Raw genomic sequence first — 57671 nt, forward strand, 5'->3', positions numbered from 1 at the left:
CCCCGCCGCGGACTGCCCCGCCCGCGGACTGCCCTGCCGCCGTTGGCCGTCAGGCCCAACGGCTAGCCAGGGACGAGCGCTGGAACCACATCCGCTAATCAGCCTGATGTCTGTGAGTCATCGTGATGACTCACAGACATCACGCTCATCGGAGTGAGGCCCTCCAGGTCACGCGCTCGGCGATTCTGGGGCGCGCGGATCGCGCTGCAAGTCGCCGACCTGCCGCAGCGGGATCGCGGGCATCGCGCCCGTGGTCCACGATGCCGGGATGGCATCGACTCGCCTTGTCGCCCTGCTTGATGCTGACGCGCGGCATCAACGACAGCTGCGCGACCTGAGCCAGCGTCAATGGGCCGCGTGGGCCGCGTGGGCCGCGTGGGCCGCGTGGGCCGCGTGGGCCGCGTGGGCCGCGTGGGCCGCGTGGGCCGCGTGGGCCGCGTGGGCCGCGTGGGCCGAGTTGGCCGAGGTCGACCAGGCCGCGGTGGCCGGTTCGAACGCGGCCGATCACTCTGCCGCGACCCCGCGACGTGAAAGAGAGCCCGAGTGGAGCTTTGCCTCCGGGTCGCCCGACGCGCCGTCGGGCGCGCGGGGCGACCGGGCGGCGCGGGCACACCAAGACGTTGAATGTTATCGATAACACCGGACGGTGGCCCGGCTTCGCGTCGGGTGGGTCGCCCTCCGGGGGCGCTCAGCCAAGAGCCAGCATGGTCGTCGATGGCTGTCGGGCGGACCCGAGCACGCGACCGTGACGCCTCGGGAATGTTATCGCTGCCATCATCTCCGGGGGAGAAGTGGCCGCTATCGGACGGCGATGTCGCAATGTGCGGCGGACCAGACCTGTCACGTCGCCCTGTGGCGGCTCTCCGGGCGGCGTTCGTACCCGGCGCGGGCCTCAATCGTCAGATGGCTGCCGCAGTTGAGGGCGAAATGGTGGTTCTGCGCCGGTTCGTTATCTACCCTCCCGAGTCGGTCCGCCTTTGGCGTTCCGTTACGGAGCTGTTGCGGGTAGATGTCTTGACGAGGCTGGATGTGAGCGTTAACACTATCCCCGTTAACGGTGGAGGTGAACATGAACCGTGTGGACGGAGCTGACGACCGCTACGTCGTCGGTGTCGACTATGGCACCCTGTCCGGGCGAGCTCTGGTGGTCCGTGTCGGCGATGGTGCCGAGTTGGGGACCGCGGTGCACGAGTACGGCGATGGCGTGATCAGTACGGCTCTCCCGGGAGGCCGAACGCTGCCCCCGGACTGGGCCCTGCAGAACCCGCAGGACTACCGCGACGTGCTGAGGTACGCCGTCCCGGCGGCACTGTCCGCCGCGGGGGTGGACCCGGCGGCGGTGGTCGGCATCGGCATCGACTTCACCGCCTGCACCGTGCTGCCGACGCTCGCCGACGGCACCCCGCTGTGCGAGACGCCCGAGCTGCGCGACCGACCGCACGCCTGGGTGAAGCTGTGGAAGCACCACGCCGCGCAGCCGCACGCCGACCGGATCAACGCGCTCGCCCACGAGCGGGCCGAGCCGTGGATCGGCCGGTACGGCGGCAAGATCTCCGCCGAGTGGCAGTACGCCAAGGGCCTGCAGCTCCTGGAAGAGGACCCGGAGGTCTACGACCGGGCCGAGCGCTTCATCGAGGCCGCCGACTGGATCGTCTGGCAGCTCTGCGGCACCGAGACCCGCAACGTCTGCACGGCCGGCTACAAGGGCATCCTGCAGGACGGTCACTACCCCTCCGAGGGCTTCCTGACCGCTCTCAACCCCAACTTCGGCGACTTCGTGGCCAAGCTGGACGGCCCGTTGCTGCCCCTCGGGGCCCGGGCCGGCGCGCTCACCGCCCAGGCAGCCGCCTGGACCGGCCTGCCGGAGGGGATCGCGGTGGCCGTCGGCAACGTCGACGCGCACGTCACCGCGGCGTCCGCGCAGGCGGTGCAGCCCGGTCGGCTGGTCGCCATCATGGGCACCTCGACCTGTCACGTCGTCAACGGCGCGGAGGTCGCCGAGGTGGCCGGCATGTGCGGTGTGGTTGATGGGGGCATCAGCCCCGGCGCGTGGGGTTACGAGGCCGGGCAGAGCGGTGTCGGTGACATCTTCGGCTGGTTCGTCGAGCACGCCGCCCCGGCTGGCGTCGATTCGCACGAACGCCTCACCGAGCTGGCCGCGAGTCAGCCCGTCGGCGCGCACGGCCTGATCGCGTTGGACTGGTGGAACGGCAACCGTTCCCTGCTGGTCAACCACGACCTCAGCGGAATGATCGTCGGCATGACCCTGGCCACCCGGCCGGCGGACATCTACCGGGCCCTGCTGGAGTCCACCGCGTACGGCACCCGAATGATCATCGAGGCGTTCGTCGACGCCGGAGTCCCGGTGAACGACCTGGTGATCGCCGGTGGTCTGACCAACAACGCGCTGCTGATGCAGATCTACGCCGACGTGACCAGGCGACCGCTGAACATCATCGCCTCGGCGCAGGGGCCGGCGCTGGGCTCGGCGATCCACGCCGCCGTCGCCGCCGGCGAGTTCCCCTCGATCCACGAGGCGTCGCAGGCCATGGGTCGGGTGCACGAGGCCGTCTACCGTCCGGACCCCGAGCGGGCCCGCGCCTACGACGCCCTCTACGCCGAGTACCGGACGCTGCACGACCACTTCGGTCGTGGCGGCAACGACGTCATGCTCCGCCTGCGGGCGATCCGCAACGCGGCGGTCGAGACCGCCGAGACCACCCACGATGCCCCGTTGGAGGTGGTGGCGTGAACGCCGAGGTGACCCGACAGATCGCCGAGCTACGCGAGACCGTGGCCCGCCTGCACGCCGAGCTGACCCGGTACAACCTGGTCGCCTGGACGTCCGGCAACGTCTCCGCGCGGGTCCCCGGCCAGGACCTGATGGTGATCAAGCCGAGTGGGGTGAGCTACGACGACCTCACCGCGGCCACGATGGTGGTGTGCGACCTCGACGGCGTTCTCGTCGAGGGCGACTTCGCCCCGTCCAGCGACACCGCCGCCCACGCCTACGTCTACCGGGCCATGCCCGAGGTCGGTGGGGTCGTGCACACGCACAGCTCGTACGCGACCGCCTGGGCCGCGTGTGGGGAGTCGATCCCCTGCCACCTCACCGCCCAGGCCGACGAGTTCGGTGGGGAGATCCCGATCGGCCCGTTCGCGCTGATCGGCGGTGACGACATCGGCAAGGGCATCGTCGCCACGCTCGCCGGGCACCGCTCGCCGGCGGTGCTGATGCGCAACCACGGCGTGTTCACCATCGGCCGTGACGCCCGCGCGGCGGTCAAGGCAGCGGTCATGTGCGAGGACGTGGCGCGTACCGCGCACCTGGCCCACACCCTCGGGCAGCCGGTCCCGATGGCGCAGGCCGACATCGACTCGCTCTACGACCGCTACCAGAACGTCTACGGCCAACAACCAGTCGCACCGACGGGTTCCTGACCCTGCACCGAAGACCCGGGACCCGTCGGTCTGCACCACGACGCACCAGCACGCACCACCCGCGTACGCCGCTTCTCGCACCTCTGCGGTCGGCGCGGTTACCCACCACATCCAGCCAAGGAGATTCGATGGGAAAGATGCGAACGCAGTCCGTTCGGTGGCGCGCTGCCGCGGTCCTCGCCAGCGTGCTGCTGGTCGGCGGCGTGGCGGCTTGTGGCAACAGTGACACCGGCGGTGGCGGTGGCACCAAGGACGACGGCAAGATCACGATGGGCTTCTCCCAGGTCGGTGCGGAGAGCGGATGGCGTACCGCCAACACCATCTCGATCAAGGAGGCCGCCACGGCGGCCGGCATCGAGCTGAAGTTCGACGACGCGCAGCAGAAGCAGGAAAACCAGATCAAGGCGATCCGCAACTACATCCAGCAGAAGGTCGACGTGATCGCCTTCTCGCCGGTGGTGGAGTCCGGGTGGGACACCGTGCTCAAGGAGGCCAAGGACGCCGGCATCCCGGTCATCCTGACCGACCGCTCGGTGGACTCGGCCGACAAGTCGCTGTACAAGACCTTCCTCGGCTCGGACTTCGTGAAGGAGGGCCGGCTCGCGGGCGAGTGGCTGGTCGAGCAGAAGAAGACCGCCTCGGGTCCGGTGAACATTGTCGAGCTGCAGGGCAGCACCGGCGCGGCGCCGGCGAACGACCGCAAGAAGGGCTTCGGTGAGGCGATCGCCGCCAACCCGAACCTGAAGGTCATCGCCTCTCAGACGGGTGACTTCACCCGCGCCGGCGGCAAGCAGGTCATGGAGCAGTTCCTCAAGGCCAACAAGCAGATCGACGTGTTGTTCGCGCACAACGACGACATGGGCCTGGGCGCGCTCGAGGCGATCACCGCCGCTGGCAAGGTGCCGGGCAAGGACATCACCATCATCACGATCGACGCTGTCAAGGACGGCATGCAGGCTCTCGCCGACGGGAAGTTCAACTTCATCGCGGAGTGCAGCCCGTTGCTCGGCCCGCAGCTGATGGACCTGGCCAAGAAGGTCAAGGCCGGCGAGACGGTGCCTGCTCGGATCGAGACCGAGGAGACCACCTTCACGACCGAGCAGGCCAAGGAAGCTCTGCCCAACCGCAAGTACTGATCGACGACGGGGTCGCCGCGTTCGCGTGGCGGCCCCGCCGCGTCGCTTCCCTACCCGAAACGGACCGGGCTTGGCCCGCGACGACCCCCGTACCACGCCCGCCCGAGCGTCCCCCACGGACGACCGGGCGGGCGTGGCGGGAGCGTAGCGGCCCTTCCGTGTCGAGAACCCAGAAGAGGTCTGATGGGATGACGGATAGCCGTCCGGTCCTGACGATGACCGGGATCAGCAAATCCTTCCCCGGGGTGCGCGCACTCCATGACGTCAACTTCCGGCTCTTCCCCGGCGAGGTGCACGCCCTGATGGGCGAGAACGGCGCCGGCAAGTCCACCCTCATCAAGGTGCTCACCGGCGTCTACGACACCGACGAGGGCGCGATCACCCTCGACGGCGAGGCCGTGTCGTTCACCGGTCCGATGCAGGCGACCGCGGCCGGTGTGAGCACCGTTTTCCAGGAAGTCAACCTCTGCACCAACCTCTCGGTGGCGGAGAACATCTTCATCGGCCGGGAGCCCCGGGTCTTCGGTGCCGTCCGCTGGGGTGAGGTTCGCCGCCGGGCCCGAGACCTGCTCTCCCGCCTCGACCTCGACCTCGACGTCAGCGCGCCACTCGGCTCGTACTCGCTCGCGATCCAGCAGATGGTCGCCATCGCCCGCGCCATCGACATCAAGGCCCGGGTGCTGATCCTGGACGAACCGACGTCCAGCCTCGACGCCAGCGAGGTGGCGCAGCTGTTCCGCATCATGCGGCAACTGCGCGACGAGGGCATCGCCATCCTGTTCGTGACCCACTTCCTCGACCAGGTCTACGAGATCGCCGACCGGATCACCGTGCTGCGCAACGGCGGGCTCGTCGGCGAGTACCTCACCACCGAGCTGCCCCAGCTCTCCCTGGTCGAGAAGATGATCGGCAAGGAGCTCGACGTCCTGGAGGGCATCGAGGAACACTCCCGGCGGGACCTGGCCGCGCTGGAGGAGGGCACCCCCCTGGTGGCGGTGTCGAACTTCGGTCGGGCGGGGGCGGTCGAGCCGTTCAGCCTCACCATCCACGCTGGCGAGGTGGTGGGCCTGGCCGGCCTGCTGGGCTCGGGGCGTACCGAGGTCGCGCGGTTGTTGTTCGGCGCCGACCGGAGCGACGGCGGCCAGGTGGCGATCGACGGCACGGCGAGCAGCCTGCGCACCCCCGCGCAGGCCATCGACCACGGCGTGGGCTTCTGTTCGGAGAACCGCCGGGCCGAGGGGATCGTCGCGGACCTCTCGGTCCGCGAGAACATGATCCTCGCGATGCAGGCGGCCCGTGGCTGGCTGCGGCCCATTCCGCGTCGCCGCCAGGACGAGCTGGTCGACAAGTACGTCAAGGCCCTCAACATCCGGCCCGCCGACCCGGAGGTGCCGGTCCGCAACCTCTCCGGCGGCAACCAGCAGAAGGTGCTGCTGGCCCGGTGGCTGATCACCGAGCCGCGACTGCTGATCCTCGACGAGCCGACCCGGGGCATCGACATCGGCGCGAAGACCGAGATCCAGAAGCTCGTGACGCAGCTGTCCGACGGGGGCATGGCGGTGCTGTTCATCTCCGCCGAGCTGGAGGAGGTGCTGCGCCTCAGCCACAAGGTGGCCGTCATGCGGGACCGGCAGATGGTCGCGCAGCTCGCCAACGACGAGAGCCTGGACGCCGACCGCGTCATGCAGACCATCGCCAGCGGATCCCACCGGGAGGAGGCAGACCGATGAACGACACCATGAGCCGCTATCGGACGATGATGGGTCACCGGCTGTTCTGGCCCGCCGCCGTGCTGTTCGTCATGCTCGCCGCGAACACGATCTACCGGCCCGGGTTCCTGTCCGTCGAGCTCAAGGACGGGCACCTGTACGGCACGCCGGTCGACATCCTTCGGCTGAGCGCACCGCTGATCCTCGTCGCGCTGGGCATGACCCTGGTCATCTCCACCGGCGGCATCGACCTGTCGGTGGGCTCGCTCTGCGCGATCAGCGGCGCGATCGCCTGCATGTACATCAGCAAGCAGCCCGACCAGAACAGCCTTGGCGTGGTGGTGACCGCCCTCGCGATGGCGATGGGCGTCGCGCTCGTGCTCGGCGCCTGGAACGGGGTGCTGGTGGCCGTGATCGGGATCCAACCGATCATCGCCACCCTGATCCTGATGGTCGCCGGCCGAGGTCTCGCCCAGCTGATCACCGAGGGTCAGATCATCACCATCAACTCCGAGCCGTACCGGGCGATCGGCCTGGGCCACGCGTTGACGCTGCCGCTGGCCATTTTCATCGCGCTCGCCGCGGCCCTGCTCGTCGCCGCGTTCACCCGTCGCACCGCACTCGGCATGATCATCGAGTCGGTGGGCGGCAACGCCATGGCCAGCCGGCTCGCCGGCATCCGGTCCGGCCGGGTCATCTTCCTGGCGTACGTGATCAGCGCCGCGTGTGCCGCGGTCGCCGGTTTCATGATGACGGCGAACGTCTCCAGCGCCGACGGCAACGCCGCCGGCCTCTGGGTCGAGCTGGACGCGATCCTCGCTGTCGTCATCGGCGGTACGTCCCTCGCGGGCGGCCGGTTCTTCCTGAGTGGCACGATCATCGGCGCGCTGATCATCCAGACCCTGACCACCACGGTGTACGCCATGGACATCTCGCCGCAGACCTCGCTGCTGTTCAAGGCGGTCGTCGTCATCGCCGTCTGCCTCATCCAGGCGCCGGCCTTCCGGGCCCGGTTCAGCCGACGTAGGCGCAACGTCCCGCCGCCCGCCACCATCGCCGACAAGCCGAAGGAGCAGGTGCCGGCATGACCACTGGAACGCTTACCGCCGGTCGTACCCGGTTCCGGCTGCCGAGGAAGCAGATACCGGTCCTGGCGACGCTCGCCCTGCTGCTGGTGATGTACGGCATCGGCGTCTCGCAGTACACGGCGTTCTCCAACGTCCAGGTCATCTTCAACGTCTTCATCGACAACGGCTTCCTGCTCGTCGTCGCGGTGGGCATGACCTTCGTGATCCTCACCGGGGGCATCGACCTGTCGGTCGGTTCGGTGGTCGCGATGACGGCGATGGTGTCGGCCGCGCTGCTGCAGGACGGCATGCCGGCGGCGCTGGTGCTGGTCATCGCCCTGCTCATCGGCCCGACGCTCGGCCTGTTGATGGGCTGCGTCATCCACTTCTTCGAGATCCAGCCGTTCATCGTGACGCTCGCCGGGATGTTCTTCGCCCGGGGCATGTGCACCTTCATCTCCGGCGCGTCGATCCCGATCACCGACGGGTTCTGGACCTCGATGTCGCAGGAGCGGATCGGGGACCCGCGGGGCAACTTCGTGTCGATCAGCGTGCTGATCGCCTTCGTGGTGGTCGTCATCGCCGCGTACGTGCTGGCCTACACCCGGCTGGGACGCAACGTGTACGCCATCGGCGGCAACCCGCAGTCGGCGCTGCTGATGGGCCTGCCGGTCGGGCGGACCCGGATCGCCGTCTACACGATCAGTGGTCTGTGCTCGGCCATCGGCGGGATCCTGCTGTCCTTCTACACCCTCTCCGGCGCGCCGCTGATCGCCGTGGGGATGGAGCTGGACGTCATTGCCGCCGTCGTCATCGGTGGCACTGTGCTCACCGGCGGCGCGGGTTACGTCTTCGGCACGGTGCTCGGCGTGCTGGTCCTCGGCGTGATCCAGACTCTCATCACCTTCGACGGGAGCCTCAACTCCTGGTGGACCAAGATCGTGATTGGCGGTCTGCTCTTCGCGTTCATCCTGCTTCAGCGCCTCATCGGAATCCGTTACAAGTGACCGCCCCTCTCGCGGAAGGCAACTCCATGGCACCACACACCGAACCCGAGATCTGGTTCCTCACCGGCAGCCAAGGCATGTACGGCGAGGAGACGCTCCGCCAGGTGGCCGAGCAGTCTCGCCAGATCGCGGCCGCGCTCGACGACTCGCCGCAGATTCCCGCCCGCGTGGTCTGGAAGCCCGTCCTGACCAACAGCGGTGAGATTCTGCAGGTCTGCCGGGACGCCGCCGCTCAGGGTGCCGTCGGGGTCATCGCCTGGATGCACACGTTCTCGCCGGCCAAGATGTGGATCTCCGGTCTGGACGCGTTGCAGACACCGCTGCTGCACCTGCACACCCAGGCCAACGTTCTGCTGCCGTGGAACGACATCGACATGGACTTCATGAACCTGAACCAGGCCGCCCACGGCGACCGCGAGTTCGGGTACATCCAGACGCGTCTCGGCGTGGCCCGCAAGACGGTGGCCGGGCACGTCAGTGACCCGCGAGTGACCAGTCGGGTCGGGGCGTGGGCCCGCGCCGCGCTGGGCTGGTCGGCGATGCGGTCGCTGCGCCTGGCCCGCTTCGGTGACAACATGCGCGACGTCGCGGTGACCGAGGGCGACAAGGTCGAGGCCGAGCTGCGGTTCGGGGTCTCGGTCAACACCTACGGGGTCAACGACCTGGTCGAGGTGGTCGGCGAGGTCACCGACGCGCAGGTGGACGACCTGGTCAAGGAGTACGAGGACACCTACCGCATCGTCGGCGCGCTGCTGCCCGGCGGCGAGCAGCACGACTCCCTGCGGTACGCCGCGCGCCTGGAGCTGGGCATGCGCGCCTTCCTGGACGCCGGTGGTTTCCGGGCCTTCACGACGAACTTCGAGGACCTCGGTGGGCTGCGTCAGCTTCCGGGCATCGCCGTGCAGCGGCTGATGGCGGACGGCTACGGCTTCGGCGGTGAGGGCGACTGGAAGACCTCGGTCCTGGTCCGCACCCTCAAGGCGATGTCGGTGGGCGTGAGCGGCGGCACGTCGTTCATGGAGGATTACACCTACGACCTCACCCCGGGCAACGAGTTGGTGCTGGGCGCCCACATGCTGGAGGTCTGCCCGACCATCGCCTCCGACGTGCCCAACGTGGAGATCCATCCGCTGAGCATCGGTGGCCGGGAGGACCCGGTCCGGTTGGTGTTCGACGCCGCGGCCGGTCCGGCCGTGGTGCTCGGGCTGGCCGACATGGGGGAGCGCTTCCGGCTCGTGGCCAACGAGATCGACGTGGTGGCCCCGCCGCAACCACTGCGCCGGCTGCCGGTTGCCCGTGCCGTCTGGCGTCCGCGCCCCGACCTGCCGGTCTCGGCCGAGTCGTGGATCACCGCGGGCGCCCCGCACCACACCGTCCTGTCGCAGGCGGTGGGCGTGGAGGAGCTGCACGACCTGGCGGAGATGAGCCGCACCGAGCTGGTCGTCATCGACGCCGCCACGGAGCCTCGCCGCTTCGCCGACGAGCTGCGCTGGAACCAGGCCTACCACCGGCTGGCTCGCGGCTTCTGATCAGCGCGGCCTGACGGCCCCCCTCGACACGGGTGGTCCATCCCTGCCTGCGGGCTGGGTGGACCACCCGTTCGCGTGTGGTCCTGGCAGCGACGCGAGGCGGCTGTGTTACGGCTTGACTAACAGCATGTTATCGCTCACAGTCTATAGCCAAGATGGTCGATGTCTTTGGCTGTCCGGCCACGCGCGCTCCCCACCTCTCCCGGTTTCGGCATCTCGTCGCCGTCACTGTCGGGCTGGCGGTGTTAGCGATCACATGGTCGGGCTCGGTCAGATCGGCGCCCCGCCCGGTGCCGCGGACGCCGACCCAGATCGCTCGGTTCGCGTCAGCAGAGGAGGATCATGCTTTCCATCGGTCGGGTTCCCCGGGGTGCGCCCCGTCGGCGCGGGTGGCTGTCGAGACTTGCTGTCGCCGCGATGGCGCTGGTGGTCGGTGGCGCGGCCTCAGCCGTCGCCTCGTCGCCCGCGTCAGCGGCGACGGTCGACACCAATGCGTGGTACGTGTTGGTGAACCGCAACAGCGGCAAGGCCCTGGACGTCTACAACCTGGCGACGAACGACGGCGCGCGGATCACCCAGTGGACCCGCAACAGCGGCAACCAGCAGCAGTGGCAGTTCGTCGACTCCGGTGGTGGCTACTACCGGGTGAAGTCGCGGCTCTCCGGCAAGGTGCTGGACGTCTCGGGCTTCTCGACCGCCAACGGTGGCAGCATCGTTCAGTGGAGTGACCTCAACGGCACCAACCAGCAGTTCCGGCTTGCCGACTCCGACGGTGGCTACGTCCGGTTGATCAACCGGAACAGCAACAAGGTGATGGAGGTGCAGGGCGCCTCGACCGCCGACGGCGGCAACATCGTGCAGTACGACGACTGGAACGGCACCAACCAGCAGTGGCAGTTCGTCCGGGTCGACGGCGGGACCGACCCCACGACGCCGCCCCCCACCACGCCGCCCCCGTCGAACGGTACGTTCTCGAACCCGGCCATCTGGCAGGACTTCGCCGATGTCGACATCATCCGGGTCGACAACGTCTACTACCTGACGTCGTCCACCATGCACTACTCGCCCGGCGCGCCGGTCCTGCGCTCGTACGACCTGGTGAACTGGGAGTTCGCGGGTCACGCCGTGCCCCGGCTCGACTTCGGCTCGAAGTACGACATGAGCGGCGGTAACGCGTACGTCGACGGGATCTGGGCGTCGACGCTCAACTACCGGCCGAGCAACAGGCAGTACTACTGGGCCGGGTGCATCGACTTCGCGCAGACCCACATCTACACCGCGTCCGCCGTCGACAGCACGTGGAGCAAGCACGCCACAATCCCCAACTGCTACTACGACGCCGGCCTGCTGTTCGACGACAACGACACCCCGTACGTCGCGTACGGCAACGGCACCATCAGCGTGGCGCAGCTCTCCGCGGACGGGAAGTCCCAGGTTCGTGCCCAGCAGGTGTACCAGACGCCGTCGAGCATCGGGACGCTGGAAGGCGCCCGCTTCTACAAGCGCAACGGCGCGTACTACATCTGGCTCACCCGCCCGGCCAACGGCCAGTACGTGCTGAAGTCGACGAACGGCCCGTTCGGCCCGTACGAGCAGCGTCAGGTGCTGCTCAACCTGCCCGGCCCGATCTCCGGTGGCGGTGTGCCGCACCAGGGTGGGCTGGTGCAGACCCAGAACGGGGACTGGTACTACATGTCCTTCGTCGACGCGTACCCCGGTGGTCGGATGCCGGCCCTGGCCCCGATCACCTGGACCGGCGACGGCTGGCCCGTGCTGCAGACGGTCAACGGCGCGTGGGGCAGTTCGTACCCGAAGCCGAATCTGCCCGCCCCGCCCCGGGCGGTCAAGCCGCTCACCGGCACCGACACGTTCGCCGGCACCACGCTCGGCCCGCAGTGGGAGTGGAACCACAACCCGGACAACAGCAAGTGGTCGGTCAACAACGGCCTGAACCTGCAGACCGCCACCGTCACCGGTGACCTGTACAAGGCGCGCAACACGCTGACCCACCGCATCCAGGGTCCCACCTCGACCGCGACCATCGAGTTGGACTACTCCACCATGCGCGACGGTGACCGCACCGGCCTGGCGGTGCTGCGCAACTCGTCGGCCTGGATCGGAATCCGACGCGACAACGGCTCCACCCGGCTGGTCATGCAGAACGGTCTGACGATGGACGGCAGCTGGAACACCACAAGTACCGGCAGCGAGGTGGCGAGTACCGCCGTCTCCGGTGGCCGGATCTGGTTGCGCGCCAACGCCGACATCAGACCAGGTTCCGGCCGACAGGCACGCTTCTCGTACAGCACCGACGGGGTGAACTTCACCTCGTTCGGCAGCGCCCTGACACTGGCGAACAACTGGCAGTTCTTCATGGGCTACCGGTTTGCCATGTTCAACCACGCGACGCAGGCGCTCGGTGGCGCGGTCACCGTGCGGCGGTTCGACCTGACCACCCCGTGACACCGATCACACGACGATCGCTCTGACCGGTGGCGCTGCGACGCAGGCCTGGCGGCATGTGTTGCCCGCGCCACCGCGTCAGGTCCTCGCCGGCCTGTTCCGCGCTCTGTCCAGGAGCGAGGAACAGGCCGGCGCACCACACAAGGGCCATGTCCCGTACCGGTTGGTGCGGGATTCCGACGGCACCGCGTTGTACGGCTTCGGCGCGTCGGGCGGTCCCCGCACAGCCATGCCGTGTCCGGGGTCGTTGCTGGCGTAGACTGGCGGCGATCCAGCGCTGGTCACCTGGGATTCAGCACCGGCGTGGTGACTGAGCGAGGGGGATCGGGCCGGACCGCTCCAGTCGACGTCGACGGGCCGCGGGCCGGAGATGTAGCGGGGGGAGCGAAATGGCCGTCCACGGTCCCGCGATGACGGACGTTGCTCGTCTCGCCGGTGTCTCCCATCAGACGGTGTCGCGGGTGCTCAACGGGCACCCCAACGTCCGTGAGCAGACCCGGCTTCGGGTACGCGCGGCGATCGCCGAACTCGGCTACCGCCCCAACGGCGCGGCACGCGCCCTGGTGACCGGTCGATCGCAGGTCATCGGTGTGGTCGCGCAGAACACGACGCTCTACGGTCCGGCATCGCTGTTGGCCGCGCTGGAGCAGACCGCCGCCGAAGAGGGCTTCGCGGTCAGCGTCGGCAGCGTGCGGAACCTGGACCACCGCTCCATCTCGGCCGCCGTGGAGCGGCACCTGTCGCACCGGGTCGCCGGCATCGTGGTCATCGCCCCGGTCGAGTCGGCCGGTGAGGCGCTGGAGCGCCTGCCCAAGGATGTCCCGCTGGTCACGGTCGACGGTGACCCGAGTCGGCCGGTGCCGTTGGTGACCGTCGACCAGGTGGCGGGTGCCCGGGCGGCGACGCAACATCTGCTCGACGCCGGGCACCGCACCGTCTGGCACGTCTCCGGGCCGACCGACTGGTTCGACAGCGTGGGTCGGATCGACGGTTGGAGGCAGGCGTTGCTGGCCGCCGGGCTGGATCCGCCGCCGCCGATGCCGGGGGACTGGTCCGCGGCCTCGGGTTACCGGTGCGGGCAGATGTTGGCGCGGATGCCGGAGGTCACCGCCGTCTTCACCGCCAACGACCATCTCGCGCTGGGCGTGCTGCGGGCGCTGCACGAGTTCGGCCGACAGGTGCCGCACGAGATCAGCGTGGTCGGCTTCGACGACGTGCCGGAGGCGGCGTACTTCATTCCGCCGCTGACCACCGTCCGACCGGACTTCGACGCGGTGGCGCGAGCGAGCCTGCAGATGCTGCTGTCGCAGATCGAGTCGGGCACCAGCGGGGCGCTGCGGCAGACCATCGCCCCCGCTCTGGTCGCCCGCGAGAGCGTCGCTCCACCTCGTCACTGACCGTCGGAGCAGGCGCAGGTCGCCCCGCGTAGTGCGGGGAGCAGTCCCACCGCAGCGCGTATGGGTCCGCGCCAGCGTGCGCGAATTTCCGCCTTCCTCGTCTGATAAGACGTGACTCGATGGGTTGCAGAGTGTGACCAATCGATGTCTAGCGATGCAGAGCGGTGAAGGTATTGAACCTCGTGAAATGTCGCCGTAACATGATGGGCGTCTCTGTTAACGCTAACAAAAATTGGCACCCAACTATCGGCGTACCGACCAGAGATCGTAATCACGGGCGGGCGTCACCAACAGGAGGCTCGATGAACCGCAATGCCCGAGGTCGTCGCTGGGGGAGCGTACTGGCGGCCGGAATACTGCTCGCCGGCACCCTCGTCGGCCTCCGCGCCCCGGCGGCGCAGGCACTCGACAACGGCGTGGCGCGTACGCCCCCCATGGGTTGGAATTCATGGAACTCGTTCGGCTGCAACATCAACGAGGCGCTGATCCGGCAGACGGCTGATGCGATCGTCAGCAGCGGCATGCGCGACCTGGGCTACAACTACGTCGTGGTCGACGACTGCTGGTTCAACCCCAACCGGGACAGCTCCGGCAACATCCAGGGCGACCCCACCCGGTTCCCCAGCGGAATGAAGGCGCTCGGCGACTACCTGCACGCCCGGAACCTGAAGTTCGGCCTCTACCAGGTGCCGGTCGACAAGACCTGCGCCCAGTACTTCGGCGCCTACCCCGGCGCGACCGGCAGCCGCGGCCACGAGGTGCAGGACGCGCGCCAGTTCGCCGCCTGGGGTGTCGACTTCCTCAAGTACGACTGGTGCTCGCCCGAGGGCAGCATCAACGACCAGGTGACCACCTTCGCCAAGATGCGTGACGCGCTGGCCGCCACCGGCCGACCGATCGTCTACAGCATCAACTCCAACAGCATCCACGCCAAGACCGGCCCGCAGCGCAACTGGGGCGACGTGGCGAACATGTGGCGAACCACCGAGGACATCACCAACGCGTGGGACACCGGCCAGAGCAACGGGTACCCGATGGGCATCCAGAACATCATCAACGTGACCGTTCCGCTGGCGTCCTACGCGCGCCCGGGTGGGTTCAACGACCCCGACATGATGGAGATCGGTCGCGGTGGCATGAACGACACGGAGATGCGCAGCCACTTCGCCATGTGGGCGATCATGGCGTCTCCGCTGATCGCCGGCAACGACGTGCGGAACATGAACGCCGCCACGCAGACCATCCTCAAGAACGCCAACCTGATCGCGATCAACCAGGACTCGCTCGGGTTGCAGGGGGCGCAGGTGTCGTTCGACGGCACGCGTCGGGTGTTGGCCAAGCGGCTCGCCAACGGTGACGTCGCCGTCGCCCTCTTCAACCAGGGCGGCTCGACGACGACGATCTCGACCACGGCCGCGGCCATCGGCAAGTCCGGCTCGTCGTTCACCCTGGTCGACGCATGGACCGGCGGCACCAGCACCAGCAGCGGGACCATCAGCGCCAGCGTCCCCGCGCACGGGACCGTGGTGTACCGGGTCAGCGGTGGCGGAACGACTCCTCCGACGACGCCGCCGCCGACCACATCGAGCGCGTATGCCAGCGCCTCCTCCGGCCGCTGCCTCGACGTGCCGAACAGCAACACGACGAACGGCACACAGCCGGTCATCTGGGACTGCAACGGCGCCGCCAACCAGCGCTGGACCAGGAGCGGCCAGACCCTGCAGGCCCTGGGCAAGTGCCTGGACGCGCCGTCGAACGCCGCGGCCGGCGCCAAGGTGCAGATCTGGGACTGCAACGGCGGGACCAACCAGCAATGGGCGGTCAACGCCAACGGCACGATCAGCAACGCGCAGACCGGGCTCTGCCTGGACGTCAACAACAACGCGACGGCCAACGGCACCACGGTGATCCTCTGGACCTGCACCGCGGCGGCGAACCAGCGGTGGTCGCAGCGGTAGCCGGCCGGGGTCGCCGACCGCCGAGGTCGAGGCGGCCCACCTGATCCGACGGTGGTGCTGGTGCCCGCGGACGACAGATGTCGTCCGCGGGCATCCGTCTGTAGAGTGCTGCGGACGACCACGCTGAGTTGCCGCGTCCTGCCCCTCCGGCGGATCGGCCACATGGCTACGATCGCCTGGATGCTCCGTTACGAGACCGTGACACCGGTATTTCGGATCTGGTGTTGACGCAATCTATGTGAGCGCTAACACTACCCGAAAGATGACAGTGGGCCCCGGCAGTCGGCGGGGGAGTCCAGAGAGGAGAAGCCCGTGGGCAGGAAATTCCTGGTTGCTCTCGGCGGCGCGGCACTCGCGCTGAGTTTGGCGGCGTGCAGCGGCGGGGGTGCGGGCAGCGGTGAGAAGTCCGGCGACGAAAAGCCGAGCGACCTGACCATCGGTGTGTCGATGCCGACCCAGACGTCGGAGCGGTGGATCGCCGACGGCAACGCGGTGAAGTCGAAGCTTGAGGCCAAGGGCTACAAGGTCGACCTCCAGTACGCCGGCGACGACATCCCCACGCAGTCGCAGCAGGTCGACCAGATGATCACCCAGGGTGCGGACGTCCTCATCCTCGCGGCGATCGACGGCACCGCCCTCAGCAGCCAGCTGCAGGCCGCCGCGGCCGCGAAGATCCCGGTCATCTCCTACGACCGGTTGATTCGTGGCAGCAAGGACGTGGACTTCTACGTCAGCTTCGACAACTACAAGGTTGGCGTCGCCCAGGGCACCGCGCTGCTCGTCGGTCTCGGCCTGCTGAACAAGGACGGCTCGAAGGGCACCGCCAAGGGGCCGCTGAACGTCGAGCTCTTCGCCGGGTCGCTGGATGACAACAACACCCAGTACTTCTTCGGCGGCGCGATGGACACGCTGAAGCCGTTCATCGAGGACGGGACGCTGGTCGTCAAGTCCAAGCAGACCACCCCCGAGCAGGTAGCCATCCTGCGGTGGCAGCAGGAGACCGCGCAGAAGCGGATGGAGAACCTGCTGACCTCCAGCTACAACGACGGCTCGAAGGTCGACGGGGTGCTCTCCCCGTACGACGGCATCTCCCGCGGCATCATCACCGCCCTGCAGAACGCCGGCTACGGCAAGGGCGCGAAGAAGCTCCCCGTGGTGACCGGCCAGGACGCGGAGATCGCCTCGATCAAGCTGATCAACGACGGCGTGCAGAGCTCCACGGTCTTCAAGGACACCCGGCTGCTGGCCGAGCAGGCCGTGAACGCGGCCGAGGCCTTCCTGCAGAAGAAGGAGCCGCAGGCCAACGACACCAAGACGTACAACAACGGTGTCAAGGTCGTCCCGGCGTACCTGCTGCCGATCGCGACCGTCTACAAGGACGACATCAAGGCGACGCTGATCGACTCCGGCTACTGGACGGCGGAAGAGGTCGCCGCCGGTCAGGCCAAGAAGTAAGCCACTCGTCGGGCCCGGCGGTCACACCCGCCGGGCCCGACGCCTGGGCGTGTACCGCGTCCAGACCTGACGGAGGACAGTGACAATGGACGACACCATCCTCGAGATGCGTCGCATCACCAAGACCTTCCCTGGCGTGACCGCGCTGGAGGACGTCACCCTCGCAGTGCGCCGCGGGGAGATCCACGCCATCTGTGGTGAGAACGGCGCCGGCAAGTCCACCCTGATGAAGGTGCTGTCCGGCGTCTACCCGACCGGCTCGTACGACGGCGAGATCCTCTTCGACGGCAAGCCGATGCAGTTCCGCGGCATTCGCGACAGCGAGGCCAACGGCATCGTCATCATCCACCAGGAGCTCGCGCTGGTGCCGTACCTGTCGATCGCGGAGAACATCTTCCTCGGCAACGAGCGGCGCGGCCGCAGCGGGCTCATCGACTGGAACTTCGCCAACGCCGAAGCAGCGAAGCTGCTGGCGTCCGTCGGGCTGCACGAGAACCCCGTCACCCCGGTCATTCAGCTCGGTGTCGGCAAGCAGCAGCTGGTGGAGATCGCCAAGGCGCTGTCGAAGAAGGTGCGCCTGCTCATCCTGGACGAGCCGACGGCCGCGCTCAACGACATCGACTCGGCGCACCTGCTCGACCTGCTGCGGGCGCTCAAGGAGCAGGGCATCACCTGCATCATGATCTCGCACAAGCTCAACGAGATCACCGCCATCGCCGACTCGACCACCGTCATCCGTGACGGGCGTGCCGTGGAGACCCTCGACATGAGGTCGGACGAGGTGACCCAGCAGCGGATCATCCGCGGCATGGTCGGGCGCGACCTGGACAGCTTCTACCCCGACCGCGAGTCGTCACCCGGTGACGAGGTCCTGCGCATCGAGGACTGGACGGTGCGGCACCCGGTCCAGGACCGGATGGTCGTCGAGGGCGTCGGGCTGTCCGTACGCGCCGGCGAGGTCGTCGGCATCGCGGGCCTCATGGGCGCCGGTCGGACCGAGCTGGCCATGAGCGTGTTCGGTCGGTCCTACGGGCGCGACATCCGGGGCCGACTCTTCGTCCACGGGCGGGAGGTGCAGGCGCGCAGCGTCGCCGAGGCGATCGACAACGGCATCGCCTACGTCACCGAGGACCGCAAGCGCTACGGGCTCAACCTCATCGACGACGTGCGGCGCAACGTGTCCGCCGCCGCGCTGGACCGGCTGTCCCGCCTGGGCTGGGTGAACGGCAACGAGGAGATCAAGGTTGCCGAGACGAGCCGCAAGGAGATGAACATCCGCACGCCGAGCGTCATGGCGGTGGTCGGCAAGCTCTCCGGCGGCAACCAGCAGAAGGTCGTGCTGTCGAAGTGGCTGTTCACCGACCCGGACGTGCTGATCCTCGACGAGCCCACCCGCGGGATCGACGTCGGCGCCAAGTACGAGATCTACACGATCATCAACCGGCTGGTGGCCGCCGGTAAGGCGGTGATCGTCATCTCCTCCGAGCTGCCGGAGCTGCTCGGAATGTGCGACCGCATCTACACCCTCGCCGCCGGCCGGATCACCGGCGAGATGCCGGTGGCCGAGGCGACTCAGGAGAGCCTCATGGAGCTGATGACCAAGGACAAGGAGCTCGTCGGATGACAAGCATCAAGACCCCTTCGACGGAGCGCCCCACGCCGCCGGACAGCACGCCCACCGCCGCCCTGCACAGCGGGACGAGCGACCTGCGGGCGCTGGTGTTGAACAACCTGCGGCAGAGCGGGATCTACGTCGCCCTGGTCGTCATCGTCGCGCTCTTCGCGGTCCTGACCGACGGGGTGTTGCTGAGCCCCGGCAACATCACCAACATCGTCCTCCAGTACTCGTACATCCTGGTCCTCGCGATCGGGATGGTCATCCTGATCATCGGCGGGCACATCGACCTTTCGGTCGGATCGATCGTCGCGCTCACCGGGGCGGTCTCCGCCGTCCTGGTGATCCAGCAGGGCCATCCCTGGTGGATCGGCGTCGTGGCCGCGCTGGCCGTTGGCCTCGCGGTCGGCGCCTGGCACGGGTTCTGGGTGGCGTACGCCGGCATTCCGGCCTTCATCGTGACCCTGGCCGGCATGCTGCTGTTCCGGGGTCTGACCCTGCGGGTGCTCGACAACATCTCGCTGTCGCCGTTCCCGTCCGAGTACCAGCAGGTCGCGGCGGGCTTCCTCAACGGCCTGCTCGGTGGTGACGGCTTCGACGCCTTCACGCTGCTGATCGGCGCCATCGCTGTGGCCGGCTACGCGGTCAGCGGCTTCCGTACCCGCGTGGCGCGTATCCGCTACCAGCAGCCCGTCGAGTCGTTCCCGCTCTTCGTCGCCCGGGTCGTGCTTGTCGGCGCGGTCCTCATGTACTTCGCCTGGCAGCTGGCGCACGCCCGAGGGCTGCCGATCGTGCTGATCATCCTGGCGGTCCTGGTGCTGGTCTACGGCCTGCTCACCCGGCGTACCGTCTTCGGTCGGCAGGTCTACGCGATCGGCGGCAACCTGTCGGCGGCGGCGCTCTCCGGGGTGAAGGTCCGCACCGTCAACTTCTGGATGTTCGTCAACATGGGCTTCCTGGCGGCGGTGGCCGGCGTCATCTACTCGTCGCGGTCCAACGGCGCCCAGCCCGCCGCCGGCAACATGTTCGAGCTGGACGCGATCGCCGCTGCCTTCATCGGCGGTGCGGCGGTCACCGGCGGCGTGGGCACCGTGGTGGGCGCGATGGTCGGTGGTCTGATCATGGCGGTGATGAGCAACGGCATGCAGCTGATGGGCATCGACCAGTCGACTCAGTCGGTGGTCAAGGGTCTCGTCCTGCTCGTCGCGGTCGCCTTCGACGTCTACAACAAGCGTCGCGCCGGCACCGCCCGCTGACGTCTGCACGAAGCCGAGATGGCCCCTGACCGCGACGCGGTCAGGGGTCATCTGCGTTCCAACCGACTCCGCGATCTTGCACTTGGTGTCGACGATCTGCGGCTTATGTAGCAGAAGTCGGGACAGAAAGTGCAAGATCGACGGGGCGGTGGGGTGGGGGTGGGGCGAGTTAGTGGCAGGTGGTGGTGCCGGTGTCGGTGTAGGTCTGGCCGGCCACCGGTACGAACTGCCAGTCGTAGCTGTTGGAGTGGAGGGTGAACTTCAGTAGCCCCCACGCCGAGCTGTTACGCGCCTCGCTGTTGGGCTGGATGGTGCCGAAGCCGTAGTGGCCGGCGCCGCCCATCCCGGCGACGAAGCTGCGCAGACCCCGGCTGGAGTCGGCGCCACCGGCCGGGTTCATCGGGGCGAACCGCTCGTACACGTGGTTGTGCCCCCAGACCACGACGTCGGCGTTGTAGTCGTAGAGAGCCTGGTACAGCGGGCGCGTCGACGTCGACGGCGCGTGGTTGGAGCTGGACGTGAACAGCGGGTGGTGCCAGTACGCGATGGTGCACGGCTTGCTGCTGGCGGCCAGGTCCGCGCGCAGCCACTGCTCCTGCGTCGAGCCGGCCGACATGCTGATGTTCGAGTTCAGCGACACGACGTGCCAGTTGCCCAGGTCGAACGAGTAGTACCCGCGACCGCTCGGGCCGGCCGACGTACCGAAGTAGTTGTAGTAGCCGCTCGCGCCGGACGTGTTGTAGTCGTGGTTGCCCGGCGACGGGCGGGTGCGGGACTTGTGCCGACCCCAGGTGGGCTCGTAGTAGCTGTTGAACTGCGACGCCGTCCCGCTGTCGTAGACGTTGTCGCCGGTGGTGAAGACCGTTCCCGGGATGCTGTCGAGCAGCGTCGCTGTGGCGCTGTCGCCGGAGCCCGAGTCGGCGATGTCGCCGGCGCCGACGAAGACCGGGTCGCCCGACGGGGGCGGCGTGGTGCTGCCGGTGGTGACCACCAGTTGCGGAGCGTCAGCGCCGCTCTCGCGGGTGTCGTAGTAGGCGCCGTCACCGCTGGTCGAGGTGGCACCGAAGCTGTACGTGCCGTTGCCGGTGACAGCGGCAGTGACGTCGACCTCGTACCAGGTGTTGCCGCTGACCGCGCCGATCGTGCCGAGCGTGGCCCCGTCGATGGTCGGCTGGTTGTTCCAGGTGGTGCCGGTCTCCGACCAGGTCGTGTTGGACATCCGGCGGAACGTGCCACCGGCGTCGCTGCCGCTGTTGCCGCTGATCGTGCGCAGTCGCAGCCTGGCGCCGGTCACCGTGCCGCTGACACCGCTCACCGTGAAGCGCAGGAACGAGCGCCGCACGGGCGAGTTGTCGACCACGACCTGCGTGGACGTGCCGTAGTTGGTGGCCGCCGTGTCGCTCTGGACGTAGGTGTCGGCGACGGGCGTGAAGGTCACGCTCGCCGCGGACGCCGCGCCGGCGCCGGTCACGACGACGGCGGCGGTCGCGGCGACGATCACCGTGACCACCCCCAGCGTCACCGACGGACGGGGGAATCGAATGTCCATCCAGGACTCCTTACCTCGTGGGAAGAGCGCAAGGAATGTAGGAAGGTCGATGAGCCGGCCGGCGACGGGCGGATGAACAGTGCGTCCCGACAGGCGAACACCTCGCTGTTGGGAGCCTGTTCAACAGTCCCTCGCCCGGATGCCACCCGCGGTGCGTTGTGACTCCTCCACTGAGTACGGACGATGGCTGCCCGTCGATCAGAGGAGATGCTCGTGTACCTGTCGACCGTCTCCCGACCGGTCGCCGATGAACCCGGGTCGGGGCCTCGCCGCCGTCGGTTCACGATGGTCAGCGGCAACGTCGTCGCGCTCGGCACGGTCAGTCTGATCACCGACGTGTCGGCCGAGATGGTGGCCGCGGTCCTGCCGCTCTATCTGGTGCTGGGCCTGCACCTCAGCCCGGTGGCCTTCGGCGTGCTGGACGGCGTCCACACCGGCGCAACCGCGTTGCTGCGGGTCGTCGGTGGTTTCGCCGCCGACCGCTTCCGGCGGCGCAAGCTGATCGCCGGCATCGGGTACGCGCTTTCGGCGGTCGCGAAGCTCGGCCTGCTGCTCGCCGGCCGGTCGATCCCGGCGATCGGCGCCGTCATCGCCGTCGACCGGATCGGCAAGGGGGTGCGCAGCGCGCCGCGGGACGCGTTGATCACGCTCTCCACGCCACCGGAGGCGCTGGGTCGGGCGTTCGGGGTGCACCGGGCGATGGACAGCGTCGGCGCGTTCCTCGGGCCACTCGCCGCGTTCGCGGTCCTGCTGGTCGTCGGGCAGTCGTACGACGCGGTGTTCGTCACCAGCTTCTGCATCGCGGCCCTCGCCGTGGTGGTGCTCGTGCTCTTCGTCAGGGAGCAGCCGTCCGGCGAGGGGGTGGACGGCGGGGCGGCGGACGAGACCAACGAGGCGAAGGTCTCCGTCCGCGAGGCGTTCGGGCTGCTGCGCACAGGACCGGCTCGGCGGCTGGTGCTGGCCGCCGCGATGCTCGGGTTGGCCACCATCGGCGACGGCTTCGTGTACCTGCTGCTGCAACGCCGAATGGACCTCGGCCTGCGCTGGTTTCCGCTGCTCGCGGTGGGAACCAGCCTGGCGTACCTGCTGCTCGCCGCTCCGCTCGGCGTACTCGCCGACCGGATCGGTCGCCTGCCCGTGGTGATCGGCGGCTACACCGCCCTCGGCGCGACGTACCTGCTGCTGGCCGGCCCGGTCGACGGTTGGCCCCTGATCGCCGTGGCGCTGACCCTGTACGGCGCCTTCTACGCGGCCACCGACGGGGTCCTCATCGCGCTCGCCGGTCCGGTGCTGCCGGCGCGTCTGCGGACCACCGGAATCGCGTTGGTGCAGACCGGGCAGGCCCTCGCGTACCTCGTCTCCTCCGTGCTGTTCGGTCTGGCCTGGCAGGCATGGGGGCCGGAGAACGCGATCCGCGCGGCGGCCGTGGCCGTCGCTGGCGTCCTGGTCGGCACGCTGCTCCTGCTGGCCTCCCCGTCCCGACTCACCACCCGGAAGGTGCCCCGATGACCGCGATGTCGACCCGAGCGAAGCTCGGTGTGGTGGTCGCCTCGGCCGTGCTGCTGGGCACGGTGGCGGCCGGCTACGCCGCCAGGGCAGGGCAGGCTCCCCGGACGCCGCCACCCGCCGACGCCGAGCAGGCGGTCACCTTGACGTCCGGGCCGCGCCTGCTGGCGATCACCGACCGGCACGTCTCCACAGTCGCCGCGACCGACCCCGCCGGGCCGCGCACCGTCGCCGGCCTGGAATGCCTCCGGGTGTACGCGGCGGCCGGCACCGGGGTCTGCCTGAAGCCGGAGACCGCGTGGTCGTACCAGGTCGTCGTCCTCGACGCGACGCTGCGCCAGACGAGGGCGGTCAGTGTGCCGGGGCTGCCGAACCGGGCCCGGGTCTCGGCGTCCGGCCGGATGGTCTCCTGGACGACGTTCGTCGGTGGCGACTCGTACACCTCCAGTGGCTTCTCCACCCGCACCGGGATCCTCGACGCCCGCACCGGCACCACTGTGGCCTCGCTCGAAGAGTTCGCGATCACCCGGGACGGCCGGGGCTACCGCAACGCGGACGTCAACTACTGGGGCGTCACCTTCACCGCCGACGACAACCGCTTCTACGCGACGATGGCGACCGGGGGCAGGAGATACCTAGTCCGGGGTGACCTCGCGGCTCGTACCGTCGAGACGCTGAAGGAGAACGTCGAATGCCCGTCGCTGTCACCGGACGGCACCCGGCTCGCGTTCAAGGAGGCGGTCGACGCCGACCCGGCGAAGGCCTGGCGGCTGTCGGTCCTGGACCTGTCGAGCATGCGGGTCACCGCGACCGCCGAGGCCCGCAGCGTCGATGACCAGGCGGCGTGGCTGGACAACGGCAAGCTGGCCTACACGCTGCGCCGCGACGACGGCCAGCCCGACGTCTGGAGCGTTCCGGCGGACGGGTCCGGCACGCCGACGCTCGTCATTCCCGGCGCGGAGTCGCCGTCCCCGCTCACCTGACGGTCCCGTCCGCGGCCCCGGCGGTCCGGACACCCGAACGCCTTGGCGCGGACAGCATTCCGTCATGTCGGATTCCTCCGCGCAGCCATCGCCGTTCATCGACGTTCCCGAGGCTGTTGACCATGACAAGGCTGAGCCGTCGCATATTCGTCCTCGGTGGACTGGTGACCGCCGGAGTCGCTGTGACACCCCTCCAGGGTGCCAGCGCAGCGGTGCCGTACCCCTTCAAACTCGGTGTGGCGTCCGGTGACCCGGCACCGGACAGCGTGGTCCTCTGGACCCGGCTGGCACCCTCCCCGCTCAACGCCGACGGGCAGGGAGGCATGGCCAACGCCGACGTGACGGTGGAGTGGCAGGTGTCCACCACCGACCGGTTCACCTCGCTGGTCGCCTCCGGCTCCGTGGTCGCCCGGTACGCCGACGCGCACTCCGTGCACGCCATCGCGGGTGGGCTCGCCGCCGACTCCGACTACTACTACCGGTTCCGGGCCCAGGGGCAGATCTCGCCGGTCGGGCGGACCCGGACCGCCCCGGCGCCCAGCTCCTTCGGCCGTGACCTGGTGATGGCCTTCGCCTCCTGCGCCCACTACGAGGCCGGTTACTACACCGCGTACCGGCGGATGGCCGAGGACAACCCCGGTCTGATCCTGCACCTCGGCGACTACATCTACGAGGGCGGCGTCGGCAGCTCCACCGTGCGGCAGCACGTCGGCACCGAGATCGTGTCGCTGGCCGACTACCGCCGTCGGTACGCGCTGTACAAGTCCGACCCGGACCTGCAGGCGGCCCACGCGGCGGCGCCCTGGCTTGTGGTGCCGGACGACCACGAGGTGGAGAACAACTACGCCAACATGGTCCGCAACGACAGCAGCCCCACGCTGACCGCAGCCCAGTGGACCGCCCGGCGCACCGCCGCGTACCGCGCCTACTACGAGAACATGCCGCTGCGGCCGGCGTCCGCCGCCAACGGCAACAGCATCCCGCTGTACCGGCGGGTCCGGTGGGGGCAGCTCGCCACCTTCCACATGCTCGACACCCGGCAGTTCCGCGACGATCAGGCCTGCGGCGACGGCTGGAAGGTCTGCGCCGACGCCGACCTGGCCTCCCGGTCGCTGACCGGCGCCACCCAGGAGGCGTGGCTGCTCGACGGGCTGGCCCAGCGCTACGGCACCTGGGACATCCTCGGCCAGCAGGTCTTCTTCGCCCAGCAGCTCGACGCGAACGGGGCGGCGAGCATGGACGCGTGGGACGGCTACCGAGCCTCCCGCAGCCGCATCCAGGGCGGGTGGCAGCAGCGTGGGGTGCGCAACCCCCTGGTGCTCACCGGCGACGTGCACCGCTCGTGGGCCAACGATCTCAAGGCCGACTACGCCAACCCCTCCTCGGCGACGGTCGGCACCGAGCTGGTCTGCACCTCGATCAGCTCGACCGGCAACGGAAGCGGCAGCACCACGGTCCCGAACGCGGCGGCCAACCCGCACCTGAAGTTCTACTCGGACCGGCGCGGCTACGTCCGTACCACCATCACCCGCAGCCAGGTCCGCGCGGACTTCCGCGCGGTGAACACGGTGACCGAGCACGGCGCGGCGGCGTCCACGGTGCGCTCGTTCGTCATCCTCGACGGCCAGCCCGGCCTGCAGGCCGGGTAAGGGAGAGAGCCACCATGACCGCGATCACCGCACTGCTCACCGCGTCCCTGCTGATCCCGAACGTGGTTCAGCGCCCGACCGCCATGACCGCCGAGGCGGTCACCTGGACCACCGCGAACAGCGTCGCCACCGGCGACCAGGACCTGCCGTCCATCGCCATGAACCGCAACGGCCACGTCGCCGTGGTCTGGGAGGACGACCGGGACGGCACCGCACCGGAGGACGACACCCACAGCGAGATCTACCTGCGGCTGTTCCGCGACGGCACACCGGCGTACGAGCTGAAGCTCTCGACCGGGGGAACCAGCGGGGCCGCCTGGCGGCACCTCAGCCCCGACGTCGGGCTCGACGACCGGGGCAACGCCGTGGTGGTCTGGGCCGCCGACGGCGACGGCAACGGCGTCTACAACATCCAGTACCGGGTGGTGTCGCCAGCCGGCGCGGTGCTCGGCTCGGGGCAGGTCAACGCCAGCGACGCCGGGCAGCAGATCTGGCCGAAGGTCGCGGTCGACCCGGACGGCGCGCCCACCAACGCCGCCGCCGTCGGCTTCACAGTGGTCTGGGAGGACGTGCAGGGCACCGCACCCGCCACCGTCAAGGCCGCCGGCTTCACCGCCGCCACCACCAAGGCGTACGAGGTGACCGCCTCGCAGACGACGGGCACGCACCACCGTCCCGACGTTGCGGTGTCCGCCTCCGGCGAGGCGCTGGTGGTCTGGGACGAGGACGCCGACGCCAACGGCTCGTACAACATCGGGCTGACCCGGCTGGCCCGGTCCAACGGTGCCGTGGCGCTGTCGCGGCGGACGGCCAACGCGCAGAGCGGCGGGCAGCAGCAGCGGGCCTCGGTGGCGGCGAACTTCGCCGGTGACTTCACGGTCGGGTGGGAATCCGACCACACCGGCACCCGGGGTGTCTGGGCCCGATCGTTCACCGCCGCGGGCACGGCCCGGCACGACGAGGTTCCGGTCTCCACCGGAACCGGTGCCATCGCTGCGGGGGTCGGCATCGACGACCAGGACAACGTCGTGGTGGGCTGGACGGTGTCCGGCGCCAACCCGGACGTCTGGGCACGTGGCCTCAACCCGGACGGCACGTCCACCGGCCGGCTGGCGGCCCAGGCGTTGAGCCAGACCACGACGGGTCGCCAGGAGCACTTCGCCGTCGCCGCGTCCCCGTGGGGCGAGGTGAGCGTCTGCTACACCGACGACAACGACGGCAACACCTTCGACCAGGTGCTCCTCGGCCTGGGTACGACGAACTCCACCTGGCTGATGTCCGCCGACGAGCTGCGCCGTCTGAAGGCGCGGGGCACCCCGACCCGCTGAGCCGAGCGTGATCCACTCGGGTTCGGCAAAGTCACGGTGTCCCCGGCAGCGGGACACCGCGACTTCGGCAAAACCGAGTCGATTACGCCGCTCGATACGGGTTCAGTCGGCCCGGGTCAGCCGCTCGTAGAGCACCAGGGCGGCGAGGTAGGCCGCCAACAGGCCCAGGGCGGCCAGCGCGGGCAGGATCCGGGCCACCGGCAGTAGCAGGAGGACGACGCCGATCGCGACGAGCTGACCCGGCGAGCCGCCGACGGTCAGCCGGAGGAACAGCAGACGGCCGGCGAGGTAGAGCGCGGTCCCGCCGTAGAGCACGGCCATCGCCGTCCACCCCATCGGCTCGCCGGCCGGGTGCCGAGATTGATCCGTCAGGCTCGCGAGGATCAGGTGGATGCCCAGGGCGAAGTAGACGACTCCGGCGACCAGCGGTAGGTGCGCCAGCGTGTACGCGTCCGACGCCAACTGCTGACGACGGCGGGTGTGCGGCGAGGCCGAGGTCAGAACCTTGGCGGCGGCGGGGGCGGCGTTCACGAAGTAGAGCCACCAGAGGCACACTGTCGCGGCGAAGCCGAAGATCGCGGCCAGCAGCACCGGCCAGGCGATCATGGCCAGGCCCGCGCCGGCTCCGGCCGACAGCAGGGACTCACCGAGCACGATGATCAGCACCAGGCCGTGGCGTTCGGCGAAGTGGGCGCCGCTGCGGACCTCCCCGAAGCTGGCGGCGGTGGCGATCCGGCCGCCTCCGTAGTCGACGAGGAACGCCACGGTCCACAGCACGGTCTGCGCGTTCCCGCCGAGGATGGCGCCCACCAGGAGCGGGACCCAGGCGAGTGTGGTGGACGCGGCGAAGCGCAGCGTCTGCCGGCGGTATCGCGGGTTGCTGGACGTGGAGTAGGCCTCAAGGGCGAGGTGCAGCCCGCGGACCACGATGTAAGCGCCGGCCAGGGTGAGCGGCGGGCTCAGTGCGCCGTCGTGGCGCTGCCACGCCTCGGGGATCACCAGCGCGGCCACGAAGATGGCGGCCATCGCCGCGAGCATCCCGGCCAGCACGGGGCCGTTGTCCGCGCGGACCTGATTGCCCAGCCAGGTGTAGCAGGTCCACGCGTACCAGAACCAGAGCAGGAGCAGCAGCCCCTGGTAGAGGGTGAGCGGCCCCAGCGACCCCGCCATGAAACCGATGAGCCGGGTCAGCGCGAAGACCAGGACCAGGTCGAAGAAGATCTCGAAGGTGGTGGCCCGGTGCGCCTCCTCGACCAGCACCGGCCGGGCCCGGTGGACGCGGCTCATCCGCTCATCCTGGTACGCGCCGCCCCTGGTCCGTGGGCCAACGGCCAGCTCCGACGGGATCAGGCGAAGAGCAGGTCGAGGTGGGCGTCCAGTGCCCCCAGCGCCTGTTCGGCGGTGTACTGCCCGCCCAGCAGGTAGACACCGAGCCCTTCCATCAGCGCCAGCAGGCCGGCCGCGGCGGCGACGCCGTGCCGGTCGGGCAGGACGCTGGCGATGAACCCGGTGAACTGCGCGGTGTCCTCGTGCAGGCTGGGCGCGGCCGACGGTCGCACCGCCGTGTAGGCGAGGAACGCGAGCGCCACCCGCCCGTTGTCGCGGGTGCCTTCGTCGAGCGGCAGCAGCGCGGCGAGCATCGTCCGCAGCAGCAGTCGAGGCGACGGGGTCTCGCCCAGCTGTGCCACCGCCTCGGTGACCCGGCTCTGGCTGCGCTCCCGCACCACACTCAACGCGAAGGCCATCATCTCGTCCTTGGTCCGGAAGTAGTGCTGGACCATCCCCGCCGAGACCCCGGCCTCGGCGGCCACGTGTCGAAGGCTGACAGCCTCCAGGCCCTGATCCGCGGCGACCCGCATCAGCGCGTTCGCGATGAGGGTGCGTCGCTCCTGGTGATCGACCTTCTTGGGCATGGCCTCGATCGTTTCACAGTGGGTGGCCCGGAGACTCCGCCAGCGCGGTGGTCACCGGCTGACGGTGTGGCTCACCGGAGTGCCCCGCGCGCTGCGCAGCAGGCCGTCCGGGTCGTCGGCGTACAGTCGCAGCTCGTTCACGGGCGTGGACCCGGCCTTCGGCAGGTCGAAGGTCAGCGGCCGGCGCAGCAGGACGTCGATGCTGGTCTGGCTGCCGACCGAGATGGACACCACCCGCCGGTCGCCCTCCTGCTCGACCTGCACCGACTTGCTCGACGGCAGCGATCGGTAGCGCTTGCGCAGCGCCTCGACGTCCGTCCACGGGATCCAGATGTCGATGCCCGAGCTGAGCCGCACCCGCAGGCCCCGGTCGCCCACGACGTGGGGGTGGATCGTCATGCTGGCGAACAGGCCGATCATCCAGAGCAGGCCCCAGATGCCGAGGCCCAGCACGATCCAGCGGGCGGGCCGCCACGGCACCACGTGGGTGACCACCACGTCGAAGATCGGGATCTCCACGACCGACAGGCCGATGAAGATGCCCAGGATCGGCTTGACCACGCCGAGGTAGCCGAACGGCTCGTCGCCGGGCCCCAGCGGCAGTGGACGACGTCGCGCCCACACGTACAGGCTGCGCCACGTCGCGGCCTCGGCCTTGGCCGCCCGACGCAGCAGCGGGCCCACCCGCGCCCTGGTCGGTGTCGTCGTGTCGGTCATGGTCGTCCTACTCGCTCGGGGGTCGACGGGTCAGTGCGGCGTGACGGTTCCGGCGCCGCCGTCCACTGTGACGAGCTGCCCGGTGGTGATGGTCCGGGTGGCGTCCGGCACGCAGATGACGGCGGGGATGCCGTACTCACGGGCCACTGTCGGGCCGTGCGCCATGATCGCGCCGGTCTCGGTGACCAGCGCCGCCGCGGTGAGGAACAGCGGGGTCCAGCCGGGGTCCGTGGTCGCGGCCACCAGGACCTCGCCGGGCTCGACGTGGGCGGTGCCCGGGTCGTGCACGACCCGGGCGGGGCCGGTCACCCGGCCCGCCGACGCGCCCACTCCGGCGAGCGTCCCGTCGCCGGTCGATGCCGCCGGCAGGACGGTCTCGACATCCGTACCGTCGGAGAGCAGTGCCACCGGCACGGTCCGACGCCGCAGCTCCCGGCGGTGCACCGCCCGCCGGGCGGTGACGGTGCCGCGCAGATCAACACCCTGGTGTACGGCGGTGTGCACCTCGTCGAGGGTCAGGAACATGATGTCGTCGGACTGGTCCAGCAACCCGTGGGCGTGCAGGTCGGCGCCGATGAGCAGCAGTTGACGACGGGTCTCGCGCAGCGGATACAGCCCGGCGAACTTGCCGGCCTCGCGCAGGCCGGCCAACGACCGCGCGCGGCGCAACAGGAAACCGGCGAGCCGGCCCCGCACCGGCCGCCGACGGCGAGCTCGGGTGACCAACTCCTCCAGCGCTGTCTCCGCCGCTGAGGCGGCCCGCTGGAAGCGCTGGTCGGGGCCCTGTTGCGGATCGGTCACCCGCAGGTAGTTGGCGACCGCGGCGAAGACCGGCGTGGGGTCCTCCGCCCAACGCGGCACCCCGAGGTCGACTTCGGCGACGCCCCGGTGTCCGTAGACGTCCAGGAAGGCCGCCATGCCGATGTCGGGCAGCGTCCCGTGCAGGTGGCGTGCCGCCAACTCGGCCGGCGGGGTGTCGAGGAGAAGCCGACGGTGGTCGCCCACGCCCTGGGCGAGCCGCCACAGGGCCAGGTCCATCTCGATGGTGACGTTGTGCGGCATGCCGCCCAGCACGGTGTGGATCTCGTCCGGGCCGGCGACGCCCTTGAGCAGCGCGGTCGGCAGGGCGGCGGCGAGCATCCCGGCGACGATCGGCCACATGATCGCGTCGGCGGTGTCATCGGCGTCGGCGTCCTGCGCCTGCACGAAGCGCAGCCGGTCACCGGTGGTACGCAGGTCGGCGGGGGCGGCTGAGCTCACCCTCAGCTGCTCGACCGCCTCGAACATCCGGGTCCGCGCGGCCTCGGGACGGGCCAGCGCCCGCAGGATCCCCGCCACCGCGCGACGGGCCGTCCGCAGCGACGCGGCTCCCGATGCCCCACCGCGCCGGTCGCCGCCGCTGGTCGGGGCGAACCGGGGATCCGCAAGCACGTGCTGCATCACCGCCTGGGCGCGCGGCCCGAAGTCGACAGCCAGGAGCTTCACCAGGCGCTTGCGGGACGACCGGTCGCGGGCGAGGTCGGTCAGGTCGCCGTAGAGGCGACCGCCGATGTCGACGATCTCGACACGTACCCCGAGCGCGGCGAGCATCGCGGCGATCTGCCTGCGCAGTGTCGACATGCCCATCGGGGTGACCGGTTGCAGCATGCCCTGGACGTGCCCGAACTCCAGGTAGACGCGGGGGAGGGGCTTCTCGCTGGACGGTGGAGCGGGGAACAGGCTGGTGATCGGCCGGGACTGGAGGAGCCACAGCACGTCCTCCGCGTCGATCGCCCACTCGACATCCTGTGGGCAGCCGAAGTGGCCCTGCAACCGCTCGCCGGTGGCGCGGAGGCGGGCCAGTTGCGGGGACGTCAGGCATCCGGCCTCGGTGCGCGTGACGTCGTCGAGAACGTAGTGGTCGACGGCGGCTGCGCCGTCCACCACAGTGGTGCCGAGGCCGGCAGCGGCGTCGACGGCCATCTCGTCGCGGCGCCCGGTCAGCGGGTTCGCGGTGAACAGCACTCCCGCCACAGTGGGTGTGACCATGCGCTGCACGACGACGGCCATCCGCACTGTCTGGGAATCGATGCCGCGGGCGTCGCGGTAGGCGGTCGCCCGGTCGCCGTGCAGCGAAGCCCAGCATTTCTCGATGGCGGCGATCAGCTCGTCGGTGCCGGTGACGTCGAGGACGGTGTCCTGCTGCCCGGCGAAGCTCGCGTCCGGGAGGTCCTCGGCGGTCGCGCTGGAGCGCACCGCCACCGGGCCCGCGCCGAGCCGCTGGTACGCGGCGACGACCTCGGCGGTGGGGACGACGCCGAGCCGGTGTGCCTCGGTGGTGACGCAGAAGCCGTCGGGGACCTGCTCGCCGTGCCGGATCAGCTCGCCCAGCCCGGCCGCCTTGCCGCCGACCAGGGCGGTCATGGCAGCGGTCACCTCGGACAATGCGATCACGTGCATGGGAGCCCACTCTCGTTGCAATACAACTGCATTGCATCTGACGGTATCTCGTTTGCGATTCGAGTGCAATGTCAAGGCTGTGGGGGTGCCACCTCGGAGCCGGGAGGTTGCCCGGATCTGCCATGCTCGGCCCGGTGACGACCGGTCGCCCCACCAGATCCCGCTCCCACCGCCGCCCTCGAAGCCGTGCCATCCGCATCCTGCTCGCGCTCGTCGCGGTGGCGGCCCTCGTGGGTGTCGCGGTGGTCGCGGTGCCGATGCTGCGACCGGCCGGTCCGCGCCCGCTCTTCCAGATGCCGGTGACCTGCGGCGAGACGTGGCAGCTCAGCACCTACCCCGGTCACGACGACTACGACGTCGACTTCTTCCCGGTCGAGGGCGAGACGTGGGGGCGGCCGGTGCTCGCGTCGTACGCCGGCACTGTCACAGTGGCCGGCATCAACGGCTCGCTGGGCGGCCGCAACCCGGAGAACCCCGAGGGCCCGCGCGGGCGTGGCGGCGGTTACTGGGTGAAGATCGACCACGGCGGCAAGTGGGAGACGCAGTACCTGCACATGCTCGAACCACCACTGGTCACCGTCGGCCAGAAGGTGGCCCAGGGTGACCAGATCGGACGGCTCGGCAGCACCGGCAACTCCGGCGCGCCGCACCTGCACTACGAGCAGCGCAAGGGCTGGGACAAGGTCGAGACCCACTTCGACGGCGCGCCGTCGGGCATCACCACAGACGAACGCGAACAGATCCTCCGGCGGGTGAGCAACAACTGCCCGGCCGTCTCCTGAGGAATCCGGTTTGCCCCGCACGGCTCGGGGCACTGATTCTCCAGACAGTTCCGACGCAGGGAGGAGCCGGCCATGGCCAAGGGTGACGTCGACACGTACCACGAGGACGGGCAGTGGAAGAACAAGCCGGAGGGCCACGAGCGGGCCACCAGCACGCATGACGTGAAGGCCGACGCGCAGGCCCAGGGCCGCGAGATGGCGGCCGACCGCGGCGTCGAGCACGTGATCAAGAAGCAGGACGGCACGATCGGGGAGAAGAACACCTACCCCCGCAGCCGTGACCCCCGCGACATCGAGGGCTGACAGCTCCCAGCCCCGGCGCACCGACCTCCTCGGCCATGCCGAGGAGGTCGGTGCGCTTCTGGGGGCCGAGTCCCAGGCCGGCTTTATCCCCGTACGAGAAATATGGGTGTTTTTGGGGGGATATAGTCCAGATCGGGACTGGAGTGAAAGCTGGGAGTGGGCATGTCGTTTCGGGGCCGGCGTCGTCCGAGCAGCATCGCAACGCTGGCGGTAGCCGTGACCGTGGGAGTTCTCGCGGTCGCGCCCCTCCCGGCGTGGGCGGCCGGTTCCGTCCTGTTCGACCAACCCTTCCACAACAACACACCGAACGGCATCGGCGCTGTGGCGGTACCCGCGGTGCCCGGCCTCCTCGCCACGAACGCCGCCTGCCTGAGCGCGGCCGGCAACTCCACAATCGGCCCGCTGCTCAGTTGCACCACCTCCACCGACCCGCAGGGCGCCGGCAAACTTCGCCTCACCCCCGCCACCATCAACCGGCAGGGCGGGGTGTTCGGCGCGGTGAGCGTGCCCACCTCGCAGGGCCTGCACCTCACCTTCAACACCTACCAGTACGGCGGCAACAACCCAGGGGCGGACGGCCTCGCCTTCGTCCTGGCCGCCGTTGATCCGGCCAACCCGAGACCCCCCGCCACCCTCGGCCAGCCGGGCGGCTCGCTGGGCTACTCGGCGGCGTTCAACGGAGTGTCGGCAGGCCTCTCCAACGGCTACCTCGGCATCGGGCTGGACGTCTTCGGCAACTTCAGCAACAGCACCTACCAGGGCACCGGCTGCACCAACCCGCCGTACATCTCGACCACCAACGGCCGGGTGCCCGGCCAGGTCGTGATCCGCGGGCCGGGCCGCAACGCGGTCGGCTACTGCGCGATCAACAGCACCGCCACCAACACCTCGTCGCCGGCACTGGCATTGCGTGCCGCCACCCGTGCCGCCTCGGTGGTGCCGGTCGAGGTGGTCGCCAACACCACCTCGTCGCCGTTCACCACCGACACCGGCATCACCGTTCCGGCCGGGGAGTACCGGGTCAGGTTCACCCCGGTCGGCGGGGCCGCCCGGACCCTGTCAGGCGCGCTTCCGGTCGTGGCGCCCAGCCTGTATCCGTCGCCGACCTGGCTGAACGCCAGCGGCTACCCACGGCAACTCGCCTTCGGCTGGGTGGGCTCGACCGGCTCGGTCACCGACTTCCACGAGGTCGACAACGCCCAGGCGGTCAGCTTCAACCCGGTGCCCGACCTGAACGTGTCACAGACCAGCTCCGTCGGCGCCTCCCCGCAGCCCGGTGACCCGGTCACCTACTCGATCACCGCCGGGGTCGACGCCGGCGCCACCGAGACGTCGCCGATCTCGGTCACCCAGACCGTCCCCGCCGGTGTCGTCCCCCGCGCCGCGTACGGCTCCGGCTGGGTCTGCGCCGCACCGTCCGGCCAGACCGTCACCTGCACCAACAGCAACGGCCCGTTCGCCGGCGGCACCTCCCTGCCGCCCATCACCGTCGTCGCGACAGTCACCGGCACCGGTGTCACACCGGCGCAGATCCAGACCACGACAGTCGCTACCTCGTCGTCGATCGACGCCAACCCCGGTCTCGCCACCGGCACCACACCCGTCGCGCCGGCCACCGCGCCCAGCGGCATCACCGTCACCCCGGCCCAGAGCTCGGTCTCCGGGGGCGTCCCGGTCACCGTGGGCGGCAGCAACCTCACCGGCGCCACCGCGATCACCATCGGTACGGCCGCCGAACAGCAGGCCGGCACGTCGGTGCTGCTGGTGCCGTGCACCTCCGGCCCGGCCGCCGGCTGCTTCACAGTGAACCCCAACGGCACCCTCGCCATCTCCTCCATGCCCGCCCGGTCCGGCCCGGCGACGGTCACGGTCAGCGTCGTCACCCGAGGCTCGGCCGGGTCGGCGAACTTCGTCTACGCCTCCACGCCGGGCACGCCCACCACCCCCACAGCGGTCGCGGGCGTCACCAGCGCCACAGTGAGCTGGACCGCGCCGGACAACAACGGCAGCCCGATCACCAGCTACCTGATCACCCCGATCCGGGACGGCGTCACCCAACCGACAGTGACCTTCGACGCCTCCACCACCAGCCGCACCCTGACCGGGCTCACCGCAGGCTCGTCGTACGCCTTCCGCGTGGCGGCGGTCAACGCGTTCGGCACCGGGGCGGCCAGCCCACCCTCGGCAGCCGTGGTCCCGTACACACTGCCGGGAGCGCCGACGAACACCTCGGCCACCGCCGGCACCAACGCCGCCAGGGTGAGCTGGACGGCCCCGGCCAACGGGGGGTCGCCGATCACCGGTTACACGGTGACGCCGTACCTCAACGGGGTGGCGCAGACACCCCGGGTCTTCAGCGGAACCGCCACGACCCAGATCGTCACGGGGCTGACCGCCGGTGCCACGTACACCTTCCGGGTGGCCGCTACGAACGCTGGCGGGACCGGCCCGCAGTCGGCCCCCTCCGGGCCGGTGACGGTCAACGCGCCGCCGACGCTGACTTTCCCACCGCCCCCACCCGGCAAGGCCTACGAGCCGTACCAGTACCAGCTCACGGTGACCGGCGGGACCGGCCCGTTCACCTGGTCGGTCAGCGCCGGGAGCCTGCCCGCCGGGCTGACCCTCGACCCGGTCACGGGCCTGCTCTCCGGCACGCCCACAGTGTCCGGGACGTTCCCGTTCACCGTCCGGGTGACCGACTCGTACGACCAGTCCGCGACCCGACCGGTCGACCTGGTCATCACCCCGCTCGGTGGACTCTCCATCAGCGTCCCGGCGATCTCGGCGCTCGGCACCGTCACCTCGGGCACCACCGGCGTCTCGGGCCACCTCGGCCCGGTGACTGTCACCGACGACCGTGGCCCGTTCTCCGGCAACTGGGTCAGCGTCGTCTCCAGCACGAGCTTCACCACCGGCTCCGGCTCGGGGGGTGAGACGATCCCCAACAGCAACATCACGTACGCCTCGGGGCCCGCCCTCGCCAGCACCGGGGTCGGATCGTTCGTCCCGCAGCCCGGGGCGGTGCTGAACACCCCGCGGGTGGCCGCGGGATGGTCCGGCCAGGCGGGAGGCCCGAACTCCGCCACCTGGAACCCCACGCTGTTCGTGACCCTCCCGTCCGGGGTGGTGGTCGGCAACTACGTGTCGGTCGTGACGCACTCCGTCATCTAGCCCCCGCCCGCGCCCCGCGCCCCGCGCCCCGCGCCCCGCGCCAGCCCCAGCCCCGTCGATCATGGAGTTGTGGCGGGTGGCGAATCGGTCTTGTCGCTCTCAAGTCGGGCACCACAAGTCCATGATCGACTCGCGGAACGATGCTGCCCGGCCGTTCCGGGGGAACGGCCGGGCAGATGGGGTGGGACGGTGGGTGGGTGGTCAGGCCCACTGGGCCTGGCGTCGGCGGACGAGGTACCAGCCACCAAGGGTGACCAGCACCAGCAGGGCGATGCCGCCGACCGTGTAGACCAGCCAACTCGGCCCGCTGGACGTCGCGACAGTCATCGGCGCCGCGACGGGTAGGACGATCTTCCCGGTCGCGGTGCGTTCCACGGTGCCGCTGGCGAGCTTCGCGTGCACGTCCCAGGTTCCGGCGGGCAGGGCCTGGTTGACCTCGATCCGGACCTGACCGCTCTGGCCGGGCAGGATCGTCACGCCGTTGGTCACCTTGAACGGACCGGCCTGGACCGCCGCCTTGGTCAGCGACAGGGTGCCGGTCATGTCCAGCGCGCGTTCGCCGGTATTGGTGACCTTCGCGGTGACCACGGGGAACTCGCCGGTGCCCGGCTCGGCGGCCAACCCTTCGATCCGGAAGTCCGTTGGCGGCTCACCACCGGGACCGATGTCGAGGTAGACCCGGATGCCCACCCGGTGGATCTGGGTGACGTTGCCGGTGCGCTCCTTCGTGCTGGTGACCTGCGCCCAGATCGCGGCGTACCGCTCGCCCTTCGACGCCTTCTTCGGCACGGCGACCTCGACCTCGACCGGTCGTCGCTCGCCCGGGTCCAGCCGCATCGTGGCGGTCTTCAGCCGGATCCACCCGCTCAGTTCGTTACCCGTACGCCCCTCGGGCACGGTGAAGGCGTTGTTCTCGACCGAAGCGGCTCCGGAATAGAAATCGATCTTCTGCACCTCGGCGGAGGTGTTCTGCACCTCGATCCGGCGGTTGATCGTCGTGCCGGGTTTCAGGTGATCCACGATGTAGACCTGGGCCCTCGGGTCCTGTACCCGACTGGCCGGGATGTCCAGCATCCGGATGCTGATCGCGGCTTCCTCGGCCGGGTCCTGTCGCTGCTCCCGCACGGCAACGGCTGGTGCCGCCGAAACCCCGAGCGCCACGAGGGCGACCGAGGCCAGCAGCACCAGCCGGCCGAGCGGCTCAGAACACCGAATGTGTCACCGTCCCGGTGTAGACACCCTGGACGGTGCCGACGGGGATGTTCACCACCAGGGTGGGGTTCCAGGTGGCGAAGTTGTTGCCGGTGCCGCCGGTGTGGGTCATCGCCGTCCGGGGGACGTTGATGATCACCTGCTGGGCCGCGGTGGGTTGCCCCGGCGTGAAGGTGCCGGTGCCGGCGGTCGCCGTGGCGGGGCCGGACCAGTACTGAACGTTGATGTTCGGGATCGTCTCTCCGGAGGAGCCGCCACCGGTGGTGAAGTCGGTGGAGATGACGCTGGCGGTCCAGTTGGGGGTGAGCGAACCTCGTTGGTCCAGCACGGTGACCGGGCCGAGCAGACCGGTGACGGTCGAGCCCTCTATGCCGTGACCGATGTTGGCCGTCGCCGGCACGGTGATCGACAGGCCACCGGCGGCGTCGACGGTGAGGGTCACGATCGTGTCGCCCGTGGTGTCCGCGGCGGCCGGTCCGGCGAGCGCGACGACGGCGGCGACGCCGGCCAAGCCCGCGAGAATCTTTCTACGCATCGAGTCTCCTTTGTCCTAAAGAGCGCTGGGAAGCACTTAGGAGACTATCTACGCAAAACGCCCATACAGGCTGGAATAGCTCGAGCATCACCCGGTGGGCGTTCGATGGTCGTGCCGGAGGAGATCTCCTCCCTGGTTCGAGCACCAGCATGGATGGCCCGTTGCGCGTGCTGGACCCTCACGGCGGGCGCGCACGGCAAGGGCTCGGCGCCGTACCGGCCGCCGAGCCCTACGAGCGGATTCAGGCCGCGACCACGTACGGGAACGTGGCGGACCGCGCGGCCTTGGTGACCTCAGAGGTGAGGCCGGCAGTGGTGCCGGTGTTGAGGACCAGGGAGAACATCACCTCGGGCGCGTTGTCGGCGAGGGTTCGTCCGTTGCGGACCGCGAAGCCGAAGTTCGCTGCCGTGCCGACCTTGTACGACAGCAGGTCGGGGTAGAGCTGCCGGGCGACGCTCCAGCCGTACGCCTGCGGATCCGGTGCGGTGCCGTTCGCCTTGACCACCCCGGCGACCGCGTTCGCGATCTCCTCCCCGCCCTCGGCGAGGTCGTTGCCGGGGTGCCGGAAGTTGGCGGGGTCGGAGAAGTCGGTGTCGTGGGGCCAGAAGATCGGCCACATCATGGGGTGGCCGGCGCGGTTGATCTGGCGCCACCCGCCCGCGTCGGTGGCCAGCATGGTGCGGCACCACACGCCGATCTCGGTGCCGTCGCGCAGCAGCGGCTCGTCGTGGGAGACCTCGAGGACGATCGACTCGACAGTGGTGCCGGCGAAGCTGTTCTTGGCCTGGTCGACCCGCCACGCCGAGCGGTCCACCCGCGAACCGTTCTTGACCGCGCCGTTGATGGTGGCGAGTTCGTCGAGGTCGACGAAGAAGGGGTCGGCGATCCGGCCGGCCCAGATCCGGACGTTGCCGCCGGTCGTCACCTCGCCGGTTCGCCCCTCGGCGATGGGGGTGCCCATCGCGGCGTCGTCGCGGGCGTCCGCGCCGGTGAGCTCGTACAACTGGAGCGTCTGCCGGGCGTCGCCGTCCGGCTCGCCGAAGGCGAACCGGTAGGTCAGGTCCTCCGCCTCGGTGCCGTTGATGTGAATCTTGATCTCGTAACGCGCCTCGGCGTGGAAGCCGCGCTTGATGTCGGCCTTGGTCACCGAGCTGTTGACGTCCATGACGAACACGGTGGCGCGGTCACCGTTGAAGACGTACAGGTCGTCGATGTACAACTGGCCGCCCTGAGCGGCCAGGGGTGTATCGAGATGGTGCGACATGAGCTCACTCCCGGGACTGCCGGATTCAGGACTAATCCGAACATAGTGGTCATGAGCCTGGCCTCCCCGCCCATCGAGTCAATCCGGTTCGAGGAGGTGGGCGAAGGTCGCTACGGCGATGGGCCGCCCGAGTGACTCCTCGGACGGCCCCCGCCTTGGTGCTTTGGTGATCAGATGCGGGACCACTTCTGGTTGGCGGCGCCGAGGCAGTCCCACAGGTGCAGCTTGCCACCGTTGTTGGGGTTGGCCTCCCGTACGTCAACGCACTTGTTGGCGTTGAGGTTGACCAGGTCGCCGGCGCCGTTGAGGGTGAAGCGTTGCGCGGTGTTGCCGTTGCAACTGACCAGGTTGACCTCGGTGCCGTTGGCGGTGCCGGCCCAGGCCGGGTCCATGCACTTGCCCATCGCGCGGACGGTCCCGTCGGACGCGAAGGTCCAGCTCTGGGCCGCCGTGGTGTTGCAGTCCCAGATCTGGAGCTTTGCGCCCTCGACCGGGTCGGCGCCGGGGATGTCGATGCAGCGACCGCTCTGCGCACCCCTGATCCGGTTGGTGCCGGGAGTGGGGTCGCCCCCGCCACCCGAGGTGTAGCTGGACACCCGGACGTAGTCGACGAGCATCTGCTGCGGGAACTGGGTCGAGCCGTCGGGGTAGCCGGGCCAGTTACCGCCGACCGCAACGTTGAGGATCATGAAGAAGGGGTGGTCGAACACCCAGCGGCTGCCGCCGAGCCGAGCGGGATCGACCCGGTGGTACTGCACCCCGTCGACGTACCAGGTGATGACGTTCGGCTCCCAGTCCACCCGGTAGGTGTGGAAAGTGTCGGCGAGCGGTGCGCCGAGGGTGCGGCTGCCAGTGATGCCGCCGGCTCCGGAGTAGCCGGGCCCGTGCACGGTGCCGTAGACGGTGTTGGGCTCCCGGCCGATGTTCTCCATGACGTCGATCTCGCCGGCGTCGGGCCACCCGCCGCCGGTGCCGAGCATCCAGAAGGCCGGCCAGATGCCCTGACCACGCGGGATCTTGATCCGGGCCTCGAACCGCCCGTACGTCTGGGTGAAGGTGGCCGCCGTCAGCAACCGCGCCGACGTGTACTCGCAGCGCCCGTAGTGGCACTGGTAGTTGGCGGGATTGTCCCGGCGGGCGGTGATGACCAGGTTGCCCTGGCCGTCGTGGACCGCGTTGCTGGTGCTGTTCGTGTAGTACTGCCGCTCGTTGTTGCCCCAGCCGCCACCGCCGGTGTCGAACCGCCACTTGTTCTGGTCGACGGGCGTGCCGGCGGGGGAGTTGAACTCGTCCTGCCAGCTGATGGGACCGATGGCGGCCTCGGCCCGGTCGGGGTGCGCCGGGACGACGAGCGCCGTCGCGGTCGCGACGAGGGTGGCCGCCAGGAGTACGAGCGGGCGGAAGCGGAGGCTGGGCCGGGCTGTGAACACGGGAGGCTCCTCAGCGTGGGGGTGATGGAGGCGGTTTACCAGGATAGAGAGCGCTCTCTAAGCGAAGCATGTCGATATGATGTCTTTCTGTCAAGACTGTTTCCAATATCACGACCGTCCGTTACCGCCCGATGCTGACCAGTGAGCGGCGAAGCGCAGACGCGGTCGTCGCAGTGGCATCACTCGATGCCTCCGAGATGGACGACGTCGACCCATCGAAGGAGTTCGGCGCGGCCGAGGGCTACTCGATAGCGGTCGAATCGACCCTTCCTATTGCCGTGGGGCGTCCACGCGGGACAGGATGACGAGGCGTGCCGGAAACTTTCCCGTAACCTGCGCGCTGCTGGTCTCTGTCACAAGGAAGTGGGAGTCAGTCATGAGCGAGGCGTCGACGGCGCTGGGTGTGCGCCTCTACCCGGATCTGGTCGAGCGGGGTGGCCTGGCCCCCGCGCTGATCGAAACTGCTGCCCGCCACGGGCTCGACGTCGGCCGGGTGACCGCGCCGGAGCAGGGGCGGGCCCGGTTCACCTGCGCCGAGCTGCACTCCGACGAGGGCGTGGTCTGCGTGGGGCTGGGATCGCAGGCCCGGTACTTCATGATTGACCTGCGCGTCTCGGGAGAGGTTCTCGCCCGCGGCGACGTCATGGACCTGGTGCAGGTCGCCCAGGTGGCCGCGGCCTGGCGGGCCGGCCTGACGTTCGCCGAGCTGACCGCCCGGTTCCCGTTCATGGAGGAGATCAAGCACCGCCCCGCGCCGGTGGCCCAGGTCAGCTAGCCGGCCGGGTCGGGCAGGTCAGCAGCGCAGCCGAGGTGGCAGTGGTGACTCCGTACCGGCACTCCGGTTGAGGTAGGTCGACTGGACGAAGTCGACGAGGCGCTCCGCGTCGGTCGCGGTCGAGGCCAGTCCGAACGAGACGCGGACCGCGCCGCCCGTCGGCAGCCCCAGCGCGGTGAGGTACTGGTCGATCGTGTCGACCCCCGCCAACAGCCGCTGCCGCATCGACGTCCGGCTCATTCCGAACGCGCCCTCGGCCGCGCCCGGATTGCAGAAACAGCCGGTACGCAGGGAGAGGCCCGCCGCTGCCGCCTCCCGCGCCACGAGCCGTTCGTCGACCAGCGTGCCGTCCGGGTGACGGAGGTTGACGGTCACGGTGCCACCGCGCCCCGCACCCGTCGTCGGCCCGTACACCTGGACCAGCGGCCCGCCGGTGTCGTGCCGCAGGGTGGCCAACCGCTCCAGCAGCCACTCGGTGAGCAGACCGACCCGGGCGTGGACGAGGTCCACGCCGATCGAGTCGAGCCAGCGCAACCCGAACTCCACGTCCGGGATGCTCAGGAAGTTGAGCGTGCCGTCCTCGAACGCCGACTCGTCGTCCATCGGCCGGTGCCAGTCGCCCTGCACACTCACCGCGCGGATCGTGCCGCCGGCGAACCACGGCCGGCGCAACCGGGCCAGCGCCGAACGGCGGGCCAGCAGCGCGCCGACCCCGGTGGGGTAGCCGAAGAGCTTGTACCAGCTCAGACAGACGAAATCCGGTCGGACGTCGCTGAGGTCCAGCCGGTTCGTCGGCGCGAAGGCGGCCGCGTCGAGCAGCACGTCGTAGCCCCGCTGCTGGGCCAGCTCCACCCAGCCCAGCGGGTGCTGAACCCCGGAGAAGTTGCTCTGCGCCGGGTAGGCGAACAGCCCGCGACGACCGCGCCGGCCCCACCGGCGGGTCAGGCCACCCCGGCCGGCGTCGAGCGCCGCGACCAGGTCCGACTCGGCGATCCGCAGTTCCGGCCCGTTCAGCGGCAGGTAGCGTACGGACGCGCGAGCCGCCCGGGCGTACTCGCGGATGCCGTTGACCGAGTTGTGGTTGTCCCAGGTGAGCACCAGCGGCGCGGCCCGGCCGAAGTCGTACGCCTCGCCGACCAGCCGGCAGGCGCCGCTGGCGTTCGGGGTGAAGACGACCGCGTACTCGTCCGGGTCGGCGCGGAAGAAGTCGAGCACCGCGCGTCGCGCCGACTCCACGAGCGAGCCCGCCGCCACGCTCGTGGGGTTCTCCGAGTGGGGGTTGCTGTAGAGGCCGGCGAGCAACCGGTCGTGGTGGGCGCGAACCTGCGCCTGGGCGGCCACCCCGGCTCCGGCGTAATCGAGGTACACCTGCCCGTCGGTATCCAGGTGTCGGTACTCGGTGGCGCGCAGCTCATCGATCCGGCCCGTGGCGGCGTATCCCGGTAGCGCCGTGGGGGAGGCGGGCGGCGTCGGGTCAGGACCCACGACGAGGATCCCGTCGGAGCAGGACCGCCCAGGCCGCGCCCAGGAAGAGCAGCACGAAAGCGCCGAGCACCAGCCAGTCGACCCACACCGGCCGGGAGAAGCTGTCGCCGTACGTGGCCAGCAGCGGCGGGCCGAGCGGGGAGCCGCCGTCGCGCCAGAGCCGCTCCACCCCGGCGGTGTGCCCCAGGCCCTCGAACGCCCACCGGTTCGACATCGCGTAGCTGAGCCACTGACCTCCGACCGCCATCGCCGGCACCGGCAGGATCGCGCCGACGAACAGCACCTGTGGGAAGCAGAGCATCGGCAGCATGAGCGTCGCCTGGGCCGCGTCGGACACGGCCGCCGAGCAGAGCAGACCGAGGGCGAGCGCCGCCGCCGAAGAGAGCAGCAGTGTCGCGTACAGGGCGGCGAAGTCGGCGCCGCCGACCGGCGGCAGCCGGTCCATTCCGCGCAGCACCCCGAGCAGGGCCAGGTCCACCACGGCCAGCAGCGGCAGCAGCACCGCCACCTTCGCCAACAGGTACGGGACCAGCCGGACCCCGGCCAGCCGCTCCCGGCGCAGGATCGGCAGCTCGGTGCAGATCTGGAGGAGCCCGTAGGTCAGCCCGAAGAAGAAGCCGCCGAACGCGATCCAGAACAGGATCATCACGGTGACCGTCGGGCTGGGTCTGGTCGGCTCGAACGCCCCCGGGCGGAACAGCAGCGCGAACATGCCGAGCACCATCAGCGGCGAGCCGAGCAGGATCGCCAACGTCAGTCGGTTGCGGACGACGATCTCCGTGTTGCGCGCGGTGAGCACCGCCCACTGGCGCAGCCGGCCGACGCGCCGGGACGGCGTCGCGGCGCCGTCACCCTCGTCGGGAGTACGGGGCGGCTGTTCGGCCGCGCGCTGCTCGGCGAAGCGGTCGGGCCACTCGGCCGGCTGCGTCGCTTCGTCGAGCCGGAGGTGCACCTCGGCCAGGGACCGCAGGCCGAAGAACTCCCGGGCGGCGGTCGGGGTGCCGGTGAACGCCAACCGGCCCTGACGGGTCAGCACGACGACCCTGTCGCAGTGGTCCACGTCGGTGACCTGATGAGTGGTCAGCACGACGGTGGTGCCCGTGTCGGCGAGCGCGCGGAGCACCCGGAGCAGCTCCACGGCGATCGCCGGGTCCAATCCGGAGGTGGGCTCGTCCAGGAAGAACACGCCGGGTCGGGTGAGCAGCTCGACGGCGATGCTGGCGCGCTTGCGTTCACCGCCGCTGAGCAGGCCGACCGGCGTGGTGGCCCGGTCGGTGAGTCGCAGCTCGGCGAGCACCTCCGCGACCCGGTCACTGATCTCGGCCGGCCCGGCGGTGGAGGGCAGGCGCAGTCGGGCCGCGTACCGCAGGGTGCGGGCCAGGGGCAGCTCGCGGTGGATGATGTCGTCCTGGGGAACGACACCGATGGTGCCGGCCGTGGTGTTGCCGTCGTACGTGACGGTGCCCGCCACCGGGCGCTGTACCCCGGAGAGGATCTCCAGCAGGGTGGTCTTGCCGGCGCCGCTGGCACCGATGATCGCGACCAGCTCGCCCGGCGCGATGCTCACCGAGACGTCGGTCAGGATCTGGCGACCGCTCCGGACGCTCTGACCCAGCCCCTGAGCGGCGATGCCGACACCGGCACGTGGGGGAGACGTGGTCTGCTCGGTCGTCATGTCGAGTGCTCGATCCGGTCGGGAGTGGTCCGCCTGAATATCGTGCCTCGCCGATGTTACTGAGCGGCCGCGCAGTGCGCCCGGAGTGGACGGTCAGCGACAGTCGTCCGTTCAGCCGGTGGTGGTCCGTGCCTGTGCCGGCACCTGGAGGAGGTCGAGGCAGTTGCGCCACAACGTCTCCAGCTGGGTCGGATCGTTGAGCAACTTCGCGAGCAGGACCCGTCCCTCGATCTGCGCGACTATCGATCGGGCGGCCTCCCGGCTGTCGACCGACGGGCCCGCCAGGCCGCGCTCCTTGGCCTCGGCGACGACCTGCTCGATGAGGCCGATCTGCTCCTCGAAGATCTCCTGGAGTCGACCGCGGATCTCCTCGGCCTGGTTGCTGAGTTCGAGGGCGAGGTTGCCGAACAGGCAGCCCGCGACCACCCCGGCTTTTTGCTGGCCGACGCGCTGGACCTCCTCGGTGGCCTCGAACAGGTCCCGGAGTCGCTGTAGCGGGTCGCGCTCGCTGCCGAGCAACTGCTCCCACTGGCGGCGCTGGGTGACCCAGTGCTCGTCGATGACGGTGCGGGCGAGCGCCTGCTTGGACTCGAAGAAGTAATAGAAGCTGCCCTTCGGCACGCCCGCCGCCGCGCAGATCTCGGCGACCCCGAGCGCCGTGTAGCCGCGTTGCTCGATGAGCGTGGCGGCCGCGTCGAGGATCTTGTTCTTCGCGTCACTGGTTCGACCCATGCCTCGACGATACACGACCGGTCGGCTAGCTTTTAGTAGACCAGTCGTCTAGTGAAGGTGGTTTCCTCATGAACAGCAGTCAGGGTCAGAAGGTCGTCGTGATCACCGGCGCTTCCCAGGGCATCGGCGCCGGCCTCGTGGACGCCTACCGCAAGCTCGGGTACGGCGTCGTGGCAACCTCTCGGTCGATCGGCGCGTCCGACGACCCGGAGATCGTCACGGTCCGGGGTGACATCGCCGAGGCCGACACCGCCGAGCGGGTGGTGCGTGCCGCTCTGGACCGGTTCGGGCGGATCGACACCCTGGTGAACAACGCCGGCGTCTTCGTCGCCAAGCCGTTCACCGACTACACCGACGAGGACTTCGACCAGGTCACCGGGATCAACCTCGCCGGGTTCTTCCACCTCACCCAGCGCGTGATGCCGCACCTGCTGGCCAGCGGGGCCGGTCACGTCGTCAGCATCACGACGAGCTTCGTCGACCAGCCCAACTCGAACGTCCCGTCGGTGCTCGCGTCGTTGACCAAGGGCGGCCTCAGCTCGGCGACCAAGTCGCTGGCCATCGAGTACGCGGGTCGCGGTGTCCGGGTCAACGCCGTCGCACCCGGCGTCATCAAGACCCCGATGCACCCGGTCGAGACGCACCAGACGCTCGCGGGTCTGCACCCGGTGGGCCGGATGGGCGAGACGAGCGACGTCGTCGACGCCGTGGTCTACCTCGAGTCCGCACCGTTCGTCACCGGCGAGATCCTGCACGTCGACGGCGGGCAGAACGCGGGTCACTGATCCCGCCACACCGAGCAGGCCGCCCACCAATGTGTGGGGCAGGATCCGCACCGCCGGTGCGGATCCTGCCCGACGGCGGCCGGCTCGGCTAGGCGGCGGGTACCGCGGCGAAGAACTGCCGCAGCGCGTCGGCGACCAGGGTGGGTGCCGTCATGGTCACGAAGTGCGACTGACCTGGCCAGACGACGTAACGGGCCGCTGGAATCGTCCGCGCGAGAGCGTTCATCGTGGTGGGCATCGGCTCCCAGGTGTCCGCGCCGGCCAGCAGGAGAGTCGGCACGGCGATCGAGGACCACCGGGTGATGTCGGTGCTGTCCTGCGCGAGCGCCTCCAGATCGTGCAGCCAGCCGACCGCCGAGCGGCGCGCCTCGACCGGGTCGGGCACCCGATGTCCCGCGCCGGCGGCCATCGCGGCGACGATCTCGGCCGGAACCCGCGTCACATCGTTCAGGGCCGCTGCCATCGCGGCGGCGTCGTCGCGCTCGAAGGCGGCACGGTACCGGTCGAGCAGCGGCGCGACCTGCGCTCCGGCCGCGAAGAGCGGCGGCTCGAAGATCGCCAGGGAGCGTACGTCTCGCGGATCGACCAAGGTGGTGTGCAACGCCACTGTCGCTCCGTAGGAGGCGCCGACGAGATGGACCGGTCGGCCCGAGGAGCGCCGGGCGGCCTCGATGACGGCGAGCAGGTCGGCGGTCTCGTCCCGGAAGGACTTGGTGCCGGCCGGGACGTCGCTGGGACCGTATCCGCGCCGGGCCGGCAGCCACACCTCGTGGTCCTGGGTCAGGTGCTCCGCGACGGTGGCCCAGGAATGCAGCCCGCCACCCGAGCCGTGCACCAGGACGACGGGGTCTCCGACGCCCAGTCGTCGTACCACCAGGCGAGTTCCGTCGGCCGACTCGACCGACTGATCGTGGCTGCTCACTGCTGCTCCTGTTTCTGGGTCGGCCAGTTGCTCAACGTGGTGTGCACCGCGTCGAGGATCGACTGCCACGACGCGTCGACAGCGCGGGGATGCCCGAAACCGTCGACCGTTTCGAGGCTCACGAAGCCGTGGAAGGTGCTGCGGACGAATCGGATGGCGTCGGTCAGGGCCGGCTCGTCGAGCCCGTAACCGCGCAGCATCGCGTAACTCAGCTCGATCAGGCGTAGGTGCCCGGCCGACCGGGTGCCGACCTCCGGCGGCAGTTGGAGCTGGGTCGCCGCGTACTGCCCCGGATGAGTGACGGCGAACGCGCGCCAGGCGTCGGCGAATCCGACCAGGGCCTGGCGGCCGGCCCGCCCCGCCACCGCGATCGCCAGCGCGTCGGCGAAGGTGGCCGCCGCCCGGACCGCGACGTGCTCGATCAACGCGTCCCGGCTGCGGACGTGCACGTACAGGGCCGCGTCCGAGACCCCGAAGTGCCGGGCGACGGCGGCGACGGTCAACCGGGACAGGCCGACCGAATCCGCCAGCTCGGCAGCGGCGGCTGAGACGCGCGCGTTGGTCAGACCCTGCCGTGGCATACCGGACCTTTGCTTCGCTAGGAAATAACTTAGGGCCCCTAAGATAGCACCGCGGTCGGCTGCTGGGTCGGGCAGGAATGAACGGCCCAGTCGGGGGAAGACCGGCCGTTCCACCGCCGAACAGGAGAGCCGGGATGAGAGCCGTCGTCTACACGGACGTCCGGACGGTCGCGGTGCGGGAGGTGCCCGACGCGACGCTGGAGGCGGAGACCGACGCGCTCGTCCGGATCACCTCCACCGCACTGTGCGGTACAGACCTGCACATGTACGACGGACGGACCAGCGCCGAGCCCGGCCTGGTGCTCGGTCACGAACCACTCGGCGTGGTGCAGGAGGTGGGCGCCGCGGTGCAGACCGTCCGGCCGGGCGCCCGGGTGGTGATCCCCACGCACCTGTTCTGCGGGACGTGTGTGATGTGTGCCCGCGGGCTCTCGGCGGCCTGTCTACGGGCCCGGGCCGAGGGGCCGGGCGCGGCGTACGGGTACGCGGGGATGGGTCCGTACCGGGGCGCGCAGGCCGACCTGCTGCGCGTGCCGTGGGCCGACGCCAACTGCGTGGCCCTCCCGGGCGAGCCGGGGGACGCGTACGAGGACGACTTCGTGCTGCTCGCCGACGCGTTCGTCACCGGGTGGCATGCCGCCGCCTCCCTCGCCGAGGTCGAGCCCGGTGACACCGTGGCGGTGTTCGGCGCGGGCACCATCGGTCTGCTCGGCGCCTACTCGGCGCTGCTTCGAGGCGCCCGGGTCGTGTACTCCGTCGACGGAATCGACGCCCGACTCGACAAGGCCGGCGAGATCGGTGCCGTGCCGATCGACTTCCGCCGGGGCGACCCGGTCGAGCAGATCCGCGCCGACCGGGCCCGGACCGGGCTGCCGCTCGGCGAGGAGAAACTGGGCGGGGTCGACAAGGTCATCGACGCGGTCGGGTTCCAGGCCCGCGACCGGGAGCATCCCGACCGGGAACGCCCGAACCAGGTGATCGGCGACGCGGCCCGGCTGGTCAACCCCGCCGGCGCGATCGCGGTCGCGGGCGTCTATCCGGACCGGGATCCGCACCCCGGTCCCGGCGCGGACGGTCACGAGAACCTGGTCGCGCCGTGGGGTGCGCTGTTCAGCAAGGGGGTCGCGGTCCGCTTCGGTCGCACCCACGACCGCCGGTACACGGTCCTGCTGCGGGACCTGGTCGTCGCGGGTCGGGCACGGCCCAGCGTGATCGTCACCCACCACGGCACTCTGGCCGACGCCCCCGAGTTGTACCGTCGCTTCGACCGCCGGGAGGACGGGGTGATCAAGGCGGTGCTGCGTCCGTCCTGAGGAGTGGCGTTTGGTAGGCATCTCGCCCAGCGACACCAGGCGCCCCGCGAGCACCGGGTCTCCGCGTCAGCGGTCGGTCGATCACCGGGCGCTTAGGCACCGGACCCGGGTGATCAGCGCGTCCGGCTCACCGGTGCCTCCGCGCACATCCACCACCATCAGCTCGACCTTGGCCCCTTCGGAGAGCGGAGCCAGGCAGACGGGTGTTCCTTCGTGGTGGGTCTGACCGGCGGAGTCCACCCACTCCACCGGGCCCAGTTGATAGTCATGGCCGCCGTCGTCGGCCTTGTTCGTCGACGGTTGCCGCCCATCGGGCCGGACCACGAACGCGTTGGCGTCGGCGTTGACCGCTACGACGGTGCCCGTGACCGCGTGCGGTACCCCCCAGCGGGGCGTCAACAGGGAGTAACAGGCGACGGCCCCGAGTGCGGCGCCGGTCAAGCCGGCGACGGCGACCAGTAACCACGGTCGTGCCGACAGGCGCGAGGCGGACGGACGCGGATCCGGATGAAGGGTCGTCGCCATATCATCGACCGTATCCCATGTCCGGTTTTGTGGCGGTACCCCTGGGGTCGGACAGCATGGTGGTGTGGCATCGCAAGTGGCCTGCTGGGCGGCTCCGCCGTGGAGACGTAGATAGTAGGAACTGAGTGCGATCCGCACTTAAGGGACGTTAAGTCGCACATCCCACTCCTGGTCGCGCACCTGACGAGACGATCACCGTCGATCGGGCCTCAGGGCCGAGGCGTGGGTCACACCGTCGGCCATCGGTCGTCGTCGCGTCGTGGGTGCGACGTCGGCGTCCTGGTCGAATCACGATCACTCGATGACGACGAGACCACCCGCCCGCCGCCCGCGCATCGGCCGGTAGTGGATCGTGCCTGGTGGCGGGCCTGCCGAGGATGATCCGAGCCGATCGCGCCGTCGCGCTACATTTGACAACGTTGCCACCGGCAGGCCAAGGTGCCCGAAGGGGCTCCTGAGGTAGCAGTGACAGGCGAATACTTTGCTACGTCTATATTGCCGGATTGTTACTTTTTCAACAGTCCCTCGCCTTGCGGATGGCCCTCCGGCCGCAATACGTTGCCGTCAACAACAAAACCAAGTGAAGGTTCAACCTTCCGGAGGCAACCGATGACGTTGGCGAGGTGGTACGAGCAATGAGCAACGTGCCCACCCTCCTTGAGATGCGCTCCATCACCAAGGAGTTCCCCGGAGTCAAGGCCCTCTCCGACGTCAACCTGGTGGTTCGCGCCGGCGAGATCCATGCCATCTGCGGCGAGAACGGTGCGGGCAAGTCCACCCTGATGAAGGTCCTCAGCGGGGTGTACCCACACGGCACCTACGACGGCAAGATCATCTACCAGGGGTCGGAGAGCAAGTTCTCCGACATCCGGGCCAGTGAGAACGCCGGCATCGTGATCATCCACCAGGAGCTCGCGCTCATTCCAGGGATGTCGATCGCCGAGAACATCTTCCTCGGCAACGAACCGCGCAAGCGGGGCGCGATCGACTGGAAGGCCGCGAACCGGATGGCGCTGGACCTGATGGCCCGGGTCGGTCTGGAAGAGAACCCGGACACCCTGATCAAGGACATCGGGGTCGGCAAGCAGCAGCTCGTCGAGATCGCCAAGGCGTTCGCCAAGGACGTGAAGCTGCTCATCCTCGACGAGCCCACTGCGGCGCTCAACGAGGCCGACTCCAAGCACCTGCTGGACCTGCTGCGCGGGTTCCGCTCCCGCGGCATCACCTCGATCATGATCTCGCACAAGCTGAACGAGATCGAGGCGATCGCCGACCAGATCACCATCCTGCGCGACGGCCGGACCGTGGAGACCCTCGACGTCAAGGCGGACGGGGTCGACGAGGACCGGATCGTGCGGGGCATGGTCGGCCGCGAGCTGAGCAGCCGGTTCCCGGACCACACCCCGAAGATCGGCGACGTCTTCTTCGAGGTCCGCGACTGGAACGTCCGGCACCCGATCTCCGCCGAGCGGCAGGTCTGCAAGAACGAGAGCTTCGTGGTGCGCCGCGGCGAGATCGTCGGCTTCGCCGGTCTCATGGGCGCGGGCCGCACGGAACTCGCGATGAGTGTCTTCGGCCGCTCCTACGGGGTGTTCGAGTCGGGCACGATCATCAAGGACGGCAAGGAGATCGTGCTGAAGTCGGTGGCGGATGCCATCGACAACGGCCTCGCCTACGTCAGCGAGGACCGCAAGGCGATCGGCCTCAACCTGCTCGACGACATCAAGACGTCGACGGTGGCCGCCAAGCTGTCCAAGATCACGCACCACGGCGTCCTGAACGAGGTCGAGGAATACCAGGCGGCTGAGTCGTACCGCAAGGAGTTGCGGACCAAGGCCCCGACGGTCGACGAGAGCGTCTCCAAGCTCTCCGGCGGCAACCAGCAGAAGGTCGTCCTGGCCAAGTGGATGTTCACCGACCCGGACCTGCTGATCCTCGACGAGCCGACGCGCGGCATCGACGTGGGCGCCAAGTACGAGATCTACGGCATCATCCAGCGGCTCGCCGACCAGGGGAAGGGCGTCATCGTCATCTCCTCGGAGCTGCCTGAGCTGATCGGGCTGTGCGACCGCATCTACACCGTGTTCGAAGGCGCCATCACGGGCGAGATCGCCCGGGCCGACGCCACCCCGGAAACCCTCATGAAGCAGATGACCTCTACGAAGAAGATGGCCACACGATGAGCCGATTGAAGGACCTTCAGAAGAACCTGTTCGGAGGCACCACCTCCAACGCTCGCCAGTTCGGAATGATCTTCACCCTGGTGGCGATCGTCGTCCTGTTCCAGATCCTGACGGACGGCCTCACCCTGCGGTCGGACAACCTGATCGCGCTGTTCCAGCAGAACTCGTACATTCTGATTCTGGCCATCGGCATGCTCATGGTGATCGTGGCCGGGCACATCGACCTCTCGGTCGGCTCCGTCGCGGCCTTCGCCGGCATCCTGGTCGCCAAGTCGATGACCGAGTGGGACCTTCCCTGGCCTGCTGCCATCGTGTTCGGCCTCGCCATCGGCGCGGCGATCGGCGCCTGGCAGGGCTTCTGGGTGGCCTACATCGGGGTGCCGGCGTTCATCGTCACCCTGGCCGGCATGCTGCTCTTCCGGGGCGGCAACCAGTTCATCGGTAACGCCAGCACCGTCCCGGTGCCGGAGGGCTTCCGGGAGATCGGCTCCGGCTTCCTGCCCGAGTTCGGCCCGAACACCGGCTACAACAACGCCACGCTGCTCCTCGGCCTGGCCGCGGCGTTGGCGGTGGTGTGGCGCGAGATCCAGGCCCGCAAGACCCGACGGGCGATGGACGCCGACCCGGCACCCATGTGGATCTCGATCCTGCGGATGGCCATCATGGTCGGCGTGATCGCCTTCGCGGCGCTGCGCTTCGCCAGCGGTCGCGTCGGCACCAGCTTCCCGATCTCCGGCATCATCCTGCTGGTCCTGGTCATCGCGTACTCCTTCTACACCCGCAACACGGCCGGTGGCCGGCACATCTACGCGGTGGGCGGCAACTCCCGGGCGGCCGAGCTGTCCGGTGTGAAGCTCAAGCGGGTCAACTTCTTCGTCATGATGAACATGTCCGTCCTGGCTGCCCTGGCCGGCATGATCTTCGTGGCCCGTTCGGCGGCCTCCGGACCGCAGGACGGCAACGGCTGGGAACTGGACGCGATCGCCGCCGTCTTCATCGGTGGCGCGGCCGTCGCCGGCGGTATCGGCACCATCAGCGGCTCCATCGTCGGTGGTCTCGTCATGGCCGTGCTCAACAACGGCCTCCAGCTCATGGGTGTCGGCACCGACCGCGTCCAGATCATCAAGGGTCTGGTCCTGCTGCTGGCCGTCGCGATCGACGTCTACAACAAGAGCCAGGGGCGCTTCTCCATCATCGGGAGCCTGACGCGGCCGTTCCGCCGCGAGGACTCCGCCCCACCCGCCTCACCGCCGGACGCGGAGCGCGAGCCCCCCAAGGCAGCGGTGTCCGGCTGACGGCCACCGACCTCTCTACCCGCCTCACCATCTAGAAAGGCAAGTCCTCACCATGCGTAAATTCTTCGGCACTTCGGTGGTGGCCATCAGCGCCGCCGCCATGCTGGCCCTCGCCGGCTGCGGTTCCGGCCGCGACGGCGACAGCGGCTCCGGCGGCGAGGCCGCCAAGGGCTTCGCGGCGAACTCGCTGATCGGCGTGGCCCTGCCGGCCAAGACCTCGGAGAACTGGGTCCTCGCCGGTGACCTGTTCAGCAACGGTCTCAAGGAGGCCGGCTTCCAGGGTGACGTGCAGTACGCCGGCGCGTCGACCACTGTCGCCGACCAGCAGGCTCAGATCACCGCCATGGTCACCAAGGGCGCCAAGGTCATCGTCATCGGCGCGACCGACGCCGCGCAGCTGTCGACCCAGGTCGCGGCGGCCCACACGGCCGGTGTGAAGGTCATCGCCTACGACCGGCTCATCACGAACACCCCGGACCTCGACTACTACGTCGCCTTCGACAACTTCAAGGTCGGCCAGCTCCAGGGCCAGGCCCTGCTGGACGGCATGAAGGCCAAGAAGCCGAACGGCCCGTACAACATCGAGCTGTTCTCCGGCTCGCCGGACGACAACAACGCCGGTGTCTTCTTCAACGGCGCGATGGACGTGCTCAAGCCGGAGATCGACAAGGGCAACGTCGTCGTCGCCTCGGGTCAGAAGGACGTCAAGCAGACCGCCATCCAGGGCTGGAAGGCCGAGGGTGCGCAGGCCCGCATGGACCAGCTGCTGACCTCGACCTACGGCAACAAGGAGCTGGACGGCGTCCTCTCCCCGAACGACACGCTGGCCCGCGCCATCCTGACCTCGGTCAAGGGTGCTGGCAAGCCGACCCCGATCGTCACCGGCCAGGACTCCGAGGTCGAGTCGGTCAAGTCGATCGTCAAGGGCGAGCAGTACATGACGATCAACAAGGACACCCGCAACCTGGTGAAGGAGACCATCAACATGGTCAAGGCTCTCCAGGCCGGCGACCAGCCGCAGGTGAACGACACCAAGTCCTACAACAACGGCAGCAAGGTCGTCGACACGTACCTGCTCCCGCCGGTCGCCGTCACCAAGGCGAACGCGGCTGAGGCGTACGCCAACGACCCGAAGCTCGCGCCGCTCACCAAGTAATCACCGCACGGTAGGTAGCAACGCCGATGGGTCCCGGGTCTCCTCTACCGGGACCCATCGTCGTCCCTGCACCCCCGCACCAACCGGCCTCGACCCGGAAGGAGGTCTGACCGTGGCGACACCAGTACGGGCCAGGCCAGCCGGCGTCGGCCGCAACGCGGAAACCCCGCTGCCGGCGCTCCCCGGCGCCAGCCAGGAGGAGATCCGGCGGCAGAACCTCGGCGCTGTGCTGCGCTACGTCCACCTGCACGGACCGACGTCCCGCGCCGAGCTGACCAGCCGGCTCGGCCTCAACCGAAGCACCATCGGCGCACTCGCGGCCGACCTGGTCACCAGCGGCCTGGTCACCGAGGAGGTGCCGGCCACCACCCGCCGCGCCGGCCGACCCTCACTCGTGGTCAGCCCTCGTTCCGACCGGGTCTACGCACACGCGTTGAGCATCGACGCGGACCGGCTGCGTGCCGCCCGGGTCGGCCTGGGCGGGCAGATCCTCGATCTGCGGGAGATCCCTCGCCCCAGCGGCATGTCGGCGATCGACGCCGTCGGACCCCTCGGCGACCTGGTCCGTGACATGGAACGCTCCGTGGCCGGCGATGGCCTCCTGGTCGGCGGTGCCGCGGCGGTCACCGACACCACCCGCGACCCGGACGGCAGGCTCCGGATCGCCAGCATCGACGAAACGCTCGGCGTCGCGCTGCAGGCGGAGTTCAGCACCGGGCCTGGTTTCGTCGCCGGGGACCTGGCGGACATCGCCGGCCTGGCCGAGCACGCCAGGGGCGTCGCGGTCGGCATCGACGACGTCATCTACCTGCACGGAGACCTGGGCATCAGCGCCGGCATCATCGTCGGCGGCCGACTGGTGATCGGCCACCGGGGCCACAGCGGCAAGGTCGGCCACATGGTCGTCAACCCCAACGGACTGCCGTGCGGCTGCGGTTCACGCGGCTGCTGGGAGACCGAGATCTCCGAAGCCGCGCTGTTGCGGCACGCCGGCCGTGATCCGAGCGACCGCGCGGCGGTGGCCGAGGTCCTGCGCGCCGCGGCTGCCGGCGACCCGACCGCCCGCGCGGCGGTCGAGCAGGTGGCGGACTGGCTCGGCTTCGGCGTGGCGAACCTGGTCAACGTGGTCAACCCGGACGCCGTGGTGTTCGGTGGCTCGCTGCGCGACATCTTCACCGCCGGTGCGGACGTGGTCCGGGACCGGCTCGACACCATGCCACTGCCCGCCTCCCGCGAGCACCTGCGGTTGCGCGCGGCGGCGCTCGGCCGCGACGCCGTTCTGATCGGCGCCGCCGAGTTGGCGTTCGACAAACTCCTGGCCGACCCGTTGAACGTCGGTGTCGCGGGCCAGGTCGGGACTGCCGACCCCGAGTAGCCGCGACTTCCCACCGGCGTGTGATCCAACGTCTGCCGCGACGCTCTCCGCCGGCACCGTTCTGCCCCCCCACTCGTTCGGGCCTTCATGGGCGTTCCCGTACGCGCTATCGTACGTTGTACGGTAACGGGGACACAGTCTCAGGAGGGGAGCGCTCTGATGACAGGAGCCGACGCGATAGTGGCGCACGGGCTGCGCAAGCGGTATCGGGACCGGTACGCGCTGGACGGGTTCGACCTGCGGGTGCCGCGGGGAACCGTGTGCGGCCTGCTCGGCCCGAACGGGGCCGGCAAGACCACCTCGGTACGGATCCTCACCACCCTGCTCCGACTCGACGAGGGTCGTGCCGAGGTGGCCGGCTTCGACGTGACCAACCAGGCCGATCAGGTGCGCTACCGCATCGGGCTGGTAGGACAGCATCCCGCGCTCGACGAGGCGCTGAGCGGCCGGCAGAATCTGGTGCTCTTCGGCCGGCTGTTCCACCTGGGCCGCCGCCGCGCCCGCCAACGGGCGATCGAGCTGCTGGAACGCTTCGATCTCGCCGACGCCGCCGAGCAGCCGGTCAGCACGTACTCCGGCGGCATGCGCCGACGGCTCGACCTGGCGGCCGGCATGATCCTGGCCCCCGCGGTCCTCTTCCTCGACGAGCCCACCACCGGGCTGGACCCGCGTGGCCGCAACGAGGTGTGGGAGTCGGTCCGGGAGTTGGTGCGTGCCGGCACCACAGTGCTGCTGACCACCCAGCAACTGGACGAGGCCGACCAACTCGCTGACCGGATCTCGGTGGTCGAGGCCGGCCGGGTGATCGCCGAGGGAACTCCGGACGACCTCAAGACCCGGCTCGGCGGCGATCGCATCGAGGTGGTCGTCGCGGCGCTGACCGACCTTCCCGCCGCCGTCGCCCAGATACGCCGGGCGGCCGACGACGAACCGACTGTCGACGTGGACCGACGGATGGTGAGCGTCCGGGTCGGCCACCAGGCCGGTGCGCTCGTCGACGTGTTGCGGGCACTCGACGCCGTGAACGTCCCGGTGGCGGACGTCGCGCTGCGCCGCCCAACCCTGGACGATGTGTTCCTGCACCTCACCGGCCACCGGGCGGCGACCGCGGAGGTGGCGGCATGAGCGCGGTGAGCATGCCGGCCCGGCCGGTGGATCTGACGCCCGGCCGGCCCACCCTCCTGGCCGACAGCGGCACGCTGATCTGGCGCGCCCTGGCCCGGTGGCGACGCGATCCCGGCCCGCTGGTCGCCTCGCTCGGCTTCAACATCCTGATCGTGCTGATGTTCGCCTACCTGTTCGGTGGCGCGTTGCAGGTGCCCGGCGGTGGGAGCTACCGAGAGTTCCTGATGCCGGGCATGTTCGTGATGACCATGGTCTTCGGCATCAGTCTCACCACGATCGCCGTTGCCGAGGACCTGGAGCGCGGGGTGACCGACCGGCTCCGGTCGATGCCCGTCTCACCGCTGGCGCCGCTGGCGGCCCGGGCCGTGGCCGACATGCTGTTCGCGCTGGTCACCCTCGGGGTCCTGCTGCTGACCGGTCTCGCGATCGGGTGGCGGGCACACGGTGGGGTCGGTGCCACGCTGGCGGCGGTGGGGTTGATCCTGCTGCTGCGCTTCGCCCTGATCTGGGTCGGCATCTTCCTCGGGTTGGTCACCCGCGGGCAGACGGCCGTGGTGGCCGTACAGACCCTGGAGTTTCCGCTCGGCTTCCTCTCCAACGCGTTCGTCGCACCGTCCACAATGCCCGCCTGGCTCGGTGCGGTGGCCGCGTGGAACCCGCTGTCGGCGACCGTCGGTGCCACCCGTGAGCTGTTCGGCAACCCCGGTTGGGGCGGCGACTCCTGGGCGGCGCAGCACTACCCGGTGCTGGCGGTGCTCTGGCCGCTCGTTCTGGTCGCGGTCTTCCTGCCGCTCTCGGTGGCCCGGTACCGACGGTTGGCCGGCTGAGCCCGAACGGACGCGGGGTTCGACTCTCCGGGCCCGATCGGTGTCGGTGGTCGTCGTTAGGCTCACCAGCGTGGATGTGCACCGACTCGATCGGGCCCAGGCG

At 69.6% G+C, this 57671-nt stretch carries 45 protein-coding genes (1 of these 45 cut by a window edge); 30 read left to right on the forward strand and 15 right to left on the reverse strand.

The genetic code is table 11. The annotated features are described in order from the left end of the window. Window positions 1-1069: 1069 nt before the first annotated feature. The 13 genes from araB to mmsB (ACFYPG_RS18400) all read left to right on the forward strand — a co-directional run bounded on the left by araB (window position 1070) and on the right by mmsB (ACFYPG_RS18400) (window position 20033). Complete coding sequence (gene araB / locus ACFYPG_RS18340) at window positions 1070-2752, forward strand: ribulokinase (protein ID WP_387352979.1); 1683 nt, start codon at window positions 1070-1072, stop codon at window positions 2750-2752. Continuing rightward, window positions 2749-3441, forward strand: a complete 693-nt coding sequence (locus ACFYPG_RS18345) for an L-ribulose-5-phosphate 4-epimerase (RefSeq protein WP_387352981.1) — start codon at window positions 2749-2751, stop codon at window positions 3439-3441. Before araB ends, ACFYPG_RS18345 begins: the two co-directional genes overlap by 4 nt. Window positions 3442-3569: 128 nt before the next feature. Further along, on the forward strand, window positions 3570-4577 hold the full coding sequence (locus ACFYPG_RS18350) for an ABC transporter substrate-binding protein (protein ID WP_387352983.1): 1008 nt from the start codon (window positions 3570-3572) through the stop codon (window positions 4575-4577). 188 nt (window positions 4578-4765) lie between these two features. Continuing rightward, window positions 4766-6307 (forward strand): sugar ABC transporter ATP-binding protein, encoded by a 1542-nt coding sequence (locus ACFYPG_RS18355; protein ID WP_355006879.1) that lies wholly within the window; start codon window positions 4766-4768, stop codon window positions 6305-6307. Beyond that, the gene (locus tag ACFYPG_RS18360) at window positions 6304-7374 is read left to right on the forward strand and encodes an ABC transporter permease (protein WP_355006878.1); all 1071 of its coding nucleotides are present in this window, start codon (window positions 6304-6306) and stop codon (window positions 7372-7374) included. Before ACFYPG_RS18355 ends, ACFYPG_RS18360 begins: the two co-directional genes overlap by 4 nt. Further along, window positions 7371-8360, forward strand: a complete 990-nt coding sequence (gene yjfF, locus ACFYPG_RS18365) for a galactofuranose ABC transporter, permease protein YjfF (protein ID WP_355006877.1) — start codon at window positions 7371-7373, stop codon at window positions 8358-8360. The genes ACFYPG_RS18360 and yjfF overlap by 4 nt, the downstream gene beginning before the upstream one ends. 26 nt (window positions 8361-8386) lie before the next feature. Continuing rightward, a complete protein-coding gene (gene araA / locus ACFYPG_RS18370) occupies window positions 8387-9889 on the forward strand; it encodes an L-arabinose isomerase (protein ID WP_355006876.1) in 1503 nt (500 codons plus the stop codon). Between the two features lie 342 nt (window positions 9890-10231). Next, window positions 10232-12352, forward strand: a complete 2121-nt coding sequence (locus ACFYPG_RS18375) for a family 43 glycosylhydrolase (protein WP_355006875.1) — start codon at window positions 10232-10234, stop codon at window positions 12350-12352. Between the two features lie 410 nt (window positions 12353-12762). After that, the gene (locus ACFYPG_RS18380) at window positions 12763-13749 is read left to right on the forward strand and encodes a LacI family DNA-binding transcriptional regulator (protein WP_355006874.1); all 987 of its coding nucleotides are present in this window, start codon (window positions 12763-12765) and stop codon (window positions 13747-13749) included. A gap of 302 nt (window positions 13750-14051) precedes the next feature. Then, window positions 14052-15707 (forward strand): glycoside hydrolase family 27 protein, encoded by a 1656-nt coding sequence (locus tag ACFYPG_RS18385; protein ID WP_387352986.1) that lies wholly within the window; start codon window positions 14052-14054, stop codon window positions 15705-15707. 312 nt (window positions 15708-16019) lie between these two features. Next, entirely contained in the window at window positions 16020-17162 is a 1143-nt protein-coding gene (chvE, locus tag ACFYPG_RS18390; protein ID WP_355006872.1) for a multiple monosaccharide ABC transporter substrate-binding protein, read from the forward strand. A gap of 85 nt (window positions 17163-17247) precedes the next feature. After that, window positions 17248-18786: a multiple monosaccharide ABC transporter ATP-binding protein gene (gene mmsA, locus ACFYPG_RS18395; RefSeq protein WP_387352988.1), complete on the forward strand. Its 1539-nt coding sequence runs from the start codon at window positions 17248-17250 to the stop codon at window positions 18784-18786. Further along, the gene (gene mmsB, locus ACFYPG_RS18400) at window positions 18783-20033 is read left to right on the forward strand and encodes a multiple monosaccharide ABC transporter permease (protein ID WP_387352990.1); all 1251 of its coding nucleotides are present in this window, start codon (window positions 18783-18785) and stop codon (window positions 20031-20033) included. Before mmsA (ACFYPG_RS18395) ends, mmsB (ACFYPG_RS18400) begins: the two co-directional genes overlap by 4 nt. A gap of 169 nt (window positions 20034-20202) precedes the next feature. Here mmsB (ACFYPG_RS18400) and ACFYPG_RS18405 read toward each other — a convergent pair whose 3' ends face one another. Next, window positions 20203-21582 carry a DNRLRE domain-containing protein gene (locus ACFYPG_RS18405; RefSeq protein ID WP_387352992.1) on the reverse strand — a complete coding sequence of 460 codons (1380 nt, stop codon included), beginning with the start codon at window positions 21580-21582 and terminating at the stop codon, window positions 20203-20205. 213 nt (window positions 21583-21795) lie between these two features. Between ACFYPG_RS18405 and ACFYPG_RS18410 the strand changes: the two genes are divergently transcribed. From ACFYPG_RS18410 to ACFYPG_RS18425, 4 genes are all read left to right on the forward strand, one after another. Further along, window positions 21796-23091, forward strand: a complete 1296-nt coding sequence (locus tag ACFYPG_RS18410; protein WP_387352994.1) for an MFS transporter — start codon at window positions 21796-21798, stop codon at window positions 23089-23091. Then, window positions 23088-24071, forward strand: a complete 984-nt coding sequence (locus tag ACFYPG_RS18415) for a TolB family protein (RefSeq protein ID WP_387352995.1) — start codon at window positions 23088-23090, stop codon at window positions 24069-24071. Before ACFYPG_RS18410 ends, ACFYPG_RS18415 begins: the two co-directional genes overlap by 4 nt. A gap of 122 nt (window positions 24072-24193) precedes the next feature. Then, window positions 24194-25720, forward strand: coding sequence for an alkaline phosphatase D family protein (locus ACFYPG_RS18420; RefSeq protein WP_387352997.1), 1527 nt, complete (start codon window positions 24194-24196; stop codon window positions 25718-25720). A 14-nt stretch (window positions 25721-25734) separates the two neighbouring features. Further along, entirely contained in the window at window positions 25735-27048 is a 1314-nt protein-coding gene (locus tag ACFYPG_RS18425) for a hypothetical protein (protein WP_387352999.1), read from the forward strand. A 102-nt stretch (window positions 27049-27150) separates the two neighbouring features. On the opposite strand, the gene ACFYPG_RS18430 is transcribed toward ACFYPG_RS18425, so the two are convergent. The 4 genes from ACFYPG_RS18430 to ACFYPG_RS18445 are packed head-to-tail and all read right to left on the reverse strand — an operon-like array spanning window position 27151 to window position 32117. Further along, window positions 27151-28335: a low temperature requirement protein A gene (locus ACFYPG_RS18430; RefSeq protein ID WP_387353001.1), complete on the reverse strand. Its 1185-nt coding sequence runs from the start codon at window positions 28333-28335 to the stop codon at window positions 27151-27153. Window positions 28336-28394: 59 nt separating this feature from the next. Next, window positions 28395-28961: a TetR family transcriptional regulator C-terminal domain-containing protein gene (locus tag ACFYPG_RS18435; protein WP_355006863.1), complete on the reverse strand. Its 567-nt coding sequence runs from the start codon at window positions 28959-28961 to the stop codon at window positions 28395-28397. A 51-nt stretch (window positions 28962-29012) separates the two neighbouring features. Further along, window positions 29013-29678 carry a hypothetical protein gene (locus ACFYPG_RS18440; protein WP_387353003.1) on the reverse strand — a complete coding sequence of 222 codons (666 nt, stop codon included), beginning with the start codon at window positions 29676-29678 and terminating at the stop codon, window positions 29013-29015. Between the two features lie 30 nt (window positions 29679-29708). Beyond that, window positions 29709-32117 carry a PEP/pyruvate-binding domain-containing protein gene (locus ACFYPG_RS18445; protein WP_387353005.1) on the reverse strand — a complete coding sequence of 803 codons (2409 nt, stop codon included), beginning with the start codon at window positions 32115-32117 and terminating at the stop codon, window positions 29709-29711. Window positions 32118-32251: 134 nt separating this feature from the next. Between ACFYPG_RS18445 and ACFYPG_RS18450 the strand changes: the two genes are divergently transcribed. The 3 genes from ACFYPG_RS18450 (at window position 32252) to ACFYPG_RS18460 (ending at window position 36373) form a co-directional block, all read left to right on the forward strand. Then, complete coding sequence (locus ACFYPG_RS18450) at window positions 32252-32899, forward strand: M23 family metallopeptidase (protein ID WP_387353007.1); 648 nt, start codon at window positions 32252-32254, stop codon at window positions 32897-32899. Between the two features lie 72 nt (window positions 32900-32971). Next, window positions 32972-33202 (forward strand): DUF2188 domain-containing protein, encoded by a 231-nt coding sequence (locus tag ACFYPG_RS18455; protein WP_354942245.1) that lies wholly within the window; start codon window positions 32972-32974, stop codon window positions 33200-33202. A gap of 162 nt (window positions 33203-33364) precedes the next feature. Continuing rightward, window positions 33365-36373 (forward strand): fibronectin type III domain-containing protein, encoded by a 3009-nt coding sequence (locus tag ACFYPG_RS18460; protein ID WP_387353008.1) that lies wholly within the window; start codon window positions 33365-33367, stop codon window positions 36371-36373. A 201-nt stretch (window positions 36374-36574) separates the two neighbouring features. On the opposite strand, the gene ACFYPG_RS18465 is transcribed toward ACFYPG_RS18460, so the two are convergent. From ACFYPG_RS18465 to ACFYPG_RS18480, 4 genes are all read right to left on the reverse strand, one after another. Next, on the reverse strand, window positions 36575-37498 hold the full coding sequence (locus ACFYPG_RS18465) for a hypothetical protein (protein WP_387353010.1): 924 nt from the start codon (window positions 37496-37498) through the stop codon (window positions 36575-36577). Between the two features lie 76 nt (window positions 37499-37574). Continuing rightward, window positions 37575-38120, reverse strand: coding sequence for a hypothetical protein (locus ACFYPG_RS18470; RefSeq protein ID WP_355006857.1), 546 nt, complete (start codon window positions 38118-38120; stop codon window positions 37575-37577). Window positions 38121-38361: 241 nt separating this feature from the next. Beyond that, window positions 38362-39384 (reverse strand): DUF4331 family protein, encoded by a 1023-nt coding sequence (locus ACFYPG_RS18475; RefSeq protein WP_357228918.1) that lies wholly within the window; start codon window positions 39382-39384, stop codon window positions 38362-38364. 170 nt (window positions 39385-39554) lie between these two features. Then, window positions 39555-40814: a family 16 glycosylhydrolase gene (locus tag ACFYPG_RS18480; protein WP_357205092.1), complete on the reverse strand. Its 1260-nt coding sequence runs from the start codon at window positions 40812-40814 to the stop codon at window positions 39555-39557. A gap of 376 nt (window positions 40815-41190) precedes the next feature. Here ACFYPG_RS18480 and ACFYPG_RS18485 point away from each other — a divergent pair, with 376 nt between their 5' ends. Beyond that, the gene (locus ACFYPG_RS18485) at window positions 41191-41589 is read left to right on the forward strand and encodes a hypothetical protein (RefSeq protein WP_112585399.1); all 399 of its coding nucleotides are present in this window, start codon (window positions 41191-41193) and stop codon (window positions 41587-41589) included. 18 nt (window positions 41590-41607) lie between these two features. On the opposite strand, the gene ACFYPG_RS18490 is transcribed toward ACFYPG_RS18485, so the two are convergent. The 3 genes from ACFYPG_RS18490 to ACFYPG_RS18500 all read right to left on the reverse strand — a co-directional run bounded on the left by ACFYPG_RS18490 (window position 41608) and on the right by ACFYPG_RS18500 (window position 45481). Then, the gene (locus tag ACFYPG_RS18490) at window positions 41608-43074 is read right to left on the reverse strand and encodes an aminotransferase class V-fold PLP-dependent enzyme (RefSeq protein ID WP_387353013.1); all 1467 of its coding nucleotides are present in this window, start codon (window positions 43072-43074) and stop codon (window positions 41608-41610) included. Then, window positions 43064-44749: an ATP-binding cassette domain-containing protein gene (locus tag ACFYPG_RS18495; protein ID WP_355006853.1), complete on the reverse strand. Its 1686-nt coding sequence runs from the start codon at window positions 44747-44749 to the stop codon at window positions 43064-43066. Before ACFYPG_RS18495 ends, ACFYPG_RS18490 begins: the two co-directional genes overlap by 11 nt. A gap of 111 nt (window positions 44750-44860) precedes the next feature. Beyond that, window positions 44861-45481, reverse strand: a complete 621-nt coding sequence (locus tag ACFYPG_RS18500; RefSeq protein ID WP_355006852.1) for a TetR/AcrR family transcriptional regulator — start codon at window positions 45479-45481, stop codon at window positions 44861-44863. A 68-nt stretch (window positions 45482-45549) separates the two neighbouring features. Here ACFYPG_RS18500 and ACFYPG_RS18505 point away from each other — a divergent pair, with 68 nt between their 5' ends. Then, window positions 45550-46266, forward strand: a complete 717-nt coding sequence (locus ACFYPG_RS18505; RefSeq protein WP_355006851.1) for an SDR family oxidoreductase — start codon at window positions 45550-45552, stop codon at window positions 46264-46266. Window positions 46267-46354: 88 nt separating this feature from the next. On the opposite strand, the gene ACFYPG_RS18510 is transcribed toward ACFYPG_RS18505, so the two are convergent. Together ACFYPG_RS18510 and ACFYPG_RS18515 are read right to left on the reverse strand one after the other, a co-directional pair. Further along, entirely contained in the window at window positions 46355-47188 is an 834-nt protein-coding gene (locus tag ACFYPG_RS18510; protein ID WP_387353015.1) for an alpha/beta fold hydrolase, read from the reverse strand. Further along, the gene (locus ACFYPG_RS18515; protein WP_355006849.1) at window positions 47185-47769 is read right to left on the reverse strand and encodes a TetR/AcrR family transcriptional regulator; all 585 of its coding nucleotides are present in this window, start codon (window positions 47767-47769) and stop codon (window positions 47185-47187) included. The genes ACFYPG_RS18510 and ACFYPG_RS18515 overlap by 4 nt, the downstream gene beginning before the upstream one ends. Window positions 47770-47903: 134 nt before the next feature. Between ACFYPG_RS18515 and ACFYPG_RS18520 the strand changes: the two genes are divergently transcribed. Next, complete coding sequence (locus ACFYPG_RS18520) at window positions 47904-49082, forward strand: glutathione-independent formaldehyde dehydrogenase (protein ID WP_355006848.1); 1179 nt, start codon at window positions 47904-47906, stop codon at window positions 49080-49082. A gap of 81 nt (window positions 49083-49163) precedes the next feature. Here the strand turns inward: ACFYPG_RS18520 and ACFYPG_RS18525 are convergent, their stop codons facing one another. Further along, the gene (locus tag ACFYPG_RS18525) at window positions 49164-49607 is read right to left on the reverse strand and encodes a hypothetical protein (RefSeq protein ID WP_387353017.1); all 444 of its coding nucleotides are present in this window, start codon (window positions 49605-49607) and stop codon (window positions 49164-49166) included. Window positions 49608-50242: 635 nt separating this feature from the next. Here ACFYPG_RS18525 and mmsA (ACFYPG_RS18530) point away from each other — a divergent pair. The 7 genes from mmsA (ACFYPG_RS18530) to ACFYPG_RS18560 all read left to right on the forward strand — a co-directional run. Next, window positions 50243-51790, forward strand: a complete 1548-nt coding sequence (gene mmsA, locus ACFYPG_RS18530; protein ID WP_355006846.1) for a multiple monosaccharide ABC transporter ATP-binding protein — start codon at window positions 50243-50245, stop codon at window positions 51788-51790. After that, window positions 51787-53085, forward strand: coding sequence for a multiple monosaccharide ABC transporter permease (mmsB, locus tag ACFYPG_RS18535; RefSeq protein WP_387353019.1), 1299 nt, complete (start codon window positions 51787-51789; stop codon window positions 53083-53085). The genes mmsA (ACFYPG_RS18530) and mmsB (ACFYPG_RS18535) overlap by 4 nt, the downstream gene beginning before the upstream one ends. Window positions 53086-53137: 52 nt before the next feature. Beyond that, window positions 53138-54241, forward strand: a complete 1104-nt coding sequence (locus ACFYPG_RS18540) for a sugar-binding protein (RefSeq protein ID WP_355006844.1) — start codon at window positions 53138-53140, stop codon at window positions 54239-54241. A gap of 112 nt (window positions 54242-54353) precedes the next feature. After that, window positions 54354-55616 carry an ROK family protein gene (locus tag ACFYPG_RS18545; protein ID WP_387353022.1) on the forward strand — a complete coding sequence of 421 codons (1263 nt, stop codon included), beginning with the start codon at window positions 54354-54356 and terminating at the stop codon, window positions 55614-55616. Between the two features lie 159 nt (window positions 55617-55775). Next, a complete protein-coding gene (locus ACFYPG_RS18550) occupies window positions 55776-56741 on the forward strand; it encodes an ATP-binding cassette domain-containing protein (protein ID WP_387353023.1) in 966 nt (321 codons plus the stop codon). Next, window positions 56738-57568 carry an ABC transporter permease gene (locus ACFYPG_RS18555; RefSeq protein ID WP_355006842.1) on the forward strand — a complete coding sequence of 277 codons (831 nt, stop codon included), beginning with the start codon at window positions 56738-56740 and terminating at the stop codon, window positions 57566-57568. Before ACFYPG_RS18550 ends, ACFYPG_RS18555 begins: the two co-directional genes overlap by 4 nt. A gap of 70 nt (window positions 57569-57638) precedes the next feature. Further along, window positions 57639-57671 carry the 5' end (the start) of a DNA glycosylase AlkZ-like family protein gene (locus tag ACFYPG_RS18560; RefSeq protein WP_387353025.1) on the forward strand. It continues 1056 nt past the right edge of the window, so 33 of the gene's 1089 nt are visible here — the first part of the coding sequence; it begins with the start codon at window positions 57639-57641; its stop codon lies off the right edge, out of view.

The organism is Micromonospora sp. NPDC005553, assembly GCF_042871765.1.
GTDB lineage: Bacteria > Actinomycetota > Actinomycetes > Mycobacteriales > Micromonosporaceae > Micromonospora.

Coding starts and splice junctions, on each gene's coding strand:
- araB (WP_387352979.1), top strand. CDS start 1,070: ATGAACCGTGTGGACGGAGCTGACGACCGCTACGTCGTCGGTGTCGAC.
- ACFYPG_RS18350 (WP_387352983.1), top strand. CDS start 3,570: ATGGGAAAGATGCGAACGCAGTCCGTTCGGTGGCGCGCTGCCGCGGTC.
- ACFYPG_RS18355 (WP_355006879.1), top strand. CDS start 4,766: ATGACGGATAGCCGTCCGGTCCTGACGATGACCGGGATCAGCAAATCC.
- ACFYPG_RS18360 (WP_355006878.1), top strand. CDS start 6,304: ATGAACGACACCATGAGCCGCTATCGGACGATGATGGGTCACCGGCTG.
- yjfF (WP_355006877.1), top strand. CDS start 7,371: ATGACCACTGGAACGCTTACCGCCGGTCGTACCCGGTTCCGGCTGCCG.
- araA (WP_355006876.1), top strand. CDS start 8,387: ATGGCACCACACACCGAACCCGAGATCTGGTTCCTCACCGGCAGCCAA.
- ACFYPG_RS18375 (WP_355006875.1), top strand. CDS start 10,232: ATGCTTTCCATCGGTCGGGTTCCCCGGGGTGCGCCCCGTCGGCGCGGG.
- ACFYPG_RS18380 (WP_355006874.1), top strand. CDS start 12,763: ATGACGGACGTTGCTCGTCTCGCCGGTGTCTCCCATCAGACGGTGTCG.
- ACFYPG_RS18385 (WP_387352986.1), top strand. CDS start 14,052: ATGAACCGCAATGCCCGAGGTCGTCGCTGGGGGAGCGTACTGGCGGCC.
- mmsA (WP_387352988.1), top strand. CDS start 17,248: ATGGACGACACCATCCTCGAGATGCGTCGCATCACCAAGACCTTCCCT.
- mmsB (WP_387352990.1), top strand. CDS start 18,783: ATGACAAGCATCAAGACCCCTTCGACGGAGCGCCCCACGCCGCCGGAC.
- ACFYPG_RS18405 (WP_387352992.1), bottom strand. CDS start 21,582: ATGGACATTCGATTCCCCCGTCCGTCGGTGACGCTGGGGGTGGTCACG.
- ACFYPG_RS18415 (WP_387352995.1), top strand. CDS start 23,088: ATGACCGCGATGTCGACCCGAGCGAAGCTCGGTGTGGTGGTCGCCTCG.
- ACFYPG_RS18420 (WP_387352997.1), top strand. CDS start 24,194: ATGACAAGGCTGAGCCGTCGCATATTCGTCCTCGGTGGACTGGTGACC.
- ACFYPG_RS18425 (WP_387352999.1), top strand. CDS start 25,735: ATGACCGCGATCACCGCACTGCTCACCGCGTCCCTGCTGATCCCGAAC.
- ACFYPG_RS18430 (WP_387353001.1), bottom strand. CDS start 28,335: ATGAGCCGCGTCCACCGGGCCCGGCCGGTGCTGGTCGAGGAGGCGCAC.
- ACFYPG_RS18435 (WP_355006863.1), bottom strand. CDS start 28,961: ATGCCCAAGAAGGTCGATCACCAGGAGCGACGCACCCTCATCGCGAAC.
- ACFYPG_RS18440 (WP_387353003.1), bottom strand. CDS start 29,678: ATGACCGACACGACGACACCGACCAGGGCGCGGGTGGGCCCGCTGCTG.
- ACFYPG_RS18445 (WP_387353005.1), bottom strand. CDS start 32,117: ATGCACGTGATCGCATTGTCCGAGGTGACCGCTGCCATGACCGCCCTG.
- ACFYPG_RS18455 (WP_354942245.1), top strand. CDS start 32,972: ATGGCCAAGGGTGACGTCGACACGTACCACGAGGACGGGCAGTGGAAG.
- ACFYPG_RS18460 (WP_387353008.1), top strand. CDS start 33,365: ATGTCGTTTCGGGGCCGGCGTCGTCCGAGCAGCATCGCAACGCTGGCG.
- ACFYPG_RS18470 (WP_355006857.1), bottom strand. CDS start 38,120: ATGCGTAGAAAGATTCTCGCGGGCTTGGCCGGCGTCGCCGCCGTCGTC.
- ACFYPG_RS18475 (WP_357228918.1), bottom strand. CDS start 39,384: ATGTCGCACCATCTCGATACACCCCTGGCCGCTCAGGGCGGCCAGTTG.
- ACFYPG_RS18485 (WP_112585399.1), top strand. CDS start 41,191: ATGAGCGAGGCGTCGACGGCGCTGGGTGTGCGCCTCTACCCGGATCTG.
- ACFYPG_RS18495 (WP_355006853.1), bottom strand. CDS start 44,749: ATGACGACCGAGCAGACCACGTCTCCCCCACGTGCCGGTGTCGGCATC.
- ACFYPG_RS18500 (WP_355006852.1), bottom strand. CDS start 45,481: ATGGGTCGAACCAGTGACGCGAAGAACAAGATCCTCGACGCGGCCGCC.
- ACFYPG_RS18505 (WP_355006851.1), top strand. CDS start 45,550: ATGAACAGCAGTCAGGGTCAGAAGGTCGTCGTGATCACCGGCGCTTCC.
- ACFYPG_RS18515 (WP_355006849.1), bottom strand. CDS start 47,769: ATGCCACGGCAGGGTCTGACCAACGCGCGCGTCTCAGCCGCCGCTGCC.
- ACFYPG_RS18520 (WP_355006848.1), top strand. CDS start 47,904: ATGAGAGCCGTCGTCTACACGGACGTCCGGACGGTCGCGGTGCGGGAG.
- ACFYPG_RS18525 (WP_387353017.1), bottom strand. CDS start 49,607: ATGGCGACGACCCTTCATCCGGATCCGCGTCCGTCCGCCTCGCGCCTG.
- mmsA (WP_355006846.1), top strand. CDS start 50,243: ATGAGCAACGTGCCCACCCTCCTTGAGATGCGCTCCATCACCAAGGAG.
- mmsB (WP_387353019.1), top strand. CDS start 51,787: ATGAGCCGATTGAAGGACCTTCAGAAGAACCTGTTCGGAGGCACCACC.
- ACFYPG_RS18540 (WP_355006844.1), top strand. CDS start 53,138: ATGCGTAAATTCTTCGGCACTTCGGTGGTGGCCATCAGCGCCGCCGCC.
- ACFYPG_RS18550 (WP_387353023.1), top strand. CDS start 55,776: ATGACAGGAGCCGACGCGATAGTGGCGCACGGGCTGCGCAAGCGGTAT.
- ACFYPG_RS18555 (WP_355006842.1), top strand. CDS start 56,738: ATGAGCGCGGTGAGCATGCCGGCCCGGCCGGTGGATCTGACGCCCGGC.